Origin of the sequence: Collinsella sp. SGI.033 (genome assembly GCF_050315135.1) — a bacterium.
Taxonomy (GTDB): Bacteria; Actinomycetota; Coriobacteriia; order Coriobacteriales; family Coriobacteriaceae; genus Collinsella.
The window spans coordinates 1-57,671 of the sequence record NZ_JBNPOK010000010.1 but is presented as its reverse complement, the minus strand read 5'-3'; the positions used below and the strand labels follow the sequence as shown (position 1 = coordinate 57,671).

The following is a 57,671-nucleotide window of genomic DNA, read 5'->3' as shown; positions in this document are numbered from 1 at the left end:
GATGGTTCGGCTTGATGAGCAGCGGCTTCTTGTGAGCAAGCTCCTTGAGCTTGTCGGAAGACAGGTCAAGGACGACGTCGGCGCCACGAGCCTGAGCGTGCTCCATGACCTGAGCCAGGAAGTCGGGCGTAGCTTTGGGAGGCACGGAGCCGGAGACGATCAGACACTCAAGATCGCCCGCGGTGTCCAGGATGTTGTAGAGCTCCTTCTGGTGCTCCGGCGTAATCGGGGCGCCGGGGTTAAGGATGCCGTACTCGTGCTGGCCATCGTTGACATAGGTGTTGATACGCGTGATGCCGTCGGTCCAGACCGGGCGGCACAGGCAACCCAGGTTCATGACCTCCTCGACGATAAACTTGCCCGTGAAGCCGGCGAAGAAGCCGAGCGCGACGGTGTCGACGCCCATCTTCTTAAAGGCGAAGGACACGTCGAGGCCCTTACCGTTAGCCGTGTAGCTGGCCGAGCCGGTGCGGACGTTCTCGTCGGGCTCGAGCGGAGAGCTCGAAACCGTCATGTCGACAGCCGGGTTAGCGGTTAGCGTGTAGAACATTTACAGTACCCCCTGTATATTTGAGGGCCGCGCGGCCAGCCCATTCCAACCACGCGGTTACCTCTGATACCAAATTAGCGAGCGGCAGCCTCAAGCAGCGCCTTGACCTCTTCGGCAGTGTTGCAGGCGAGCGCCTTCTCGGCGAGATCGTCGCACTCGGCCTTGGTCCACTGGCTGATGGTCTTGCGGGCGCGAAGGATAGACGGAGCGCTCATCGAGAACTCCTCGAGGCCCCAGCTGATCAGCAGCGGCTCAAGCAGCGGATCGGCAGCGGCCTCGCCGCACATACCGACCATGATGCCAGCCTTGACGCCGCTCTCGATGATGTTCTTGAGCGAGCGAAGCACGGCGGGATAGTACACCTGGTACAGGTTAGAAATGGTGTCGTTACCACGGTCGGCACACATGGTGTAGCCGATCAGGTCGTTGGTGCCGATCGAGAAGAAGTCGGCGACCTCGGCCAGGCGGTCAGCGATCAGCGATGCGGCAGGCGTCTCGACCATAATGCCGACCTCGATGTTCTCGTTGAACTTGCGGCCCTCTTCGGTCAGCTCGGACTTGCACTCCTCGACGAGCTCCTTAACGGCCAAGACCTCCTCGACGCAAGTGACGAGCGGGATCATGATCTTGACATCACCAAAGGCGCTGGCGCGCAGCAGAGCGCGGAGCTGTACCTTGTACTGGTCGGGGTTGGCCAGGCAGTAACGCACGGCACGGAAGCCCATGAAGGGGTTCTCTTCCTTGACCATGTGCAGGTACGGGATCTCTTTGTCGCCACCCACGTCGAGCGTACGGATGATGACCGGAGCGCCATTGAGCGCGCTGGCAACCTTGCGATAGGCGTTGAACTGCTCCTCCTCGGAAGGAAGCTCGGCAGAGTCCATGAACAGGAACTCGGAGCGGAACAGGCCAATGGCCTCGGCGTCGTGATCGAGCGCGTTGGGCACGTCATCGGGGTTACCGATGTTGCAGGCAATGATCTTCTTGATGCCATCGGCAGTCACGGACGGCTTGCCACGGAAAGCCTCGAGGGCTGCCTTCTCGGCAGCGAAAGCCTCGGCCTTGGCGGTATAGGCGGCGAGCGTCTCCTCGTCGGGATCGGCCTCGACGATACCCTTGCCACCGTCGACGACAACGGTCATGCCGTTGCGCAGCGCGGTGCAGCTGTTAGCAACCGAAAGGACAGCCGGAATCTCGAGGGCGCGGGCGATGATCGCGGAGTGCGACGTGCGGCCACCGGTCTCGGTGACGATACCGGCAACGTGAGCCTTATCGATCGTGGCGGTCATGGACGGCGTAAGGTCGTGCACGACAACAACAGTGTTTTCGGGCAGGACGGAGAGATCGACGACCTCCTTGCCCAAAAGCTCGGCCAGAATACCGGTGCGGATGTCGGCGATATCTGCCGCGCGCAGGCGGAACATCTCATCGTCCATGGACAGGAACATGTTCTCAAACATGGTCGAGGTGTCCATGAGCGCCTGCTCGGCGCAGGTGCCGCCGTCAATGGCGGCGTTGATGGCGTCGGTCATGCCCGGGTCCTGAGCCAGGACGATGTGTCCGCTCATGATCTCGGCCTCGGCCTCGCCCACCGTCTCCTTCATGTGGTCGGCCTGAGCCTGGGTCTTCTCGCAGAAGACCGAAAGGGCGGTCTGATAGCGCTCCTTCTCTGCTGCCGAATCAGCAACCTCGTGCGGCTCAAACGTCAAGTCGGGTTCGACGGCAACCATGACGGTGCCGATACCGATGCCCTCGGAAGCGTTGACTCCCTGATACATTCCCATTCCTCTCTCCGTGTCATGTGATAAAGCGTTTTGCCATATCCATGACAAAAGAGCGCAGTTCCCTTTAAACAGGTCACTGCGCCCCCAAATATGAACTTAGTTGTTCAACATGCGACCCGTTTGAGTTCTACTCGCCAAGACCGCTCTTGATGAGCTCGATGGCAGCAGCCAGAGCCTCGGCCTCGTCAGCGCCGTCGCACTTGACCTCGACCTCGGTACCGCAGGGGATGCCGGCAGCCATGAGGGCCATCGGGGACTTGCCGTTGACCTCCTTCTCGGGGGTGACGACCGTCACGTCGCAGGCATACTTGCCCATGGTGGAGGCGAAGAGGCCAGCCGGACGCATGTGAAGACCCTGAGGATTAACGAGGGTAGCCTTCTCAGAAACCATAATTGACTCCTTTTTTGTGTTTAACCCCTATCAACAATGCGACAGGAGCCATATTCACGACGTTGATTATATTAACTCACATCAAACGGTTTTTCATTATGTTTCGCACGAATTGTTGGACAGATGTCGTTCCTGCATGCTCGCCTGCCGGGCGGGGCGGTTAAGTTTGCTGCTCTACAGTCCTGCGCAAGACGGAAAGCACATTAAGTGCTTTCCTTTGCGTGCGGAACTCGCGACAAACTTAACCGCCCCGCCCGGCAGGCGAGCTGCGGATACTCGGTCGCTCCAGAGCAATATCGTGCGAACGAAATTATGGCTGATAATTTGTTCGCCTGGTTGATCTGGTTGATGGGGCTATCTATGCCCTCTTGTGAACTGAGGAGTATCCCGAACTGTCGGCAGGAAGGAAATGTCCCTCAGTACCGGGTTACTTGAAAAAAGGCGGGGACCCCTGATGGAGTCTCCGCCTTATATACAGGGGGCGATGTTATTCGCAAGCTGCGGGATTAGACCAGACGGGCATTGATCGTCTTAGCGATCTCGGCAGCGTCGGTAGAACCCTTAACGGTGGCACGGAAGCCCTCGTCCATGAGCGCCTCGGCGACCTTGGACAGGATCTTGAGGTGCGTGGTGCCGGCCTGGGCACCGGGGATGAGCAGGGCAATAGCCACGTTGACGGGAGCGCCGTCCATGGTGTCCCAACCGGTCACGCCAGAGTCGTCCTTGACGACGATGACGGCGGCCTCGGTAATGGCATCAGACTTGGCATGCGGAATAGCGAAGCCCTCCATCATGCCCGTGGTGCCCTCGGCCTCGCGGGCCAGGAAGGCGTTCATTACGGCGTCGGCGTCGTCAGCGATACCGGCCTTGACAGCCTGGTTGGAGACAAAGCTCAGGGCCTCGTCACGAGAAGCAAAATCCTCGGCGACAAAAACGTTCTCGACCTTCACAAAGTCGGAAGCCTCAGCCTTGGGGGCCTCGACGGCAGCGGCCTTGGGAGCCTCGACCGGCTTAGCAGCAGCGGCGGGAGCGGCCTTCTGTTTCTTCTCGAAGTCATACTTCTTGAAAGCAACGAACAGGATGCCACCGACCACGGCGCCGATGAGGATCGCGAGGACCCACAGCGGACCGTTCTCGACAACGGGCAGGACCAGGAAACCACCGTGAGGCGCCGGATCGTGGACGTTGAACATAATGGTCAGAATCGAGGCGATGGAGGAACCGAGCATCATGATGGGCATGACGGGCCAGATGTTCTTGGTCATGAACGGAATGGCGCCCTCGGTGATGTGGGTGCAACCAAGGATGAGGTTGACGATACCGGCGTCATGATCCTCCTGGCTGAAGTACTTCTTGCCGACGATAACGGCAAAGGTGGTGATCAGCGGCGGAACGATGCAGGCGGCGGAGACGGCAGCCATGAAGTTGGTGCCGAAGTTATAGGTGTCGGTGCCGACACCGGCAGCCAGGGCCTCGGTGAGCATAGCGGTACCGGTGACGTAAGCAGCCTTGTTGACCGGGCCGCCCATATCAAAGGCGCACATGCAGCCAATGGCAAGACCCAGGACAACAGCGCCAGAGGCAGACAGACCCTTGAGGAAGTCCATCATGGCGGTGTTAATGGCAGCCATGGGGCCGGAGATGCCGAGCATGACCAGGCCGACGATGGCGGTCGAGAACAGCGGGTACAGGAAGATAGCCTTGAGGCCGTCCAGGTTCTTGGGCAGCTTGGCAAAAACCTTCTCGAGCAGCAGGATGACATAGCCAGAGAGGAAGCCGCCGACGATGCCGCCCAGGAAGCCGAAGCCCACGCCGGCACCGCCGGCATCGATCATGCCGGTCTCGGCATTAACGGGCAGGCCCTGGATGGCGATCATACCGGCGACAAAGCCGGGAACGAGCGCCGGGCGCTTGCCGATGGACTCGGCGATATAGGCGGAAAGCACGGGAACCATAAGGTTCATGGCGATGCCGCCGATGATCTTGAGCATAGCGGCAAAGCTGTTGTAGTCGGCAGCCGTCGAATCGAAGGACGTGATGCCCCACAGGAACGAAACGGCGGTCAGAACACCACCGGCAACGACGAAGACCAGCATGTGGCTGACGCCGTTCATGAGGTGCTTATAGATGATGTGACCGATGGACTCCTTCTCCTCGACCTCATCCTCGACATCGGCAGCAGCCGCAACCGTGTCGTCGCCCTTGGCGGCGAGAGCGCGGTCGATCAGCTTACCGGCAGCCTCGACGGACAGGGCCTTGGAAACACCGACGGAAACCATGGGCTTACCGGCGAAACGCTCCGCCTGGACATCCTTATCGGCTGCGACGACGACGGCCTTAGCACCGGCGATCTCACCCTTCGTGAGTTCGTTCTCGACACCGACCTGGCCATGAGTCTCGACCTTAATGGTCAGACCGCGCTCGGCAGCTGCCTTCTCCAGCGCCTCCTTCGCCATGAAGGTGTGCGCGATGCCGGTCGGGCAACCGGTGGCGGCGATGATGTCAAACTTAGCCATGTGTCCCTCCTTCTTGAGTACTGCGCCCGCGGGCGCTCCCCTACACGCGCTACGGTGCGCGTTTTTCCACTCCTGAAAGATACCAAGCCACCGCTTATATGAGAAGCAATCAAGCCTATTTCTCCGGTGAAAGGTTCTTTCACAACCGTAAACGGTCGATGAAAGTTTACCATCAACTTTTGAAACAGCAAGGTGTATCTTGTAATTGAAATCCCCGTATACTAGAGCGGCACACAACAAGACAGCTTTTAATGCCAACCAGGAGTCATCCATGTCCGATAGCAGCAAGAGCGCACTCTCCCTTATTAGCACGCACAAGGGATACAGCGAGTCCGAGCAGCGCATTGTCGACTATATCCTAGAGCACCAGTCCGAGGCACCGCTCCTAACAGCCGCGCAACTCTCGCGCGCCGCCGCAACCTCCGAGGCCACCGTCTCGCGCTTCTGCCGCAAGCTAGGCTTTGGAAGCTTTCGCAGCTTTCAGTTTTCGCTGGCGCGCGATCTGGAGAGCCAGCGCAATGAAGGCCTCACAGACGAGGTCTCGCTTGATAATATGGAGCAGAGCCTCAAAAACATCCTCGCCGCAAAGGTCAGTGAACTCAATGCGACCATCGATGGCATTGATCACGATACGCTGGCAGCCGTCGTACACGCGTTTAAGAACGCAGGGGCTATCGAGTTTGCAGCCGTAGGTAATACCAACGCCGTTGCGCTCGACGCGACGTTTAAGTTTTCGCAACTGGGCCTTCGCTGTATGTCAAGCACCATCAGCGAGACATCAATCGGCTTTGCGCTCACGTTGCGCCCCGGCGACGTTATCGTGCTGATCTCGAACTCTGGCAAGTCGCGTCGACTGAATCGCATGGCAAAAGCGGCTCGAGGCTGTGGTGCCACCGTAGTCGTCATCAGCAGCGACAGCAAGTCTCCGCTTGCTCGCCTAGCCGACTACACCTTTAATACCGTGAACCACGAGGCGCTGCTCACCACGGGCGACTTTGCGTTCTCCAAGATCAGCGCCACGATGATCATCGAGGTTATCTACAACTTCCTGCTGCCCGAAATCGAGGACGCCCGAGAGCACATTAGCTACTACGAGGAGCTTATCCAGCCGGATAAGGTCGTGGAATAGAAATTTTGGCGAGCCGACAAACGCCACTCGCCACGAAACCGGCCCATCTACTACGTTTTATCAGTATGGCCCAACCACATACCGAAAATAGAAAAACCGCAGGCGTTCTACCTGCGGTTTTCTTTTTGCAATTCAAGGCGTGGTTGCCTATAGCCTATTAAACGTAGTAGATGGGCCGGTTTCGTGGCGGCCGGGTCGAACATACATGTAACGGCTCGGCCTAAGCACGCGCTTCCTCGAGCATCTGCTTAGCGTGCGCCAAGCTTGCCTCCGATTGATCGCCACTCAGCATGCGGGCGATCTCTGCGGTACGGGCGTCCCCGGTCACCTCATCCAGATGGGTTTGGGGAACGTCGCCGGGCTCTTTGCTCACCACGTAATGTTTGTCGGCCATGACGGCGACCTGCGCCAGGTGCGTTACGACAATCACCTGATGCGTTGTGGCAAGATCTGCCAGAACGCTCGCAAGGGCGCGTGCAGTAGAACCACCAACACCGGCATCGACCTCGTCGAACACCAACGTATCCACGCCGTCCGCGTTACCCAAAACAACCTTGCTCGCCAACATGACACGGCTCAGCTCGCCGCCAGACGCAATGCGGCGCAGGGGGCGCGGCGTCAATCCGGCACCGCTACGATACAAAAGCTCGTAGCTCGAAGGGCCCGCCGGCGTCCACTCGGCGCGCGGAAGATCGCGCGAGTCCCAAACGAGCTCGGCGCCGCCCATCTCCAGGCGCGCCATCTGACGGGCAACCTCGTGGCAAAAGCGCGGGGCTGCCGTATTGCGTGCGCGCTTAAGTGCCTTGGCGGCGGCGAACAGTTCGCGCTCCGCCGCGCCAAGCGCTTCGCGCGCCTTCTTGATCTGCTCATCACCATCGTCTACCAGCGACAACAGCTCTCGCGAGCTATCGCGCATAGCAAACACGTCGTCCATGGTGGGACCCCACTGACGCAAAAGTCCCTTAAGATCGGAATACCGCTCGCGCATACGAGCCAGCTCGCGCGGGTCGAAGGCGACCCCATCTCGATAGGCACGCAGCTCGTTGGCACAATCCTCGAGCGAGATACAGGCATCCGAAAGCGCATCGGCGATATCACCCAGCTTGCGATCGACAGTAGCCATGCGCGAAAGCTCCGCGACGGCGCTGTTCACGGAATCGAGTGCTCCCCCTTCGGCAGCAAGCGACGCATGGGCATCGTTGGCCGTTGCCACCAGCACCTCGGCATGCTCGGAGCGTGGCAGCAGCTCCTCGAGCTCCTCATACTCACCCGGCTTGGGGTCGACCTCGGCGATGCGCTCCAGAGCGAAGCGCGCTTCCTCGACACGACTCCCCTGCGCGCGTGAGGCCTCTTCGACGCGACGGACCTCTTTGGCAGCCGCGCGAGATGCCCTAAGGCAAGCACGATAGCGATCGAGCGCCTCGAGCGCCGGGCGCCCCGCCCATGCATCGACCATGGCAACATGATGCGCAGGGTCGAGCAGGCGCTGGTGCTCGTGCTGGCCGCAAAGATCCATCATCACGCCGACGCGCTCCGAAAGCTCACGCACGCTGGCGATGCGGCCGTCAATTTTTACGCGGCTACGGCCCTCGGCAGAAAGGCTGCGCTGAACGGTGAAGCCCTCCGTGTCGTGCGGGCCGTCAAACAGGCGCGCCTCGACGTTGGCAAGCGTCTCGCCCTCGCGCACCGTCGACGAATCCGCGCGCTCGCCCAGAATGAGCTTAAGCGCCGAGAGCAACGCAGTCTTACCGGCGCCGGTCTCGCCGGTCAGAACCGTTAAGCCCGCGCTCGGAACCAACGTCGCCTCGCGAATGAGGGCAATGTTGGAAACCTGCAGCTCATCGATCATGACGAACTCCGTAGAACACGCGGCTCACCGAGTTATAGAAGCTCTCGGGGCCGTAATCCAGCAGCAGAACATCGCCGGGACCGCGACGCACGGCCACGCTCTCGACCGTGCCATCGCAGGTAATAAACTGTCCATCGATGGCGATCGCAGGCACGCTCGGGCGGTCATCGGACATAAAAATCTCGACGACATCGCTTGGCGAGGTCAAAAAGGCGCGAGCCTGAATGGTATGTGGGGCGATGGGCACGCAAACCATGCCCGTGTAATCGGGACTGACGATGGGGCCGCCGGCGGAAAGCGCGTAGCCGGTGGAACCGGTCGCTGTCGAAACGACGACGCCGTCACCGCGCAGGCGGTCGATATGATGGCCGGACACCGTGATGTCGAACTCAACCATATCGGACAGGGGCCCGCGCGTAAGCGCCATATCGTTAAGGGCAAACGTGCGCACGACATCCTTCGTGCCATCTTCGCGCACCGAAACGATATCCGCGGCGAGGGTGGCGCGGCGACTCACATGGAGCTCACCGGAAAGGGCATCGCTCACGACCTGCAAAATATCGCGATCCTCGGGGCTCGCAGCCGTCAAAAAACCCAAATGACCATAGGAAAGGCCCAGAATGGGGATCTCGCGGTAGTTGAGAATGCGGGCGGCACGCAACAGCGTGCCGTCGCCGCCGAGCGTAATGACCAGGTCGGCATCGTCAACATCGGGCGCACGCTGGATCTTGGAACGCTGATCGGCAGCCCATGCGACCTCGTAGCCCTGGCGCGAAAGCCAAAGCTCGAGCATCAGGCCGCTCTCGACCGCCTCTTGCTTGTAGTAATTGGGAACCAGAAAGACCTTCATAGCGTTGCAGCTTTCTCGCTCAAAGCCGTTACCTGTGATTGCAGCTCATCATCGGCACGCTCGCCAGAGGCAAACCTCGTGCCGTACAGGAAAAACTCGACGTTGCCCTTGGCGCCATGGATGGGCGACACGCACACGTCGAGCGGAAACAGACCCTTGGCGGTAAAGAGCTCAATCGCCGCCACAAGCGTATCGCGGCGGACGGAGGGGTCGGTCACGATACCGCCCTCGCCCACCAGCGCAGCCGGCGCCTCAAACTGCGGCTTTACGAGCGTGCAAAACGAACCCGAAGGCTTCAGGCACGCCAACACGGCGTCGATGATATTCGCGATACTCGTAAACGACACATCGCAGACAGCCAAGTCGATAGCGCCGCCGTAGCCAAGCTCGGGCAGTTGTGTCACGTTGGTGCGCTCATGAAGCCTCACCCGCTCGTCTTGGCGCAGCGACCAATCAAACTGAGCGCGACCCACATCGACCGAAACAACCGTTGCGGCGCCACGCTTGAGCAGGCAATCGGTAAAGCCGCCCGTGGAGCAGCCCACATCGAGGCAAGCAAGGCCCATGGGATCGATCCCAAACGCATCGAGCGCGCCCTCGAGCTTGAGCCCGCCGCGCCCCACGTAGGGAATACGGCCCTTCACGTGCAGGGGCAGACCGGGCGCCACCTTAAGGCCCGGCGAGGTCAAACGCTCGCCGCCACTCGAGACCAAGCCGGCCATAAGAGTGCGAAGGGCATCCGCGCGGTCGGCGCAGATGCCCTGTGAAATCAGTTCGTCATCGAGACGCACGCGTTTCATGAATGCCATCAACCATTCGTATCCGGAGACGCGGCCTGGTTATCCTGGGATTCGTTTGCCGCATCCTCATCGTATTCCTGCTCGAGCTTATCGGCCTCACGAGGCGTCAACTCAAACTTGTCGACCATATCGACCGCACGGGAGCCAAGTTCGATCGCCTCGTCAAACAAATCGAGCGAACGCTCCAAGGACGTATCCTTGGAGCGAACGGTAGCGATGATCTGGTCCAAGCGGTCCGAGATCTCGTCGAAGTTGCGGACGGAACCCTCTGGCATGGCTACTCCTCGACGGTACCGGTCTCGACCTCGGCGACCTCGGCACCCTCGTCGAGAACGCCGGCCGCAGCCTGAGCGGCGGCAACCTTAGCGGCAGCCTCGGCGGCCTGGGCCTCCTCGCGGGCGCGGTCCTCGGCCAGCAGCTCCTGATACAGGTCCTCGCCCGGTAGCTCCTCGCTACGCGCGATCTTGCCCAGCACGCCATTGACAAACGACGCGGACTGGTCGGTGCCATAGGCCTTGGCAAGCTCTACAGCCTCGTTGATCACGATGGCGTCCGAGACCTCCTCGTCGGTGAGGAAGCGCATCTCATAGACGGCGATACGCAGCAGATTGCGATCGGCGCCGGGCATGCGCATAAGATCCCAGTTCTTGGCGATGGAGCGCAGGGCGCAGTCGATGCGGTCGATATACTCGTAGGCACCGCGGCACAGCTCCAGAGCGTAGGGGTCGAGGGGACCCTTCGAGATCAGGAAATCGCCCTCGAGGACGCGCTCGAGCGGGCTGTCCGTCGCCTCGGCCTGGAACAGCAGCTGCAGCGCCTGACTGCGGGCAAGCGTACGCCCGCGATAAACCTTAAGGCTCAAAGGTTACTCCTTGGGGAAAACGAGGCCGTCGATGCAAACGTCAACGCGCTCGACCTCGACGCCTACCTGGGCATCGATAGCTGCGACCACGGCGGAGCGAACGGCCTCGGCGAGTTTCTTGAACGGATAGCCAAAGAACACCACGATGCGCACGGTGAGTGCGAGCTTGTCGCCGATGACCTCGGCCTCTACCGGCGGCTCGGAAGCCGGGGCCTTGGACGAAAGCATCATGGAGACAAGGTTGGTGGCAAGGTCCTTGACGCCCACGGAGGCGATGCCCTCGACATCCGTGACGGCGCGCGAGACGATAGCGGTCAGAACATCGGGCGAAATACCGATGCCGTCAATCTTGATTTCCTGGGGCATGAGTCCTCCTAGAAGAGTTGGTTGCTAGACGCGGGAGACGAACTTGCCGTCGCGGGTGTCAACCTTGATGACCTCGCCCTCGTTGAGGTACATCGGGACCTGGATGACAGCACCGGTGTCGATGGTGGCCGGCTTGGTGGAACCCTGAACGGTGTCGCCCTTAAAGCCCGGGTCGGTCTGGACGATGGTGGTCTCGATGAACATCGGCGGGGTCACGCCCATGAGCTCGTCGTCGGCGAAGAGCAACTGGCAGGTGTCGTTCTCGCGCAGCCACTTGGAGTTCTCGCCCACCATGTCCTCGGGAACGGGAACCTGCTCGTAGGACTCGTTGTCCATGAAGATGTAGTCGGCGCCGTCGTTGTAGAGGTACTGGAACTCACGGGTGGTGAGCATGACGCTCTCGAACTTGGTACCGGCGTTGCAGGTGTTCTCGACGACACGACCGCTCTTGATATCGCGGGTCTTGTAGCGCACAAAAGCACCGCCCTTGCCCGGCTTGACGTGCTGGAACTCGACGATGGTGTAGACCTTGTCCTTAATGCGGAGACCGAGGCCGTTCTTGAAGTCGGCGGTAGAAATGGTAGGCATAGCGACCTTTCTTGTTATGGGTAGAACGCACAAGCGTCCAAATTACATACGAGCGAAATTATACACTTGCAGGCGGCGCCTGCGGCGAGCGCATAAAAAGAGAACGCGGGGCGCCCGAATCATTTCGGACGCCCCGCTTCCAAAATCAAACTGAATGGCTTAGCAGTCGATGACGTGCAGGTCGTGCGGGGTCTTGGTGAAGGGCTCATAGCCGTTCTCGGTGACAACACCGTAATCCTCCAAGCGCACGCCGCCCACGCCGGGCAGGTAGACGCCGGGCTCCATGGTGACAACCGAGCCGACCTCGATGATGTTCTTGCTGCGGTTGAAGTTGGGCAGCTCGTGGATGTCGATACCGACACCATGGCCCAGGCCATGGTTGTAGTAATCGCCATAACCGGCATCGCCGATGATCTTCTTGGAAAGCTTGAAGATATCGTTACCCTCGACGCCCGGATGGATAGCGGCGACGCACTCCTCGTGGGTGCGGCGCACGAGCTCGTACAGGTCGAGCTGTTCCTGCGTGGGCTCGCCCATCACGACGGTACGCGTCATATCGGAGCGATAGTCGCAGTAGCCCGCGCCATAATCCATGAGGACGAAATCGCCCTTCTCGATGACACGGTCGCTCGGGACGGCATGCGGGTTGGCGGTGTTGGGACCGCTCGCGACGATGGAGCCAAAGGCCAAGCTGTCGGCACCGTTGGCGAACATAAAGTTCTCGAGCTCGTTGCGAACCTGCTTCTCGGTCATACCGGGCTTAATAAAGCCGAGCATGTGCTGGAAGGCGGCATCGGTGATCGACTGCGCGTGTCGCATGAGCTCGATCTCCTCGGCATCCTTGATGGCGCGCATCTTACGAATGTCGTCATGCATCAGCGGCAGCATGCAGGCGACGGAGCGATCCTCAAGACCACGCTGAATACCCTGGTAAAAGTTAATCTGCATGTCATCCTCGACGGCGCAGACACGACACTTGTTGGCCGCGATCTTGTCGGCAACCCAACCGGGGATGGTGCCCTCGTCCATGTCGTAGACCCAGGGGCTGCCGGCAGGCGTGTTCTCCTCAAAGCTGTTGAGATAGCGCGAGTCGGTATGGAACAGGCACTGATCGGCCGTAATAAATGCGGCGTGCGGAAACTCGAAGGTGTAATCGAAGACGCCCTTCACACCCGTGAGCCAACGGAGGTTGGCCTCATCGCGCACGACGATAGCATCGTAGCCGCGCTCGACCATCAGGGCACGGACACGCTCGATACGACCGGCAGGACCGGCAGCAAACTCAGACATTCAGATTCCTTTCTTATTGTCCTCAAAAAGAGCAGGACGGGCTTCAAACGAATAGCCGAACCACAAGCGATTCACAACCGATTGAAAACCCGTCCCTCAAAATGATACGAAAGACGATGGATGTCAATAAAGTTAAAAAAGTTCCTTGCGAGAAGCCAGATACGCCTGCGCATGGCGTTCGAGAATCTCGTCCTCGACATTTGTCAGGCGAATGGCGCCGAGCGCCGCGGGCAGCGGCAGCATGCTGCGGTTTGAGCGAGCAAACTGCTGCTTGCGGAACTCCTCGATAAACGCGGTGGGCTCCAAGTCGAAGGCAAGCTCTTCGATGCCAAAGTCCTCCAGGCAATCGTCGAGATCAAACACATTGTCGATATCGAAGTCGCAGGCATCATGTGCTAAGCGCGCCTCAAAGCGCATACCCTCGGAAAGGAGCTGATATGCGGGAACGTTAGCCGCGGCCTCGCCCAGGCAGGCGCGAAGGGTGCGCTCCCCTGTCTTACCAAAATCGAGTGCATGGCGAGCACTGGGGTTCGTGGCCATGAGCACATCTTTGCGCGCGGTCTGGGACCACTGCACAGCATTGACGAGCGCGACCTCCTCGCCGGAAAGAATCTCGGGAACAGTCTCGGTAAACTGATTCCAGCGGGACTTGCTGCTCGAAAGCATGGTGCCAACAAGCACCACATAGCCGAGCTTGAGATCCTCGGGGTCCGCCTCGCGAACAAGGTCGAGGTCACACACGACCAAGCCCGATTCGGGACGAAACGCGATAGCGGGAAGCGCATTCGACGAAGAGGCGACGAGCGGCTTCATGGTCGTCGCGACCGTGAGCATGGCGTCGAACGTTGTCGGCAGCAAGGCGCACTCGGTGCGACCGCACCACTGATTAGCACACCAGCTAACAACCGAGCAGGTTGCGGCATCACCAACGGCGACAACCAGATCGTCGCAGGTAATGCCGTTGCCAGATAGGGCGCCAAAGATGGCATCGGCATCGGCCAGCGTGGCACCAGCAGGCGAAATCTCGAGTGGGAGCTGCGACACGACAAAACCGGCATCAACCAGCGCATGCTCGACGACCTCGCCAAAACGCTCTGACGTGGCGTCGTTCCAAACCACCAACGCGCGCTTAGGCTTGCCCACAGCCGAGGCAAACATGCGCGACAGCTCCTCGAACGCGCCCAATCCGACGCGGACATCGACACTGCGGTTTTGGAAATTGATCAGTTGACGGCGAATCATAGCAGCCCACGCTCCAAAAGCATCTCGGCACAAAGGTAGGAAACGTCCTCGAAGGACTTGTTGCGAATATCAAGAGTAATATCGGCGGCCTGGCGATATAGCGGACGGCGATGCTCAAACAGGCGCGCGGCATGCTCGGGCGAACGGAAATCGGGACGCGTGTCGGACCGACGAATCTGGCGAATCGAATCCTCAAAGTCGCCTTCGAGATACACACAGATACCCATCTGGTGCATAAGCTCAATATTCACCGGAGTCTCGACGATACCTCCGCCGCAGGAAACCAGCAGGCTGCGCTCGCTTTGGAGCGAACGGAGCGCCGAGGTCTCGAGCTCACGAAAACGCTCCTCGCCCTCGGTCTCAAAAATCTCGGTCACCGATTTACCGCAACGACGCACGACAAGGCGGTCGGTATCGATAAAGCGACGTTTGAACATAGTGCCCACGTTGCGCGCAAGCGTCGATTTGCCCGCGCCCAAAAAGCCGATAAAGAAGATATGGTCGCAGCCGTGTTTGGTGTGCTGGGACATAGCGAGACCTATTCCTCGCAGGGAAGGTCGCGCAGGGCCCGGCGCTCAAAGATACGGAAGATCTGCGTATACCACAGGTCCTGAGTGGCCTGCGGCTTTACCAGGATGGTATCGACGCCGGCGAAATTGCCGCTCCACACGTCCGTGTAGAGCTGATCACCGATCAGCACCGCCTCGTCGGCCGTGGCGCCGAGGCGCTTAAGACCCGCCTTGAGGGCAAACGGAGCCGGCTTCATGGCGTGGCTAATGGCCTCGAGTCCCAACTCGCGTGCCGAGCTCATGACCTGGTCGCGATGCCAGTTGTTAGACACCATGCACAGCTTAAAGCCTTTGGCGCGGGCGGCGTCGAGCCAAGCGGAAACCGCGGAGGGAACCTGCTCGGTGTCGCGCGGCACCAGGGTGTTATCGCGATCGAGCAGAATGGCGCGTTTGCCGTCGGCCCACAGGGTATCAAGGTCGATGCGGTCGACGGATGCAACATATCGTTTGGGGCTGAAAATCCTCATGTTTAATTCCAAGACTGTTGGTGCTCTTCGTAGGTTTGCGAGAAGTACTCCTCGTCCTGCGTAATGTAGAAATACAGGTCATCGGAGTCGGTCGGCTCAAGCGTGGCCTTGAGTGCCTCGAGCGACGGGGAGCAGATGGGCGTGGGTGGCAGACCCTCGTGCTTATAGGTGTTGTACGGACTATCGCTCTGCAGGTCGTCGGCGGAAACCTCGCCACCGGTGACATACATCATAGTCGCATCGCTGTTGAGATAACGCAGACCATCGAGCTTGCCGGCAAGGCGGTTGTAGAAGACCGAGGCGACATGTGCGCGCTGCTCGGCGTTGAGACCCTCGCGCTCAACGATGGAAGCGAGATTGATGATGTCGTAATCGGACATCTCCACGCCGTAACGCTCTTTGATCTTGGCCTCGCAACCGGCAAAATCGAGAGACTTGTACTCGGTGTTGAACTGATCGAGCATGGCACGGATAACGTCATCGGCGCTCGGGTCCTTGCCCAGCGAATAGGTCTTGGGGAACAGAAAACCCTCGAGCGAATCGTTGGCGGCGCCCTTAAGGAAGCTATAGTCGTCCACGTAGTTGGAGGCCTTGGCCTGGTTGAGGAAGTCTTCCTTAGAGATGCTGTCGTAGGCCTGGGCCACACGGTCGGCGACTTGATCGACCGTTAGACCCTCGGGAATAGTAAGCGCATTGGAGCCCGCATTGGGGCCTTCCATGAGCTGCTGAACAACCTTGGTCGCATCCATGAATGTGGTGAACGAATAGGTACCAGGCTTGAGCGACATATCGGCATTGAGCTTTTTGACCGCCGCATAGTAATCCTTGGGATTTTCGACGATATGGTTCTCGGAGAGGATCGAGGCGATGGTGTCGCCCGAAGCACCGTCGGGAATGGTCACCGTAACCTGCTGACCAGCCGTAACCTTCGTATCCTCACCGGCAAAGAAGCCCTTGACGGCCGGCACGACAAAGAAAGCGATCGCAGCAAGCGCGAGCACCGCCACCACAACGCCGATGATCATGGGAGCCGGAGAACTCTTCTTTTGAGCACCGCGTCGAGCACGCGTGTCGTAGCTCGAGCGGGTCGCCGGAGCAACGCCATGCAAACCGCGAGCATGATGCGAATGCGATTGGGTAGCCTGCGTTCGCCGGACAGGTGCCTGCTGCTTAAAGCGGGTACCGCCTGCAGGCTGGGCCGTACGAGCAGTGGGCTGCTGAGCCGCGCGAGAAGCCGGATGCTGAACCGAACGAGCAGAAGGCTGCTGACCCGTCCGTTGAGCAGGTTGGGCCGAACGAGCGAAGGACTGCACCGGGCGCGCGCCAGGCTGAGCTGCGCGCTGCGTCGGCCGTGCCGGACGCTGGCCAGGCTGGGCAGGGCGCGACTCGGGCTGACGTGTACGATTCGGCTGGCGCGGATCGGAAGCGCTAGGCATGCGAAACCTCCTCGTTTTTACGATCGAGCCACGTCTGCAAAAACAGGCTGGCGGCAATCATGTCAATCTTGCCCCTCATCTGCTTTTCGTTGAGGCCCTGCTCGCGCAGGATACGCTTTGCCTCTTGTGAGGACAGACGCTCGTCCTCAAACTCCAACGGAAGATCGAGCTCGTCGGCGATCTTTTGTGCCACGGCGGCAACGCGCTCGGCTTGAGGGCCAGGCTCACCGGCCATGGTCAAGGGACGTCCGCTTACCAGGATGTCGGGCTCATAGTCCTCGACCAGGTAACGGAACGTCTTGGCCATACCGGTGACCTCGGCGGCCGGGAGTACCTTGACGGGCATCGCCATCTTGCCATCACGGCTCGAGACGGCAATGCCAATCCTGGTCTCCCCTATGTCCAGTGCGAGCGCGACCACAACGACTACTTCGGTTCTTAGGCGCCGAGCGCGGTCTTAGCGGCCGCGAGGGCATCGGCGATACCGGCGGCGTTCTTGCCACCGGCCTGGGCCATGTTGGGACGGCCGCCACCGCGACCGTCGACCAGGCCCGCGATCTGCTTGATCACGTTGCCGGCGTGGAAACCGGCCTTGACGGCGTCATCGGAGCCGGCGGCAAGCAGGGCCGGGGTGCCCTTCTCGGTCACGCTGGCGACGACGCAGGCGACAGGGCCGGAAACCTTCTGGTGCACGGTATCCCAGACGTTGCGCAGGTCAGCAGCCTCAAGGCCCTGGAGCTCGGCGACAACAAGCTTGTAGCCATCGAGCTCGACAGCGCCCTCGATAGCATTGGAGATAGCGTCGGAGGAGCCACCGGTCAGAGCCTTCTTGAGCTTATTGGACGTCTCGCGCAGCTCGGCCTGCAGGTTCTCAACGCGGGCGGGAACCTCGTCGACGCGGCACTTGAGCGCAGCGGCAGCGGCGTCAACGAGTGCCAGGCGGTCGGCCATGTAATCGAGAGCGCCCTTGGAGGTCACGGCCTCGATACGGCGGACGTTGGAGCCCGTGGAGGACTCGGAAATGATCTTGAACAGGCCGATCTCGGCAGTGTTGGCGGCATGGGTGCCACCGCAAAGCTCACGGGAGAACGGCTGGTCCTCGGCGCCCACGGAAACGACGCGGACAACGTCGCCGTACTTCTCGCCAAAGAGGGCGACAGCACCGGCGGCCTTAGCCTCATCGATGCCCATGACGCGGGTAACGACCGGCTTGGAAGCGAAGATCTGCTGGTTGACCAGGTCCTCGACAGCCTTGAGCTGCTCGGAGGACAGGGCCTCAAAGTGCGTGAAGTCAAAGCGCAGGTGCTCGGGCGTCACCAGCGAACCGGCCTGGGAAACATGCTCGCCCAGGACCTGCTTAAGCGCGGCGTCGAGCAGGTGCGTGGCGGTGTGGTTGCGGCGCAGGAAGCCACGGCGCTCGGCGTCGAGCGCGGCGGTCACGGTGGCGCCGACGGTCAGCGTGCCCTCGGCAACGTGGGCGACGTGGGCATACAGGCCGTTGTGGTTCTTGGTATCGGAAACCGTCAGCGCAACGCCCTCGGCAGAAAGCTCACCGGCGTCGCCCTGCTGGCCGCCCATCTCGGCATAGAACGGGGTGCGGTCGAGCACGACCTCGATATCTTCGCCCGCAGCGGCGGACTCAACGGACTCTCCGTTGCGCACGATGGCGACAACCTTGGCACCCTCGATGACGTCGTTGTCATAGCCGTCGAACTCGGTCGCGGCAACTTTGTCGGAAAGCTCGACCCACACGTCGTTGAAGCTGCCCCAGGCGTCGCCCTTGGCATTGGCGCGGGCGCGGGCCTTCTGGTCCTCCATGCAGGCGGTAAAGCCGTCCATGTCGACGTCGTGGCCAGCGGTACCGGCGATCTCGACGGTCAGGTCGATGGGGAAACCAAAGGTGTCATGCAGCTTAAAGGCAACATCGCCCGGAAGGACAGCGCCGTCGGCGAGCGCGGCCAGGGCCTCGTCCAGGTAAACGCGGCCGTTGTCGAGCGTCGTGGAGAAGCGCTCCTCCTCGGAGGCAACGATGCCCTTGACGAGCGCGACGTTCTTGAGCAGCTCGGGATAGGCCTCGCCCATCTGAGCGTTGACCTCGTCGATGAACTTGGTCAGGAAGGCGCCCTCGATACCCAGCAGGCGACCGTGGAACACGGCGCGGCGGAGCAGGCGGCGAAGGACGTACTCGCGGCCCTCGTTACCGGGGAGGATGCCGTCAGAGATCATAAAGTCGACGGCACGGGAGTGGTCGGCGATGATACGCAGCGAGCGGCTGGCACCGGAGTAATCGTCGGCGTCATAGGTCTTGCCGCTGATCTCCTCGCCCAGCTTGATGAGGTGCTGCATCAGATCGCCGTCGTAGTTGGCGGTCTTGTGTTGCATGATAGCGGCCATGCGCTCCAGGCCCATGCCCGTATCGAGGTTGCGGTGCGGCAGCTCCGGCATGGAGCCGTCCTCCTGGCGGTCGTACTGGGTAAAGACGAGGTTCCAGAACTCCAGGAAGCGGTCGCAGTCGCAGCCGGGCTTGCAGTCGGGGCTGCCGCAGCCGACCTCCTCGCCCATGTCAAAGTAGATCTCGGAGCACGGACCGCAGGGGCCGGTGGGGCCGGCGGCCCAGAAGTTGTCGTCCTCGCCCAGACGCGAGATGTGATCCTCGGCAACGCCCAGAGAGCGCCACACGTCATGGGTCTCGTCGTCCTCGGTAAAGACGGTGAAGTACAGGCGGTCGAGCGGCAGCTTGAACTCCTTGGTGATGAGCTCAAAGGCCCAAGCGCAGGCCTGCTGCTTGGAGACGCCGCCAAAGGAGAAGTCGCCGAGCATCTCAAAGAAGGACAGGTGACGGCCATCCTCGCCGATGCAGTCGATGTCGTTGGTGCGGACGCACTTCTGGCAGGAGATCGCGCCGATCTCCTTCATGGTCTTCTTGCCCTGGTAATACTCCTTAAACTGGTTCATGCCGGCGTTGGCAAGCAGCAGCGAAGGATCGTCGGGGACGAGGGACGAAGAAGGATAGAGCTTAAGACCGCGCTCCTCAAAGAAGTTGAGGAACTTAGAGCGAATCTCAGCCGTAGTCATTGACGGGTAGTCAGCACTCATAGAGGGAATCTCCTCGGTTTCATATCGAAACAGTTCAAACGTAACGATATTACCATCCCACCGCGCAAGTGCAAAAAAGAGGGCCGCCAAACAGCGACCCTCCAGCGAATTTGCACGTTATTGCCTATGAACTTGAACTTGAAATGACTTACTGCTCATCATCGTCCATGGAACCGTCGATGCCGGTATTGGTGTCGTCGTCCGAGTTGGAATCGTCGTCTTTGGCGAAGGGATTCTTGAAAAAGCCCGTAGCATCGGGCTGAAGGCCCGAGAGCTTGATCCAGGGGTTATCGAGCTCGGGCCTGGGCATGGCCTGGGCCTCGGGCGCAGTCTCGTTACCGATGAGCTCGGACTCATAGATGAACGTATCGTCTCCAAGCGCGTCATAGGCGGCGACCGGGTTACCCTCGGCATCGCGATAGGGCGTGCCCTTAAACACGGCGCCGTCGTATGCCACGAGCTGGCGGCCGGTCTCGTTCTCAAAGTAGTAGACGAAAATGCCCTTGAGGGCCGCGCACAGCGGAATGGCGATAACCATGCCGATGGCGCCCATAAGCGCCGAACCGATAACGAGGGCCGTCAGGCTCATGATGGGATGCACCTGCACCGAGCTCTGCATGACCTTAGGCGAAATGACGTTGTCGGTGACATTTTGTGCCACCATGGTCACGACCAAGGTCCACAAAGCCAGCATCGGGCTGAACATAAAGCCGAGCACCGTGGCGATCGCCGCGCTCACCCAGGGGCCAACAACCGGAACCAAGTGCATAATGCCCGTAAAGATGGCCATGAGCGCCGCGTAGGGATGGCCAATGAGCGTAAAGCCGATAAAGGCGAGGATGCCACCGCAGATGGACGTCACGACCATGCCACGCATATAACCGCCGACCGAGCGCGAAAGAATCGCGACCATAAAGCGGTACGAGGTCTCCTTTTCCTGACCAATGATGGTGCAGACCTCGTGGTGCATACGGGGATAGTCGCAGGCCAACCAATAGGCAAGCACCAGACCGAGGAAGATGACGAACAGCTGCGAGGCCGTATTGGTAATGAACGGGAATACACCGCGACCAAGCTCGGCGGCAATCTGAGATACATACTTGGACGCCACGGTAACCAGCGAAGAAAGATTATCGTCCAGATACTCTTTGAGCGGCGTGTTGTTGAGCGTCTTGGCATGCGAGACCATCTCGTTGAGATCACCGCCCGCAACACGAAGCTGCTCAGGCAGGCGGCTCAAGACTTCCATGATCTGGCCAAAGAGAATCGGCGACAAGATGCAAACGACACCGACGAGCACAGCAACGACCACGATCAGCGCGATAAGCGAACCAATGCCACGGTTGACGCCGTGATGCTCGAGCCAGTTAGTAATCGGCGACATCACAAAAGCGATGATGGAACCGACAGCTAGAAACTCGATAACCGGCGCCAAGATACCCATAAGGTTAAAGATGACGGCGGCGATGACAATGCAGCCGACGACGGCCCAAATGCGAAGCGTCAGTATACGGGTATCGCGCAGCGCGCGATCGGTTTGTTGGGGGTGTTCACTCATGAACGAACCATCACTCCGTCGGGGTCGATCTTGTCCTGAACCTTCTTAAGGGTACGGCGCAGCAGGCGCGAGACCTGCACCTGCGAGATGCCCAGCTTCTTGGCGATCTCGATCTGGGTCATGCCCTTTACGAAACGCAGCTCGATAACCTCGCGCTCGCGCGGCGAGAAATCGCGGATGGCCTCCTCAATCACCAGGCGGTCATCGGTGAAGTCGAGCTCGTTGTCGTCGTCGGCGTAGCGGTCGAGAATTGAAGGCGCGTCGTCAGAATCGGACGCACCGGGGGCCTCGATGGGCACCGAGGTATAGGCCGAGGACGATTCCATGGCCTCCAGCACCTCGTCAACGGTCACGTCTAGGTACTCAGCGATTTCCTCCACCTTAGGCGAGCGCTGCAGCTCGTTAGTGAGCTTGTCGGTGGCCTGGTTAACCTTGGCAGAGAGCTCCTGTAGGCGACGCGGAACGCGCACACTCCAACCCTTGTCGCGGAAGTGACGCTTGATCTCACCCAGGATGGTGGGCGTGGCAAACGTGGTGAACTCAAGTCCGCGCTCGGGGTCAAAGCGGTCGATAGCCTTGAGCAAACCCAGATAGCCGACCTGCATGAGGTCGTCGAGCGGCTCGCCGCGATTCTTAAATTTATTGGCAAGAAACCTTACCAGGTTCATATGGGACATGACGAGCTGCTCGCGGGCGTCCGGATCACCGGTCTCTTTGTAGCGACGAAACAGCTCGCGGGTTTTCTCCTTGTCCCAAGCGGTCTTACCGCTCCGGGAACGTTCGGTCATATTAGATATCCGCCTTGAGATCGAGGGAAAGCGTCAGGGGCGCCGCAGTCTTTTCGTAGGAATCGCACACGCTTGCCAGAATGAGCTCGGCATATACGGCGGCCTGGTCATCCTCATCGACAGTCGCCTGGTCGCCAAAGGTGAAGGTCATGCCCACGTGAGACTCGTCGACATCGAATTTGATCGAGATAACGTCAGAATCAACGGCCGTGCAGCCAAAGATGAAGGCCTCCTCGGCAGCCATACGAATGTCCTCGATGCGATCGACGGACATGGAACACAGCGCGCCGACATTAGCCGCCGTCATGCGTACCAGGCGTGCCAGACGCGGATCCCCGGCAACAGTCAGCGTGATAGAGCAAGTTGCTTCACTACTCATCGCAGGACTCCTCGGAGGTCTCGGCGGGCGTGTAGGTGTAATACCGGGCCGCTTTAGCAGCAGGCTTCTGTGCATCATCGTCACCAGCAGCGGCATCGTCCCCGGCTTCGCCAATCAGGACACGCTCGGTCGGCTGCTCGGCTTCGGCGGCAGCGGAAAGATTATGCTCGGCGCCGACCGCGGGAGCCTTCACCTTGTTAAAGAGTTTCTGAACGGCACCGGCCGCAGAGTCGGTCACACTCGACACGGCATTGCTGGCCTCGGCCATGCTGCCCGTAACCTCGGAAATGTCACGAACCACGGCTTCGACCTCTACGAGATTGGAGGTAAGGGCGTCGACGGCGGTCTTGCTCGACTTGAGGAGCGGCTCAACCTGCGCCAGCGCGGGGGTGAGCTCATCGACGGCGCCATCGAGCTTTGCTACCACGGGCTGAGCCTCGGCGATGGTGTTGTTAAGGTCGCTCACCGTCTTGTCGAGCGAATCAACGACAGTGCGGGTCTTTCGCAGCGTGAGCGCGAGCTCGATGACAGCCCACACGCCGGCAACGGCGAGCAGCAGCAGGGCGATTTGGATGGGACTCATACAAGCCTCCCGAAGGAATCGAAATACAGACGCTGTTCATGGTACCCCAAAGGGGACCGAACATGCCAAGAGCAGCAACGTGAGACAAAATTACCAGCAGCTACTTCGGTGCATTCCCGCTACGGTCGCGCTCGCTTTGCTCTACACGCCACTCTTCCCAGCCGCGGCCGGCAGGCTGCCAAAACGCACCGCGCTCCAGCCCCTCGGGCAAATAGCGTTGATCGACCCAGCCTTCGGGATAATCATGCGGATACTTATACACACCGTATTCGTCACTGCCCGGGCGATGACGATCGCGTAGATAGCTCGGCACCTCGCGCAGCCCACTTGAATGAATATCGGCCAACGCCGCATCAATCGAGGCCTCACACGCGTTGGATTTTGGCGCCAAGCACACATAGAGTGCAGCCTGAGCCAGATTAATGCGGCACTCGGGATAACCGATGACCTCGGCAGACTTAAACGCGGCATGCGCCACCAATAGCGCCTGCGGGTCGGCGTTGCCAACATCCTCGGAAGCCTGAATCATAATACGGCGAGCGATAAACTTAGGATCCTCCCCCGCATCGATCATGCGCGCGAGCCAATAGATTGTGGCATCGGGGTCGCTGCCGCGCATAGACTTAATAAACGCGCTGATGATGTCGTAGTGCATGTCGCCGTTTTTGTCATACGAAAAACCACGGCGCGGATTGGCAATCTTTACGTCATCCACGGTAATGGGATAACGCTCCCCCGCCGCCGGCGCTGGCGTCCCTTCCGTATCGGGACGCGTGACGGCAATCTCGCTCGCAAGCTCGAGCGTCGTGAGTGCCGAGCGGGCGTCACCCGCAGCCAGCGTGCAGATGGTCTTAACCGTATCCTCATCGGCCGAGAACTCGCCGTTCAAACCCTGCGGCGCCTCGAGCGCACGCTCGATAAGCGTGGCGATATCCTCGTCCTTTAAATGTTCAAGTTCCACCACGCGACCGCGCGAGAGCAACGCCGAGTTGACCTCGAAGTACGGATTCTCCGTCGTGGCGCCAATCATAATGACGGTACGGTTCTCAACCGCATGCAGCAGGGCATCCTGCTGCGACTTGGAGAAGCGGTGAATCTCGTCGATGAAAAGAATGGTGCGACGGTCGTACGTATTCAGGCGCGTCTTGGCCTCGTCAATCACGCGGCGCAGGTCCTTCACAGTGCCCGTCACGGCGCTGACCTCGACAAACTCGCTCTTGGTATGGTTGGCGATAATGTGGGCCAGCGTCGTCTTGCCCGTACCGGCCGGCCCATACAGAATCACACTCGACAGCACGTCATGCTCAATCGCGGCACGCAACCACGAGCCCTTACCGACGGCCTTTTGCTGGCCCACGTACTCGTCGAGCGAATTGGGCCGCATGCGCACCGCAAGCGGCGCATTCTGAAAGGAACGCTCACGCGTCGAAGCGGAAAAAAGGTCGTCCATAGCCATCCCGTGCATCAATCAAAAACGTTTTCCATGAACAGTATACCGAATATATACGAACTACCGTTCGTTAATATAGGTACGGTGCGGAAACATCAATCCCGGGAACAGCTTGCTCGTGAGCTCGCAGAAATAGCCGTCCGTCATGCTCGCAATGTAATCCACGACCGTCTGGTCCTTATCGTCCTGCCATGCATAGGTGCGATCGTAGTAGGAAAGCTGCTGCTCAATGCGAGAAATGTGGTGCTTAAAGATATACGAGGACTCGTCGCCTTCGTTTATGTCCCGCAGGCAACGGTCATAGAGCTTTTCGAAGGCCTCGCGCAGCTCCGCTTCGGAGTCGCCTTCTATGCCGCCCTTGCTATAGATCTTCTCGTAGTTCTCGCGCTTGGCCCGGCGGATTTCCTCAAACAGGTCCTCGCTCATCTCGATGCGCGGCTTGCCATAGCTATGCTCGACGATATCGATAGAGGCATGCGTAAGGATCCAGCTGTTATATGCACCGCCCAGGTCATCATCAAAGGCGTCGGGTGACAGCAGGCCCGCCGCAATGGCGTCTTGCCGATCGCGCCCAACGTAGGCAAGGATATCCGAGATGCGAACCACGCAGCCCTCGAGCGTCATGGGGCGCAGGTGCTCAATTGCGCTATAACCCGTGGCAATGCATTCCTCGACGGTTCGGTCGAACTGGTCAAAGGAACCCATGTCCGAAAGCTCAAAAACACGCTGTTCGTACTCGCCGTTGTGGCACAGTACGCCATCGAGCGTCTGGAGCGACACGTTGCGGCCGTACAGCGCGTCGAGCACGCGGACCGACTGCACATTATGGAAAAAATAACGCCCCGTGCGCTCATGATAGATGTCGTTGAGGAAACGCTCGCCGGCATGGCCAAAGGGCGTGTGGCCCAAGTCGTGGCCTAAGCCAATCGCCTCGATCAGATCGCAGTTGAGGCCCAGAGCACGCCCGATATCGCGAGCGATGCGCGAGACGAGCTGCACGTGCAGGCCGCGGCGCGACAGATCGTCGTTGCTGCGAAAACTGAAGACCTGCGTTTTGCCTGCATAACGTGTGTATGCTGGCAGATGCAGAATCTTTTCGATATCGCGCATAAAGGCCGGACGCATAAGCGTGCCCTCGTCTGCGGCCCGATCGACACGGCGGATGGCCTGGTCGTCACCGCATCGATAGGGATTAACGACACCCGAGGCGCGGTCGGCGGCAATGCGCTCGACCAGCTCGGGCGACAACGCCGCGGGAATGCGATCCAGGCGCGCCTTGATGGCGGCTGTCTGTTGATTGATTGCCATGGCATGCTCCTTAAAAAGGGCGCGCAAACGGTTACAGCGTACTACCCACGAACTCGATTATGGCAAATATTGGCACCAAAAACGGCAGCAAAGGCAGCGAGCGCGATTTTACGATGAGACAGGCGGCGGCAAGGGTCAGGAGCGCAACCGCAAACGCGACGACGCCGCCCAGGGGATCGAAGGTGCAAAGGGCAAAGAGCGCCTTGGCATCCCCCATGCCAACGCCGGGGGCATGGCGAAGGCGACGCCAGAGTGACTCAGTAAGCACAAGGGCAAGGTAGACGATGACCGCAAGACCGGCGTGGTCAAGCGCCATGTTAACGCCCTTGTCGAGCCAGACGCCTGCAAACGCCGCCACCGCACACGCGCCGGCAAGCTCATTGGGAAACCGCCGCTCGCGGACATCAATCGCCGCGCCGGCAAAGATGCAAATCCAAAACGGAATATAGAACATCGAAACCCCCTCAACTGAGCGCTCAAACGTAAAAACCACCGCAAAGGTTCTATCCCCTTTGTGGTGGTTTTGATGGTGGTTATTTGGCGCCCTGCATGACCTCGTCGAGGGTAACGCTTACGGCGTGCTGCGTCGGCACCCAGTCGACCTTCAAGAACAACGCTGCCACCGTAATGGGGATATAGCTGAACATAAAGATCGGGAAGGTAAACAGGTTGGTTACCAGACGCCACTTTTGCGCGCAGTGAATATGCTTGTATTCAAAGATAGTCGTGAGCAGCGCCAGGATAAAGAAAGTCTGATACATCATAGCGAAGGTCATAATGAGCGAAGCGGCACACGCCTGCATCTCGACTTCGGTAGCCAAGAAACCGTGCGAAAGGCCGCCCACGATGAGGAACGTCGCATTAGCGAGCATCGAGATCAGAGAGAGCAGCATGCCCGGTGCGATCGTCATAAACATGTCGTAGGCGGCAAAGCGATGATAGCGGAAGGTCGATTTGACCAGGTGCTTACCGTACGTAAAGAACACCTGGTAGAAGCCCTTGGTCCAACGCATACGCTGTTTCCAGGATGCCTTAAACGTCACGGGCTGTTCGTCAAAGAACTCCGCCGGCGCATAGCCAATGCGAATGCCGTGAATGGCACAGAACGTGGTGAACTGAATATCCTCGGTCAGCGTGTGGAACTGCCAGCCGTGCATACCCTCGATAACGCTGGCGGAGATGAGGTAGCCCGAACCCGAAACGGCGCAAGACGTCTTACAGATGTTGCGCGCATTGTTGAGAAAGCGCGCCTCGCGCAGATACCACGTGGCATTAGCTGCCGAGATCCACGAGCTGCCAAAGTTCTTGGAATTGCGATAGCTCGTAACAACATGGAAGCCCTGGTCAAAAGCATCGTTCATCTTGGACACGTAATCGCGGGCGATAACGTTATCGGCATCGAAGATAAAGTAGCCTTCAAACGTATCGGGATACTCGTTAAGGATGCGGTCGAAGCCATAGTCCATGACCCAGCTCTTGCCTTTACGGGCCAAGTCATTGCGCTCATAGACGACGGCGCCCGCCTCGCGCGCGAGCTGCGCCGTGTTGTCGGTGCAGGCATCGGCGACCACGAAGACCTCGATAAGCTCGGACGGATAATCTTGGTCCTTAATGGAGCGCACGAGGTTGGCGATCACGGCCTCCTCGTTATGCGCCGCGATAAAGAAGGCATAACGATGGAGCTTCTTGGCCTTGGGAGGCGCGACCTCACCACGAAGAGCGCCGATGACAAAGAAGACCACCTGGTACAGAAAACAGACCGTAAGCAGCGTGACGACAATCTGGTTGAAGATCACGATGGGTGTGTTGGTTTGTAAAAAGGCGAGCATGCAGGCTCCCAGGAACGCGTGACGTAAACAACCGTATATCTTACCGCAGGCTTACGGAGTTCAAGAAACCACCTAATACTGGCTAGGCCTCGAGCAGACCGAGCTGAGGGACGATTTCGTTGCCAGCGGCAGTGCGACCGAGCGAACGCGGGGCCAGATCATCCAGAACCGCCGCAAGATCCCATGACAGCTCGTCACGGCACTCGATGTGCTCCCCCGTCACGGGATGATCGAACGCCACACGCCAGGAATGCAGGAACTGCCTGGTCAAACCCTGATCGGCACGAGCATCGCACTTGCCATAGAGTGGATCGCCCACGCAGGCGTGGTTGATATGGCGCATGTGAACGCGAATCTGATGCGTGCGGCCGGTAAACAGGTGACACTCGACAAGCGTGTAGCCGTCGTCGAAACGCGTGGAATCAAAGCGCTCAAGGACCTTAAAGGTCGTGATGGCCTGGCGCGCAAAGGGGTCATCGGAAACCGCCATCTTCACGCGGTCGCGCGTCGATCGGGCAATACCGGTGTTGATAGTGCCCTCGTCCATGGCGATGTGCCCATGAACGAGCGTAATGTAGCGACGGTCGAGCGTGCGCGTGCGGATGAGATTTTGAAGCGCACGCTGGGTGTCGTCGTCTTTAGCCGCGAGCATAAGGCCCGAGGTATCGCGATCCAGACGATGCACGATGCCGGGGCGGTCCTCGCCCTGCACGGTACCCAGATGGTCGATGCCGCAGTGATAGACCAAGGCATTCGCAAGGGTACCGCTCTCATGACCATGCGCAGGATGGCACACCAGGCCGCGCTGCTTGGAGAGCACCATGAGATAGTCGTCCTCATAGCGAATGTCGAGCGGGATGGCCTCGGGGATCACGTCGGTCGGGTCATGCGGCTCGGGCAGGTCGACCGAGATGCGGTCACCGGAGCGTACGGCATACTTTTTAGATAGGCAGGTCTCGCCGTTGACGGCAACGGCGCCTCCCTCGATCAGATGCGCGCAGGCAGAGCGCGTGGGACAGCCATCGTTGGCGCCCAGATAGGCGTCGAGACGTTGACCGGCGCAATCGTCGGCAACGAGAATATGGATGTCGGCCATTAGCGCTCATTCCTTTCGCGAATCTTGCGGGCACGCTCCCCACGCTGCTTAGCTTTACGTTTGGCGCGGGCCTCGTCACGGGCATTGAGCTCGGCGGTCGCATCGACCTCGCGAGCGGCGGGACTCAAGAACATGTATCCGATGAGCGCCAGCACGACACCGGCGGTAATGCCGATATCGGCCACGTTAAAGACGGGGAAATCAATGAAGGTAGTGGCAATAAAATCAGTCACAAAGCCCATGGCCAGGCGATCGATCGCGTTGCCGATGGCGCCGCCCGCAACCATGGCCATACCCACGACCTCTAGTCGAGCGAGCTGAGGAGCACGGAGCAAGTACACGGCAATGGCGGCAATGGCCGCAAGCGCCAGCACGGCAAACGCTATGCCATGGCCCTCGCCCATGCTAAAGGCAGCTCCGATATTGCGGACAAACACAAAATCGATCACGCCGGGGATAACAGTCATATGCAGGGTATCGCCCACGGCACGAACCGCAAGCTTGGTCAGCTGGTCAACAAGCAACACAAAGAGGGCCACCCCACCAGCAACACCTAACCGCCAACGCAAAGGCGGCGTCATATCCGCACCACGACCCAAAGAAATCCCCTACCCTCAAAACAATCGAATTCCATTTAACGCGAATAACCATCTTATATTGCCATACGCAGAACGCACGACATATCCACCAATGCGACAAAGGGGCTGTCCCCTTGTCCCTTCACCGGGTAGTCTTTTTGGGACGGGGCTTTTTTAGCTACCCAGTCCAGCGCTTTCGAAGATTAAGTCCTTATTTGAGGTAGGGCAGCTAAAAAAGCCCCGTCCCAAAAAGACTACCGACAGCGAAAACCCGCCAGAGCGAGCAAGGTGCCTTGAAGCAAGGCGGCATAGACCTTCTGGTCATGCCGCCGAAGCTGAAAGGCAGATTGCCGCTCTGGCGGGTTTGCAGCGTCAACCTGTTACGCGGTTTGGTAAAACCTCGTAACTACAAGGCATTCGCGCAGCGCTTGCAGATATGCGCGTGACCGTTGTACTCGCCGACGGTGGTGCGATAGTTCCAGCAACGGTCGCAGCACTCGCCCTCGGCGGCCTCAATAGCGACGGAAAGCTCCTCGCCCTGGGTTAGCTCAACATCGGAGACGATGTAGAACTCGGCCAGATCGACGGCCTTGTCGCCGGTCAGCAGCGCATACATCTCGGCGGGAACGACCGCCTTGACGCGGACCTGCTGGCTCTTGGTGAAGGTGCCGGCGGAGCGGGCATCCTCAAGGGCCTTGGTCACAGCGCTACGGAGCTCGAGCGAGGCCTCGAGCACGCCCTCGAACTCATTGGCCTCGTCGACCGTGATGGGCGACTTGTACCAATCGAGCAGCGCGGCGTACTTCTGGTGATCGACGCAGCCGGCGGGCGCATAGGCCATGGCCTCGTCGACCGTGTAGGACAGGATCGGCTGCAGGTCGCGCATGAGCATCGAGAAGAGCTCAGCGAGCACGGTCTGGGCGCTGCGGCGCTCGAGCGAGCCGGGCTTGTCGCAGTACAGACGGTCCTTCAGGGCGTCGAGGTACACGTTGGAAAGCTCGGTAACCACAAAGTCGTAGAGCGCACGGTAGGCGCGCGGGAACTCGTAGCTGGCGTAGGCGTCGTCGACCTCGGCCTGGACCTGGGTCAGACGGGCAACCATGAGCTTGTCGAGCGGCAGCAGGTCGGCAAAGGCGACGCCGTCGGTCTCGGGCTCAAACTGACCCTCGAGCTCGGAGAGCAGGAAGCGCAGCGTGTTGCGGAAACGACGGTAGGCATCGGACGTACGAGCAAGGATCTCGTGGTCGATGGAGACGTCGGAGCTGGTATCGACCGAGGCGACCCACAGGCGGATGATATCGGCACCCATCTCGTCGCAGACCTTGTTGGGGTCGATGACGTTGCCGAGCGACTTGGACATCTTGCGGCCCTGGCCATCGAGCGTGAAGCCCTGCGAGACGACCGCCTTGTACGGAGCGTGGCCGTTGGCACCCACCGAGGTGAGCAACGAGCTCTGGAACCAGCCGCGGTGCTGGTCGGAGCCCTCGAGGTACACATCCGCCGGGTACTCAAGCTCGGGGCGATACTCGCAGACGGCCTTCCAGGACACGCCGGAGTCCCACCACACGTCGAGGATGTCCTTATCGGCCTTGAGGTGATGGCCGCCGCACTTGGGGCAGACGCAGGCCTCGCCCAGGTAGCTCTCGGGAGCGTCGGTGAACCAGGCGTCGGAGCCCTTCTCGTGGAAGAGCTTGATGACGGCGTCGAGCGTGGCGTCGTTCATGACCTTCTCGCCGCAGTCGGCGCAGGTGTAGCTGGGGATAGGCACGCCCCAGTTGCGCTGACGGCTGATGCACCAGTCGGGACGCTGCTCGACCATGGCACCGATGCGGTTGGCCGCGTGAGCCGGATACCACTTGACGTTCTCGCGGATCTCTTTGCCAGCCTGCTCGCGCAAACCGGTCTTGTCCATCGAGACAAACCACTGGTCGGTAGCACGGAAGAGCACCGGGTGCTTGCAGCGCCAGCAATGCGGATAGCTGTGCGTGATCTTCTTCTCGAGGACCAGGGTGCCGCGCTCGCGCAGGAACTCGATGATGTGCGGATTGGCCTCGTCGGTATCCATACCGCTGAAGGGGCCACCGGTACCAAACTCCTCGCCGGTGTAGAACTTACCGTCGTCATCGACCGGCATGCAGATATCGGTGATGCCCTCCTTGAGGCAGGCGAAGTAGTCGTCGACGCCGTGGCCGGGCGAGTTGTGGACGATACCGGTACCGTCATCGACGCCGACGTAATCGGCCAGCAGCGCCACGCCCTCGACACCGTCAAAGATCGGCTGCTTGTAGTGGATGTGGTGGAAGGTCTCAGCGGGAACCACATAGGGCTTACCGTCGACCATGACCGGGGTGTACTCCCAGCCAAACTCCTCACAGCACTTGGGAGCCAGGTCCTCGAGCATAACCTCGGCACGGCCATCGTGCTCAACGGCAACATAGGCGGCGCCGGGCTTAAGGGAAACGGCCTGGTCGGAGGGGATGGTCCACGGCGTGGTCGTCCAGATAATGAAGTCAACCGGGCCGTCGAAGCTCTCGAGACCGGCAGGCTTAGTGGTCATCTCAAAGCGCACGAAGATGGACGGGCTCGTCTCGTCGGAGTACTCGATCTCGGCCTCGGCCAGCGCGGTGTGGCAGTGCTTGCACCAGTGGACGGGCTTATGACCGCGATAGATCATGCCCTTGTCGAACATGGCCTTGAAGACCTCGATGTCGGCGGCGTCATGCTGGTGATAGAGCGTTAGATACGGGTTGTCCCAGTCGCCAAGCACGCCCAGGCGACGGAAGCCGGCCTTCTGCAGCTCGATGTTCTCGACAGCGAACTTATTGCAAAGCTCGCGGATCTTAGCCGTGGAGGTCTGGTTGAACTTCTCGGTGCCGAGCTTCTCCTCGACCTTGTGCTCAATCGGCTGACCGTGGCAGTCCCAACCGGGGACATAGGGAACCTCATAGCCCTGCATCATCCAGTAACGGTTGATCATGTCCTTAGAGATCTTGTTCATGGCGTGGCCGATGTGGATCGGGCCGTTGGCATACGGAGGGCCGTCGTGCAGCACGAACTTCTTGTGACCCTTGTTCTTCTTTAGAACTTGCTCGTAGACCTTGTTGTCCTGCCAGTCCTTGAGTCGCTTGGGCTCGGACTTGGAAAGACCGGCACGCATGGGAAAACCGGTCTTGGGCAGATTCATCGTCTGCTTGTACTCGTTTGCCACGGTACCCCTTTCTTGTCATGGGCGCGCACGCCCTCTGGGCACCAAAAAAGCGCCCGTCCCTGCAAGCTGGGACGAAGCGCCACAAGACAGGCAGTCTGCCCGTAAAAGCTCTTCGCTTAACCACCCAGCTTAGATGCCCTCGCCCGCGTCGCCGCGCGCTCGCATCCGTTACTCGGCTGGCCTGTATCGACGACCATCTCGGCGATATCTACTAAGACGTGCCTGCGCGGCACGTCCGTTGGGACCGCAGCTCCGGGGTGATTTTCATCGGTCGCATGCACGGGTTCTCAGCGCTCCCCGCTCTCTGTAGCATGCGGACGGCCGACTACTCGTCCCCATCAACGCTTATGCGGAGTATGCTAGCACGTTCCGCGCCGACGAAAAACCCTCAACACTGGTTTTATACGTTCGAAATTTCTCGCGGCTGTGGACCTTCTCTAGGAGCAAAATACCTGAAAGCACTTTATCGAACGAAAGAAGGTTGCTATGCGCACGATCGGAATGAGCGACTATACCGTCGGCGAGGACTGCTTCGACGAGTTGCCCGGCGCGCTGGCCGAATACGGAGCGACCAAGGTCGCAATCATCGGTGGCAAGCGAGCACTGGCTGCAGCACTTCCCGGTATCGAAGCCGCGCTGGCAGGCACCGGCGTCGAGGTTCTGGAGACGCGCGTCTACGGCACCAACAGCACACGCGCCAATATCGCCAAGGTCGTAAACTCCCCCGCCTGCCAGGAAGCCGACGTGCTTATCGCCTGCGGCGGCGGCAAGGCACTCGACACCGTGAAGACCGCAGCTATCGAGCTCAAGAAGATCGTCTTTACGGTGCCGACGATCTGCTCCAACTGCTCCGCCGCGACCGCCATTGCCGTTGTCTACAACGACGACGGCTCGCTCGAGGGCTATTCGTACCCCAACCGACCGGCGCACATCTTCATCAACCCCAAGATCATCGCCGAGGCACCGGCAGAGTACTTCTGGGCCGGCGTAGGCGATGCCCTGTCCAAGCAGCCCGAGGTCGAGTACGCCACAAGCGCCGGAAATTTGGAGCACACCGCCGGTCTTGGCCTGGCACTCGCCCACACCTGCTCCGAGCCGCTGTTTACCTATGGCGTCCAGGGTCTTGAGGACGTGCGCCAGGACCTGTCGAGCGAGGCCGTCAAGCAGATCGCGCTCGACATCGTGGTCAACACGGGATATGTCTCGAACCTGACCAACCAGAACGATTACTACTACAACTCGAGCGTCGCACACGCGTTCTACAACGCCACTTGCAGCATTCCGCGTGAGGGCACCTACCTGCACGGCGAGGTCGTAAGCCTGGGCGTGCTGGTGCTGTTCGCCTACACGGGCGACACCGAGAACCTTGAGCGCTATGCCGCCTTTAACAAGCAGATGGGCCTGCCCGTGACGCTTGAGCAGGTCGGGCTTTCCGAGGCCGATATCCCTGCCCTGTGCAAGTACGCGCACGCCACCAACGAGTGGAAGCAGGGTAACCCCGAGCCCTTCACCGACGAGAAGTTCGCCGCCGCCATCAAGGCAGCCAACGCCTACGGCCACACCCTCCTCGCCTAACCTACCAAAAAGGGACAGGTTTATTTTGTCAGGTTTTATCTGGGCAAACGCCATCTCTAATTGGTGAAATAGTTTATCTCGACAGCAAATGGGGTAGCCATTCAAATGATGGCTACCCCATTCTTTTGCTATTCCAACATGCTCGGGTCAAATTCACTTGCGGGAATCACACGGTACCCGTGACGCAGCAGCAGGTCGACGAAGACACCGTTGCCCGCAGTGAGCGTGCCGCTAAAGGTGCCATCGTAGATGCGACCTGCACCGCACGAGGGACTACGGTCCTGTAAGATGCACGCGGCGATCTCTTCCGGCCCACCCGCCTGCTCGCACATGTCGAGTGCACGCTCAGCACCCAGGCGAAACTCACGATCGACCGAGGCGCCCTCGCGGGTACGGACCTCGCCGTTCACAATCTCGGACGGCTTGCGCGGTGTGGGCAAGCCACCAAAAACCTCGGGGCATACCAACAGGACCTCGGTTCCCGTGCGCTCACAAGCCTCGACCAGCTCGCGATGGTAATTATCGAGCCCGTTATACTTGCAGCTCTCGCCCATCAAGCAGGCACTTACCACGATCTTCATATACAACCCTTCCCAAGCAAAACGCCCCATTTGAGGTGGACACTCAAATGGGGCGAAAGCACTGCGCAACTAGTATTACTGCTGCTTTGGCATCAGCGGATTCTCACGCGTGAGGAGATTCATAAACTCCTCGCCCGTGATCGTCTCCTTCTTGTACAGATAACGAGCCAGCTCGTGGAGCTTAAACTTGTTCTCCTTCAGGATCTGCAGGGCGCGGTCGTGCGCATCCTCGATCAGCTTGGCGACAATCGCGTCCACGCGCTCGGCCGTACCGGGGGCGCAGGTGAGCGACGTATCCTGGTTAAGGTACGCGTTCTGCACGGTACCGAGCGCCATCATGCCAAACTCATCGGACATACCAAAGCGCGTCACCATGTTACGGGCGAGCTTGGTGGCCTGCTCGATATCGTTGGCGGCGCCGGTCGTCATCTCGCCAAAGATGAGCTCCTCGGCTGCACGGCCACCGCAATAGACGGCGAGCTTGTCCAGGATCTCCTGGCGCGTGGTCAGGAAGCGCTCGTCCTCCTCGACCTGCATGGTGTAGCCCAGAGCACCGCTCGTGCGCGGCACGATGGTGATCTTCGTGACCGGCGCAGAGCCCTTCTGGCGAGCGGCAACGATGGCATGACCGATCTCGTGATAAGAAACGACCTGCTTCTCGTGGTCGGACAGCACCGTGGACTTGCGCTGCTGACCGGCGATGACGACCTCCACCGACTCCTCAAAATCGTCCTGCGTGGCGCGCTTGCGACCCTCGCGGACGGCTCGCAGGGCACCCTCGTTGATAATGTTGGCCAGGTCGGCGCCCGAGGCACCGGGCGTGGCGCGGGCAATCGCGGTCAGGTCGATCGGCGGCTGCGTCTTCACGCTCTTGGCGTGCAGCTCAAGAATGTTCTTACGGCCGGTCAGGTCGGGCAGCTCAACGGGGATGCGGCGATCAAAACGACCGGGGCGCAACAGAGCCGGGTCAAGGCTGTCGGGACGGTTGGTGGCAGCGAGGACGACGATACCCTTGTGGTTATCGAAGCCGTCCATCTCGGTCAGCAGCTGGTTGAGCGTCTGCTCGCGCTCGTCGTTGCCACTAAAGCCGCCGCCGTCGCGCTTCTTGCCGATGGTATCGATCTCATCGATAAAGACGATGCACGGGGCCTTTTCCTTGGCCTGCTTAAACAGATCGCGAACCTTGGCGGCGCCGCGGCCGACGAACATCTCAACAAACTCAGAGCCCGAAATACTAAAGAACGGCACACCTGCCTCGCCGGCCACAGCCTTGGCAAGCAGGGTTTTACCGGTACCCGGAGGGCCGACAAGGAGGGCACCGCGCGGCAGCTTGGCGCCAATCTCCTCGTAGCGCTGCGGCTTCTCCAGAAAGTCGACGACCTCCTTGAGGGACTCCTTGGCCTCTTCCTGGCCAGCAACATCCTTAAAGGTCACGCCCACGTCCTTGGAGGCAATCACGCGCGCGCCGGACTTACCCAGTCCACCGCCGCCAAAACCGCCGCCGCCAAAGTTCATCGACGGACCGTCATCACCCATGGCCTTCTTCATGCGGCGGTTGAGCCACCAGCCGATCAGGAAGAAAATCGCCATGGGAAGAATGAGGGTGAGCAGGTAGTAAGTCATCAGACCCGAGTTCTTATCGGGAACGACCGACTCAAGCGAGGCGCCAGATTCAAGCACGCGATCGGTAAAGCCCGCATCATTCGGCACACCGGTCGTCTTGTAGGCGATGTTCTCGTCCTCGCCCTTCTTGGTGTAATAAATCGAGTAATCGTCCGTGTTGTACTCGACCTTATCGACGCTCTTCTTGTCGAGCGCTTTGACAAACGTCGAGTAATCGGTCTTCGTAATCTGCTGCGTGTGACCGATGTTGGGGAACAGAACGGTCGAGAGCACGAGGTAGACGACGAAGGCGATGAGCACGTAGAGGATCATATTCCGTCTACGTTTGTTGTCATCCATCTCCATCTGCTTGAACTCCATCTACTGGGGTTGATAATGCTAACTAGAATACCCCACCCGGCCGGCGATAAACCGACACCGGGCACGAAAGGACAGAGATGGCATCACTGGAAGTCGGCAAGGTTCAAATCTATACGGGCGACGGCAAGGGCAAGACGACGGCTGCGCTGGGGCTCGCGCTGCGCGCCACGGGCTATGGACTTAACGTGCTCATGCTTCAGTTTGCCAAGAAGCTGCACTGCGCCGAACATGACGCAGCTCCTCAATTGGGGCTTTGCATCGTACAAGCCGACCGCGACACGCCCGAAGCCTGTGCCGCACAGATCATGGAGCTGGCGCGCGAGCAGATTAGCCAAGTCGACGTGCTGATCTTGGATGAGCTGGGAGAAGCCATGCGACGGGGCTTTGTGACGCGCGAAGATGTCGAAGCGTTGATCGCTATGAAACCAACCACCACGGAGCTCGTGCTCACTGGCCGCGGCTTGCTGCCCCTCGCCGACCTTGCCGACCTCGTAACCGAAATGCGCCCCGTCAAACACTACTTCGACGAAGGCCTCCTAGCCCGCCAAGGCATCGAATACTAATTGATCCAAAGGGGACGGAGGAAAACGAATCATCGACATCACCACGGAGAGCAATGATCCGTTTTCCTCCGTCTCATACGGATCATTAGGCAGTAGCGCGGCCTAGCCAGTTGCCGCTGTGGTGGTAGATGGTGAACATCGTGGCCGTGATGAGCCAGGTTACGGGGTAAACCAGCAGCAGGAGCTCAAGCGACGGATCGAAAGGCATGATCGCAAACACCCAGATCACCCTGAGCACGACGGTGCCGAAAATCGTGAGAATCATGGGCTGCAAGCTCACGCCGGCACCGCGAATGGAGCCCGACGCGTTTTCGATAATCGAGAAAATCGCATAGAACGGCGCAATAAAATGGATGATGGTCGTGGTGTAGGCCGAGATCGAAGCATCGTCGACAAACAGACGCGACAGAGGACCCGAGAACACCAGCAGCACGGCAGACAGGCCACCAATGAGCATAAACGACAGCACGAGCGACGTATGGTAGCCCTTGCGCATGCGCTCGTAGTTGCGCGCGCCAAAGTTCTGTGCCGAGAACGTGGTGATCGACACGCCAAGCGCCTCGGTAACCATCCAGACAATGCCATCTAAGCGGCCCGAAAGACCCCAAGCCGTGGTGACATCGGCACCAAACGAGTTGACCGACACCTGAATCAAAACGTTGGAAATCGAATACGCAGCAGACTGAAAGCCAAGCGGTAGACCACACGAGATCATGCTCTTGCAAATACCAGGATCAATGCCGAGTTTGGACAGTGAAAGCCGCCACGCACCCGGTGCGCGCATCATGCGAATCACGATCATCGTGGCGTTGGAGCAAATGGTCAGCGCCACCGCAATGCCGCAGCCCAGAGCCTCCATATGCAGCACGGCAACGAAGATGACATCCAGCACCACATTAACGAGGCAGCCGGAAGCGATGATCACGGCAGGTCCACGCGTGTCGCCCACGGCGCGCAGCAGTGCCGTTCCCATATTGAGCAGCAGCGCCGCAACCATGGCGGCAAAATAGCAACGAGCATAGGCCACACCCTCGGCTAATAGTTCATGCGGCGTATTCATAAGCACCAGCATGGGCTCAACGAACACTATGCCCAGAATCGAGACAACGATACCGCCCACCAGAGCGAGCGTCATGGCCGTATGGACCGAACGACTCAGTCGCTCATCATCGTGCTGGCCAAAATACTGACCCGTAATAACAGCACAGCCGGCGCCAACACCGACGCAAAAACCGATGCAGAGCTCCGTGAGCACCATCGTGGCCTGGATGCCGCCCAACGCGAGCTTGCCGCCAAACTGACCGACGATATAGGTACCGATAAGTGTGTAGGCCTGCTGAAAAAACGAACTAAAAAAGATGGGAACGCACAGCGAAAGCAACTGCTGCCAAATAACACCCTGTGTTACATCGATAGCCGTAGATTTCTTAGCCACACGCCCTCCCCACCAGCGCACGTCAAACAACAAAACGTCAATTTTATGACCAAAGCCGACACCAGCTTAGCACCGACCGGCGTCAACCGAAACACCCGGACTCAGAGCCCGGTGCAAAATATCTGCCTAGTGATACAGTCCCGGCTGGTAGTGATACTCGTTGCTCACGTGCGGACACAACTGCCAAAAAGCGACAGCACTCGCCGCGGCCACGTTGAGCGAATCGACCCCGTGCGCCATCGGAATACGCACAGCCCGGTCACAGCCCGCGATGGTCTTGGCGCCCAGGCCGGCGCCCTCGGTGCCCATAAAGATCGCCAACCGGTCAATCTCCCGCAACGCGGGATCGTCCAACGACACCGAATCATCCGTCAATGCCATGGCGGCACACGAAAAGCCGGCATCGTGCAGCGCCGCCAGCCCATCATGCGGCCATACGCGCGCCTCGCTGCCAATGCGCGTCCAGGGCACCTGGAACACCGTGCCCATGCTCACGCGGGCCGAGCGGCGGTACAGCGGGTCACAGCAAGTGGGGCTCACCAAAATGCCATCGACATTCAACGCTGCCGCCGAGCGGAAAATCGCACCCACATTAGTATGGTCGACAATACCCTCGAGCACGCACACGCGCACCGGGCGCTCACCCGCCACCTCGACGACGCCGTCCAAGAACTCATCAACCGGAATCTGACGCGGGCGACGGAACGCCGCGAGCGCACCGCGCGTCACGTTAAAGCCCGTCAACTGCTCCATGAGCTCCATGGAGGCCACGAACACAGGAACCGGACCTGCGCCCTCGCGTACAACCAGACGCTCGAACAGCGGCATCATCTGATCGAGCCAGCGCTCACCCAAAAGAAAGCTCACCGGCTCGTATCCGGCACGCACCGCGCGCTCGATGACCTTGGCGCTCTCGGCGATAAAGATGCCCTTTTGCGGCTCCAGCACGCAGCGCAGCTCGCGCTCCGTCAGTCGCACGTAGGCGTCGAGCCGCTCATCATTAAGGGAATCGATTCGCAGCACCTCAACGGCATCAGTCATAGCAGCCAGCCCGTACCCTTCTTTACAGCACATCTATACCAAACGAGGCGACGCTAAGCGCCGCCCCATGCATTCAATCAACCCGGTGATACCGTTCACGCCAGACGATTTAAGCATCAACACGACGATATGTCACAAACTCATAATCGAGGCCTTCGTCACCCTCGCCCGCGGCAATCGTGGCAACCCCGTCGCGCCGCACAACTTCCCACGCAGGATCGACATCCAAATTGGGAAAATACGTGTCCACGGCATGGGTGCAATGGTTGTGCGTGACCTCGGCCTCCACGCAGTACGGCAGAAACTGCCGATAGACATCGCCGCCACCGATCACCCAGGCAACGGGCTCATCGGCAACCGCGGCCAAGGCCTCGTCAACGCTATGCACTACGTCGACACCCTCGGGGGCAAAGCCCTCGTCGCGCGTGAGCACAATGTTGCGGCGGTTCTTGAGCGGACGCCCGCCGGGAAAACTCAGCAGGGTCTTGCGTCCCATAATGACCGGACAACCCTTGGTGCACGCCACAAAATGGCGCATGTCGGCACGGTTGGACACGACCATGTCACCCTCGCACCCAATGCCCCAGTCATCGCACACGGCGACAATGGCAGAAAGCTTACACGTCATGCGCGTCACCTACACCGCAATGGGGATGTTCTTGACCTGCGGGCCGTGCTCATAGCCCTCAACGATCAGATCATCAGTCGTAAACGCGTAGAAATCATGCACATCGGGGTTGAGCGTTACCTTAGGAGCCGCAAACTGCGGACGCTCGATAAGCTCGCGGACGATATCGACATGACGGTCGTAAATATGGGCATCGGCGATCACATGCAGCAACTCGCCCGCGATCATATCGACCGACTGCGCGACCATCATCAGCAAAATGGCGTACTGGCACACATTCCAGTTGTTCGCGGCCAAAATGTCCTGGCTGCGCTGGTTGAGAATCATGTTGAGTGTTGGCTTATCGTCCTGCGGGCGCTGCGTGACGTTATAGGTCACGCTGTAGGCGCACGGATACAGGTGCATCTCGGACAGGTCGCTAAACACATACGTGTTGGTCATGATGCGACGGCTGTACGGCGTGTGCTTAAGGTCGTACAGCACCCGGTCCATCTGGTCAAAGTCACCCTCGGCATAATGGCTCTTCTGCCCAATCTGATACCCATAGGCCTTGCCGATGGAACCGGTCTCGTCGGCCCACTCATCCCAAATATGGCTGTTGAGGTCATGCACGTTATTGGACTTCTTTTGATAGATCCACAAGATCTCGTCCATGGCAGATTTGAGGGCCGTACGACGCAGGGTAAGCGCCGGAAACTCCTCACGCAGGTCGTAGCGTGCCGTGACACCAAAGTTTTTAATGGTATAGGCAGGGGTGCCGTCCTCCCACACCGGACGAACCTTTTGGCCCTCGGTAGTGGTGCCATGGTCCAGAATATCGCGGCACATGGCTACAAACTGTTGATCAGCTTTGCTCATTGACCCTCCTGTCAGTCGCCTATAAGCGATTTTTATTGTAGCCCAGGCGCGCAGCATCGAATTGCACACTTGGGGCGGCACACGCAATGCACGGCAGTACGGCTCCGCATTCGCAAATGCTGCACCTTTAGCTTTTTTGACATATGCCAAAAATAGCTTGAGCGGCTCCGCATACGCGCTATCCTATTGTTGACATATGTCAGATTTGGAGAGTGTATGGCAGGAAGACGCGAAAAATTGCGCCGCGTTGGGATCATTCCCGAATATCGCGGCTTCACCCCTGACGGCCTTGCCAGCGGCGACGCCATCGACATGACGGTCGATGAGCTCGAAGTCCTACGGCTTTGCGACCTGGAAGGCCTCAATCAGGAGGCCGTCGCCCAGCAAATGGGCATCGCCCGTGCCACCGTGGCGGCCATCTGCAGCCGCGCGCATCGCAAGGTGGCAAACGCGCTGGTCAACGGGCGAGCACTTAGAATCGAGGGCGGCAATATCGCATACTCCCCTACACCTACGACGACGGCCATATGGCCAGCAAAGGAGGTCGGCACCATGAGGGTGGCAACGACGTACGACAACGGCAACATCTTTATGCACTTTGGCCGCAGTGAGCAGTTCAAAATCTATGACATCCAGGATGGCAAGGTGCTCAACGAGCAGGTCGTAGGCACCGGCGGCACTGGTCACGGCGCCCTAGCGGGTCTGCTCGCCAACGGTGGCGTCGATACGCTCATCTGCGGCGGTATCGGCGGCGGCGCCATCAACGCGCTCACCCAGGCAGGCATCACGGTCTATGCGGGCGCCCAGGGCAGCTGCGACGCCTGCGTCGAGGCCCTCATTGCCGGCACGCTCGCGCAGACCGGCGAGGCCACCTGCGACTGCCATGGGCACGAGCACGCCCACGAGCATGGCGAGTCCTGCAGCTGCCACGGCCACCACGACCATGATGGGCACGAGGGCTGCGGCTGCCACTAGTGGCAAGCACCTCAACGCCAACACGCTTCCGCGCGTGAGAAAACCTGCGAACGAACGGCGAAGGCCGCCTGGAGTACCATCCAGGCGGCCTTCGCCATACTCGACTCAACCAGTCGTTACTTTTTATTACGCATCTGCGCTTCCATCTGGCGCAGCAGGTCCATATCGGACTTGGGACCACCTGTTCCCATGCCACCCAGGCCGCCCATGCTGCCCAGGCCCATGGCATCCAGACCGGGAATGTTGGGCATGCGCATCTTTTTGCCTTTTTTACCCTTCTTGCCCTTCTTGCCGCCGGCTTGCGCCTGGTTGGCCATCGAGCGCATGCGGCCCATCATCTTGTTCATCTCGCCCCACTGCTTCATAAGGCTATTGACCTCGGTGGGGGTCACGCCGGCACCCTTGGCGATGCGGGCGCGACGCTGGCCGTTGATGATGGAAGGGCGCAGGCGCTCCTCCTTGGTCATCGACATGATGATGGCCTCGTTCTTATCGAAGATGCCCTCATCCAGGTTGCCGCCCATCTGGTTGAGCGCGCGCTGGCCGCCGGGAAGCATGCCCAGAATGCCCTTCATACCGCCCATCTTCTTGACGGCCTTCATCTGGTCGAGCATGTCGTTCATGGTAAAGCCCTCGCGCAGCATGCGCTCGGCAGCCTCGAGCTGCTCGGCATCGGCTGCCTCCTGGGCTTTCTCGATAATGCCGACGACGTCGCCCATGCCCAAGATGCGCTTGGCCATGCGATCGGGATAGAACGGCTCCAGCGAATCGGGCTTCTCGCCCATGCTCACGAACTTGATGGGCTTGCCGGTCACCTGGCGCACCGAAAGCGCGCCGCCGCCACGGGCATCGCCGTCGAGCTTGGAGATGATCACGCCGTCAAAGTCGGTGCGCTCGGCGAAGGTCGAGACAACGTTGACGATATCCTGGCCGGTCATGGCATCGACGACCATCAGCACCTGATCGGGCCTGACGGCCTTCTTGATGTCCACGGCCTCCTGCATCATCTGCTCGTCGATCTGCAGACGACCGGCGGTATCGACGATGACCACATCGCGCAGGTGGTCGACGGCCTCCTGGATGGCGCCCTTGGCAATATCGACCGGGTGCTCGCCGTCACCGCGGAAGACCGGCACGCCGATCTCTCCACCAAGCGTGGCCAGCTGGTCGGCAGCGGCGGGACGGTAGACGTCGCACGCGGCGAGCAGCGGCGAGCGGCCCTGCTTCTTGAGCAGGTATGCTAGCTTTACAGCCGCCGTGGTCTTACCGGAGCCCTGCAGGCCCACGAGCATAATGACGTTGGGAATGCGGTTGCTAAAGACGAGCTTGCTCTCGGTGGAGCCGAGCATCTCGGTGAGCTCGTCGAGCACGATCTTGACGACGTTTTGCGCCGGCGTCAGCGATTCCATGACCTCGGCGGTCATGCAGCGCTCCTTGGTCTTGGCGACAAACTCCTTGACGACCTTAAAGTTGACGTCGGCCTCGAGCAGCGCCATGCGAATGTCGCGCATGGCCGAGGTGATGTCGGCCTCGGTCAGCTTGCCCTTGCCGCGCAGGCGGTCAAATGTGTCGTTGAGGCGATCGCTCAGAGAATCAAACACTGGTCACTCCTTAGTTGGACTCGCCCACCAGGGCGCGGCAGAAATCTTTGGCATTAAACTCCTGCAGGTCATCGACCTGCTCGCCCACGCCCACGCGCAGGATCGGGAGCTTGAGCTTCTCGGCCACGGCCATGGCGATACCGCCCTTTGCCGTGCCGTCGAGCTTAGTCATGATAATACCGTCCAGACCCAGCGCCTCATTAAACTCGAGCGCCTGGTTCAGGCCATTTTGGCCCGTCGCGGCATCGATCACGAGGACGACCGAGACGGGCATGGGACCGGCGGCCATATTGGCGGCGCGCTTACGCGTCACGTTGACTACCTTGGCAAGCTCGCGCATGAGCTCGGGGCTCGTGTGCAGACGACCGGCGGTGTCGATGAGCACCAGGTCGCTGCCGCGCTTATCGGCCTCGTCGAGCACGTCGTAGCAAACGCTTGCCGGGTCTGAGCCGCGGTCGCGCTTTATGACGGGGACGCCGGCTCGCTGGCCCCACACATCGAGCTGTTCGATGGCGGCAGCGCGGAAGGTATCGGCCGAGCCGATCACGACGTTCTTGCCACGGGCAGCCATGGCGCTCGCGATCTTGCCGACCGTAGTGGTCTTGCCGGCACCGTTGATGCCCACAAACAGCACGCAGCTCGGCGTGTCGGCGAACGGATCGCGCTCGACGGGTACAAAATGCTGCTCGAGCTGCTCGGCCAGGGCGCGGCGAAGCTGCGGGGCGGTCTTGAGGTTCTTCTTGGCCGCGGCATCGCGCAGGTCGTCGGAGACCTGGATGGCGACCTCGGCACCCATGTCACCCATGACGAGGGTGTCCTCTAGGTCCTCCCAAAAATCCTCGTCGACCTCGCCGCCAAAGTAAAAGACCTCGTTGAGGGCCTCGCGGCTACGCTCAAGTCCGCGCGAGAGAGCATCGAAGAATCCCACTATGCATTCACGACCTTTCCGGTTTCGCGATCGAGTTTTTGCGAGACGACGCGACTGACGCCGTCAGCTTGCATCGAGACGCCGTAGAGGACGTCAGCGTCCTCCATAGTACGGCGCTGATGCGAGATAACCAAGAGCTGCGTATCGGAACGCAGCACGTCAAGCGCGCCGATGAGCTTGGACAGGTTGGCGTCATCGAGCGCCGCCTCGACCTCGTCCAGCACATAGAACGGCACTGTGCGCGTGCGATACACGGCAAAGAGCAGGGCGAGCGCCGTCAGGCTCTTCTCGCCGCCCGACATGAGCATCATCTTGGTGATGCGCTTGCCGCGCGGCTGCGCCACGACCTCGATGCCCGTCTCGGCCGGGTGCTCGGGGTCGGTCATCTCCAGATGCGCCTGGCCACCCGGGAACAGCATGGCGAAGATCTCGCGGAAGTTCGCATCGACCTTTTCGAAGGTCACCAGGAAGGCTTTACGCATCTTGCGGTCGATGGCCACGGTAATCTTGGTGAGCGCCTTGCGCGCGCTCTCCAGATCGGCCAGCTGCTCCTCGATGTAATCGGCGCGGCGCTTGAGCTGCTCGTACTCCTCCATGGCAACCTGGTTCACAGGGCCCAGGTTGTTGATCTGGCGCACGAGCTGGTTGAGCTCGCGCTCGGCGGCGTCGCGATCGGTGGGAGCAGGAAGCATGAGCGCTTCCTCGAGCACGGTGGTGCCATCGGCGGTAATGGCCTTGATGGCCGCCTCTACCTGCACCTCGAGCTTGCCGCGCGCGACCTTGAACTCGTTTTGTGTCGCCGTGGCGGCATCGACCCGCTCCTTGGCGCGGGAGACCTCGGCCTTGGCATCCTCGATGGTTTTCTTGAGCGAAGCCGAGTCTGCCTCCTCGAGTGAGGCCTGGTCACGCAGGCGCGCGGCCCAATCAGACGCACGCTCCAGCAGGGCCGAATAGCGCTCGTGCATGGGATCGACACGCAGGCGCAGCAGCTCGAGCGAGCGCGAAGCCTGACGTGTTCCGCGGATACGGCGGTCAATGCCCTCCAGGCGATGCTCCAGATCGGGCACGCGGCCCTTCAGCGAACGCAGGCGCTCGCTCGTCTGGGCCAGGCGCACCTTGGCATCGGCGAGCTTACCGGCTGCCTCGGAATCGTCACGGCGCACGCGATCGAGCTCGTCGTTGGCTTCGGCAATCTGGAGACCCAGGTCGCTTGCCTGCGCACGGGCCTCGTCACGCGAACGGGTGAGCTCGTCAACGCGCGGGCGCGCGGCGCGAACGGCCTCCGCCGCCTGCTCGCGGCGCCTGGAGATGCGCGCACGCTCGACCTCGGCGTTGTTGGCGCTTTGCTCCAGGCGGCCAATCTCGGAGAGCAGCGAGCGGCGCTCGCCCTCAAGACGGGCGATCTCGCCGGCGGCATCACCCTCGGCGGCACGCGCCTCCTCGACGGCCGCATTGGCCTCGATAACCTGGTTCGACACATGCTCAAAAACGGCAGCCAAATCGGGCTCCAGGCCTTCGAGCTCGCGAATGCGGCGCTTCCGCTCCAGGGCACCCGAGGCCTCGCCGGCATCGAGCCCCACGCGCACCAGGCCACCAAAGCTCACGCGAGCGCCATCGGGCGTCACATAGGTCACACCGTCAACGACTGGCGCCGCCAGCGCACAAGGCAAGTCATCGACCACGTAATAGCCGCCGAGCAGTGCCTCGACAATCGGGCCATAACCGGCACGCACGGACAGGCGATCAACCAGACGCGAACCGGCAGCACCCTCGGCAGCAGCAGAGCCGCTCACACCACGCGCCACCAGCAGTGCCTCGCCCGAGGCCTTCTTTTGGTCCAAAGCCGCACGACCGGCACGCTCAAGCGTGGCGGCGTCATCAAACAACAGGGCATCGATATCGCCGGCAAGCAGCTGCTCGACCAGGCCCTCAAGCTCACGCGGCGCCTCGAGCACGTCGCCCAGACGGCCCGTTACGTCATCGCCCAATGCCCCTACCAGACGGCTCACCAACGGCGAGCTATCGGCCATACGGGCATCGAGCTTCTTTTGGCTCGCAAGCTCAGAGCGCACCTCGGACAGCTTGTTGCGCGACTCGCTCTCACGGGCGCGCAAGTCCTTCAACGCCGCGCGGGCGACCTCGGTGGCCTGGCGCGCATCGGCCTGAGCTTGGCGAGCCTGATCGAGCGCGCCGTCGAGCTCCTCGGCGCGGTCGCGACGGCTCTCGAGCGAGGCCGTGACCTCCTCGAGCTGCTCGTCAATCTGCTCCAGGCGCGAGGCGTACATGTTGTCCTCGACCTCGGCATTGCTCAGCGAGTCTTTCACCTTGGCAAGCTCGAGCGCAGCCTTGTCGGCCACGCGCTGCACATCGCGTTGCTCGCGCGTAAGCTGCGAAATCTGATTGTCGAGCGCAACACGGCGCTCGTGGAGCTCGGCGGCGGCAGGGCCGGCGGCGTCAACGTCGTCCTGGGCCTGCATGTGCGCACCGGTCACTTCCTCAAGCTGGGCACGTGCATCCTCGAGCTCCTCGACCACGCGACGACGCTGATGCTCGGAGCTCGAAATCTGGCCGCGCATATCGGACAGGCGCGACACCATATTGTGTCCCTTTTCCTCGAGCAGGCGCATATCGGAGTTAATACGGCCGACCACATCTTGCATATGACGGCGCTGTTCGCCCAAGTCGCCCACAAACAGGCCCTTTTCCTCGAGCATCACCTGGAGCTTCTCGAGCTCGCGCTCCTTTTCGCCCAAGCGGTACTGCGCAAGCTCCAGCTCGGCGGCACCCTCTTTGGAACGGCTCTCCAGATCGTTCCACTGCGACTGCAGCGAACGAAGCTCGTCAACGGCCAGCATCTGCGTAAGCTCGTTCGCGCGCGAGGACAGCTCTTTGTACTTGCGCGCGCGATCGACCTGACGCTCCAACGGTCGCAGCTGACGGGCAATCTCCTTATTGATGTCGCGGGCACGAGTAAGGTGCTCGTCCATCGACTTAATCTTTTTGAGCGCACGCTCTTTGCGGCGCTTGTGCTTGGAAATGCCGGCAGCCTCCTCGATAAGGGCGCGGCGCTCCTCGGGACGGCTCTGCAAAATGGCATCGAGCTTGCCCTGGCTGATAATGGAATGCGTATCCTTACCCAAGCCCGAATCGTGCAAAATGTCCTGGATATCCATCAGGCGGCACGGACTCGAGTTGATGAGGTATTCGCTCTCGCCCGAACGATACATGCGGCGGGTGATGGCAACCTCATCAAAGTCGACAGGCAGCACATGGTCCGAGTTATCGAGCACCAGCGTGACCTCGGCAACGCCCACCGGCTTGCGCGCCGACGAGCCCGAGAAGATGACGTCCTCCATGGCCTGGCCGCGCAGCTGCTTGGCGCTCTGCTCGCCCAGTACCCACAGAATCGAATCGGAGATATTCGATTTTCCCGAGCCGTTAGGACCGACGATGACGGTCAGGCCCGGCTCAAACGTCATATGGGCGCGGTCGGCAAACGACTTGAACCCTTTGAGCGTAAGGGACTTGAGATACACGGTTCCTCGCTTAAACGGGCTTCTTGTTGAGAATCACACCGTTGGTGGTGTAACCCATGCGGTCGAGCGCCTCGAGTGCAGCGGCTCCCTCGGCCTCTTTCTTAGAGGCGCCGGTGCCGCGGCCCTGACGGATACCGTCGACAAGCACCACGGCGGTAAAGGTGGGCGCATGTGCCGGGCCCTCGGAGCCTACCAGCTTGTATGCCGGGGGCTCGTGACCGTCTGCCTGCACGCACTCCTGCAAGAACGACTTGGGGTTCGCGGGGTGCTCGGCACGCTCTGAGGCCAAATGGGGCTTAAGCGTGCGGTGGATGAACTCCGCCGCCGCATCCCAGCCGGCATCGAGGTACAAGGCACCCACGAGCGACTCATAGACGTTCTCGAGCGCCGAGTTAAGGCCGCGCGCGCCGGTACCGGTCTCGGAGGCGCCAAAGATGATGATGTCGTCGATGCCCAGCTCGTGCGAAACCTCGGACAGCGTGGCACCCGAAACAAGCGATACCTTCAGACGCGTGAGCTTGCCTTCATCGAACTCGGGATAAGACTCAAAGAGCGAACGGGCAACCACGGCGCCCAGAATGGAGTCACCCAAAAACTCAAGCCGCTCATAGCTGGCAGAGACCGGCTGCCCCTCTACTGCCGAGGGGTGGGTGAGCGCCGCGCGTAGCAGCACCTTGTTATTAAACTCATGGCCCAGGATTTCCTGAGCGCGCGTGAGTCGTTGAGATAAAGCCAAGACCTAGGCCTCCCTGGCGTTTTCGATAGCGTCGACGGCGTCGGCAACGGAGGTGAGCGACAACAGGGTCTCGTCATCGATCTCGAGGTCAAACTCGTCCTCGATGGCCGTCACCAGCTGCAGGCGCTCGAGCGAATTGGCATCGAGGTCGTCAAAAGTTGTCTCATCACTGATCTCGGCAACGTCAACACCCAGCACGTCGGCAGCGACCTCGGCGATCTTGTCAAAGATTTCGGAGCGATCCATAGCGCGTCCTCTCATAAGTCGTGGAATACAATGTGTCGCGCGGGCGGAAGCCGCATTGCAGCACGGCTCCGATTCTACCCCACGATGCATAGCTTGAGCCACGTAACGGAGCTCTTGCTAAACGATACCTTCCATGGAATTGGCAATGCTTTCGATAAGCCCGGCTCGAACGGCCTGAGCCGCGGCGAGCGTACCGTTCTTAACGGCTTCGGCCGACGTGGCGCCATGGCCAATCAAAACGACGCCGCGAAGGCCCAGCAGGATCGCGCCGCCCTTGGCATCGCCCGAGAGCTTGGCTTTCATCTGGCGCATCTGCTTTTTGATGAGCAGCGCGGCGATCTTGGTACCGAGCGAAGACATAAAGGCGCCCTTGAGCTCTTGCAGCAAAAACTTGGCAGCGCCCTCGGTTGCCTTGAGCGCAATATTGCCCGACATGCCGTCGGCGACCACAACGTCAAAATTGCCCGACGTAAGATCGGTGCCCTCGCAGTTGCCCACAAAACCGGGGACCGCGGCTTTCATAGCCGGGAAGCACGCCTTGGTAAAGTTAGAACCCTTCTCGTCCTCGGTGCCGTTGCCAAGCAGGCCCACACGCGGATGTTCGATGCCCAGGACCACGCGGGCATAGGCTGCACCCATCTGGGCAAAGCGAACCATGTCGTCGACCTCGACATCGGGGTTGGCCCCCATGTCACACAGTACCGTAAGGCCACCGGCGCGGTTGGGCAGCGCATTGGTGAGGCATGGGCGCACCGGCTGCTTCTTACCCTCTACCAAATATCTAAACGGCGTCACGTAGGCGGTGGCGGCAGCCGTCATGGCGCCGGTCGACCCCGCGGAGAAAAACGCGTCCGCGTTGCCCTTCTTAATAGCACGGCAGGCAAGCACGATCGAAGACTTACGCTTGGTCATCACGGCGCGGATGGGATCGTCGTCCATGGCGATGACATCGGGGGCCTCCAGAGCCTCCACGCGCGCGTGCGCCGCGGCAAAGGGGTTGACGATATCGGCGGGGCCAACAGCAATGACCTCGATATCGGGATCGGCGGCAAGTGCGGCCTCAATACCGTCGAGGACAACTTGGGGCTTCTCGTCTCCGCCCACAACGTCTACACAAACGCGAACGTTACTCATTTCAAGTGCTCCTTATACAAAAATGGCCGACTCATTGAGCCGGCCATTGTGGTTCCAGTTGGAACGGCATCGTATCCAGAGTATACAGTTACTCGGTAACGATAACCTCGCGGTCCTTATAGAAACCGCAGCTGGGGCACACGTGGTGCGGGAGCTTGACAGCGCCGCAACGGGGGCACGTGGACTGAGCCGCAGCCGAGATCTTCATGTTGGCGGAACGACGGGTATGGGTACGGATACGACCCTGCTTTTGTTTAGGTACGGGCATAGTGACCTTCCTTATGAACTATCCAGTGTGGCGATTACGCGCAAGTAGCGATACTACCACATTTTTACTCATCAAGATTGAGATTCTTCAATGCTGCAAATGGATTTTCCGTGGCAGCGGCCCATTCGGCCTCGGCCTGGGCGGCGCAATCGCATTGCTCGACGTTGAGATTGATCCCGCAGGTGGGGCACAGGCCGCGGCAATCGGGCTTGCAGAGCACCACAAACGGCGTGTCCATGACAACGGCGTCGTTAATGGGCTCCCCCAGATCGACAATGCGGTCCTCGCCCAAAAGCTCGTAACCGTCCTCGTAGGCCTCGGGATCCTCGGGCTCCTCAAAGAGGTAGAACTCCTCGATCTCGCCGGCGATATCAAACGAGGCGAGCTCAAGGCAGCGGTCGCATTCGCCGGTGGCGTGCGCTCGAACCATGCCGGAGAGCAGAACACCGGTGCCCGCATTGGTAAAAACCACGTCGTAAGCAATGCCGTCCTGCAGCTGGTACTCCTTCTCGCCCACCGTGTAGGTGGCGACATCGACCTTGCCGGTCAGCGGATACGAGTCTCCGGGAAACTCGAGCTGCTCGGAAAGATCGACGGTAACGCTCGGAAACTCAGCCATTACCACTGACCGTTCTGCTGGGCGGCACCCTCGTTGAGCTGCTGACGGCAACGGGTAACGGTGCCGGTCAGGCTCTTGAGGTTCTCCTCGAGATGCGTAAAGACCTGCTCGGCATAATCCTCGGCCGCATAGCGCGTCTCGCGCTCGTACTGCTGGGCACGATCACGGATATCGTCGGCCTGCTGCTGCGCCAAGCGGACGATCTCCTGCTCACCGGCAATGGTGAGTGCCTGCTGCTGAGCATCGGCAATGATGGAATCGGCCTGAGCGGCGGCGGAAGCCATAAGCTCGTCGCGCTCCTTGAGGATGCGACGGGACTTCTGCCACTCCTCGGGATAGCTCATACGGATCTCGTCAAGGATGTTAAAGAAGACGTCGGCATCGATAACCTTCATCTGGGCATTCTTGCCGAACGGCGTCTTAGCCTCTTCGATGAGCCCCTCGAGCTCCTCGACAAGGCTCACGATCCTGTCGCCAGGAAAATTCTCGCCCGGCATCCGGTCTCCTTTCATAGGTAACATGTCATCGTGTTAGTTTACCACATGCCATCAGGCAATATGAAACGTCACGAAAAGCGATGTTTAAGCGCTTCGACCACATTGGGCGGCACAAACGTCGACACATCGCTTCCGAGCGATGCGATCTGACGAACCACCGAGCTCGAGATATAGCCGTACTGCGGCGCACTCATGACAAAAATGGACTCAAGCTCGTTGTCCAGGCGATAGTTGAGGTCCGCCTGCTGCAGCTCGTACTCAAAGTCGGTCATGGCGCGCAGGCCCTTGACCACAGCACCCGCACCCTGCTCACGGGCAAAATCGACCAACAGGCCGGTAAAGGGCAGTACCTCGACACCGTCAATATCGCCCAGGGCCTCGCGGGCCAACGCCACGCGCTCATCGAGCATAAAGGTGGTGCCCACGCCGTTTTTGCCCTGCGACTCCGCCACGGCGACAATCACGCTGGGAAAAATGCGGCGGGCGCGGCGGATTACATCGATGTGTCCAAACGTGATGGGGTCAAACGTACCCGGAACGATCACGCGGTTGATAGTGTCATTCATGGGTATCCTCCAAAGGCACGTCCTCGTCAATATCGCTGTCATTAGCATGGTCGCACTCGTCCGCGGCCACCCAGCGCAGCAAGTCAACCGAGGTAATGCCGTAGCGTTTCTCTCGCACGGTCTCAAAACCAGCCGGATGAGCGCCCGCGTCGCTTGCGGCATGCTCAAACAGGGCAAAGGCCCCTGGTGCCAGCAAGCCCTGCTGGGCAAGATTGCGCAGCAGCTCCTCGACCGGCTCGGCACCAAAGGCATAGGGCGGATCGAGCAGGACCAGATCAAAGGGGCCGCCCGGAACACGGCCGCGCGAGGCGCTCGCCAACACATCGCCGGTAACGACGCGCCAACGCGAACGGTCGCGACACAGCGACTCGATATTCTTAGTGATCAGTCGGGCGGCATTGCGATCGATCTCGAACGTGATGAGCGAGCGAGCGCCGCGCGAGAGCATCTCGATTCCCAGGGCACCGGAGCCGCCAAAGGCATCCAGCACGCGGACCTCGTCCAGATCGAAATCGAATGCCGACATGACCATGGACGCACATGCCTCGCGCACGCGGTCGGTCGTGGGACGGGTGACATCGCGCCCACGCGGCTCTTCGATCTTGCGGCCGCGCCATTCACCGCCGATGATTCTCATCCTCCGCTGACCTCCTTGAAGATATGTCGATAACGCGCGGCGACCGCATCGCGCAAGGGACGCGTCGCCACGGAGTCAAGGTTGCAAGCATACCGCAAGAGCTCGACCGCGTCCAAATGGGCCCATTCGATAAGATCCTCGTCGGCGTCCAGGTCCACAAAACGCAGGGTCACACCGCCATGTTGGCGATAACCCAAGATTTCGCCCTCGTGGCGCAAGCGCAGGTCCATCTGCGCAAGTGCAAAACCGTCAGAGGTCTTTTCGAGCGCCCGCAGGCGGTCTTGCGCAGCAGAAACACCGCCATTGCCCTTGGAATGCGTCATGACCAGGCACGTACCCGACACGCTGCCGCGGCCCACGCGGCCTCTAAGCTGATGCAGGGCCGCCAAGCCAAAGCGCTCGCCGTTCTCGATAACCATGACGGTGGCGTTGGGCACGTCGACGCCCACCTCGACCACCGTAGTCGAGACGAGCACGTCGATCTCGCCGCGCTTAAAGGCGTCGATCACGCGGTCCTTCTCCCCCGCCGGCATGCGGCCGTGAAGACGCTCGACGGAAAGCCCCGGCAATGCCAGACGCAGGCGGTCGAGCTCGGTCGCGGTGTCGTGTAACGGCACGGGCACCGTCACGCGACCTTCATCGTCGCGAGCAATGCCGGGAACGTCTTCCAAATCGTCCGCGGAGTCACTCGGCTCCACAAGCGGGCAGATAACGTAAGCCTGCTGTCCTTGGGCATGCGCCTCGCGAATGGCACCGTAGGCCAGGTCGCGGCTCGACTCGGTGAGCACGCGCGTCGAGACGCCGGCCCCGGGGACGGGGCGATGACGAATGATGGACGTGTCCAGGTCGCCATAGACCGAAAGCGCCAGTGTGCGCGGAATAGGCGTGGCCGTCATAACGAGTAAGTCCGCACCTGGGCCTTTGGCACGCAGGGCATTGCGCTGCCCCACGCCAAACCGGTGCTGCTCGTCGATAACGACGAGTGAAAGATGTTTAAACGTTACGTTATCCGAAAGGACCGCATGGGTACCAAAGAGCACATCGAGCTCACCAGACTGCAGCTGCGCATGGATGCGCTCGCGCTCGGCGGCCGGGGTAGCACCCGTCAGGAGCGCCCAGGACATACCGGCCTGCGAGAGCAAAGGGCCGGTCTTATCGGCATATTGACGCGCCAGCACGCCCGTGGGTGCCATGACGCAGGACTGGGTACCCGAATCGGCCGCGACTGCCAGCGCGCAGGCGGCGACGGCGGTCTTGCCGGTACCGACATCGCCCAGCAGCAAGCGGTTCATCACGTGGTCGCCATCGCACATGTCATGCAGGATGTCTTGGAACGCGGCCTCCTGCTCGTCGCTCAGCGAAAACGGCAGGGCCCGCCTAAGCGCCGTCAAATGACCACCCGCGGTATGGGTGTAGGGAACCACCTCGACCATACCGCCGTCGTTGCGCAGACGAAGCGCCAGCTGGAGATAGAGGCATTCCTCATAGGCAAGCCGTGCGCGCGCGATATCGCGCTCGGCCATACTTGAGGGAAAGTGAATCGAACGCAGCGCACGGGCGCTGCTCATAAGGTGGCGCTTGGCGCGCAGGGGCGCGGGAATCGGGTCGAAAGGATTGCCGACAATCTCGAGCGCGCCGCTCACGATACGGCGCATCCAAGCCTGGCTCACACCGTCGCTCACATAGTGAACCGGAAGGATGGTGCCCGCGGCACGCCCGTCCTCGAGCTTTTCGAAATGCGGCGAGGCCATCTGCTTAAAGCCGTAGGCAAATTCGACCTTACCCATCACGGCAAGGCGGTCGCCCTGCTTGAGCTGCTGGGCAATCCAGGGCTGGCGGAAAAAAGCGACTTGCAGCACGCCCGTCTCGTCCACAAGCGAGACCTCGGTAACCTGCATACGCGGGCGGGGCTGCTTTTGAACGATACGATCGACCGTGGCGACGATCGTGCACACCATACCGATAGGCGCCATCTCGATGGACCAGGAGCGTGTAAAGTCCAGATATCGATGAGGGATATGGAGAAGGAGGTCCCCCACCGTCCTAATTCCCAGACGGCGAAGGGCCTCCTCACGTTTACCCGAAACATATTTGAGTCGCGCGATATCCTCGTCGAGCGCATTGCTCTGGGCAAAGCGCTCCGAGACGCGCGGCACGGAGCACAGCTCGGACATGGGCAGATGCCTACTCGATCGAGAAGATCACGGGATAGAGCGGCTGCTCGCCACGATGGGCGTCAATCTCCAGGTCGGGCTGAGCCTCCTCGATGGCGTCGACGATCTCCTGGAAGGCCTCATCGGACAGCTCCTCGCCGGCCAGAATCGTCAGCGCGTCGCCCTCCTCTTCCTCCTGCATGCGGTTGATGCAGTCGAGCGTGACCTGCTTCACATCGGAGCCGACCACGTCGATGGAGCCGGCAATGATACCCATGACGTCACCGGAGTGAATCGGAGAGCCGTCAGAGGCGCTGGAATCGCGCACGGCACGGGTGACCTCGCCATCGCGAACCTCGCTGATGGCATCGACCATGGCGGCGACGGCGTCCTCGAGCTCGGAATCGGGCAGCACCGCGAACAGAGCGGAGAACGCCTGCGGAACGGTCTTGGTGGGAACCACGGCGACCTTTTTGTCGGTGCAGGCAGAAGCAGCAGCCTCGGCAGCCATACGGATATTGCCGTTATTGGGCAGGATGATGACCGAAGTCGCGTTGACCTGGTCCACCGCGCCCAGCAGGTCGGCGGTCGAGGGGTTCATGGTCTGGCCACCCGAAACGACAACGTCGACGCCGAGGGACTTGAGGATGTCGGCCTCACCGGAACCGGCGGCAACGGCGACAAAACCCAGGGCCTTGGCGGGCTCGGCGGCCTTTTGCTGGTCCTCGTGGATCTTAGCGGTACGGTCGTGGGCCTCCATCTCCATGTTGTGGATAAAGACCTCGTAGATCTGGCCAAGCTGCAGCATGTGCTCGAGCACCAGGTTGGGGGTGTTGGAGTGCACGTGGATCTTGTAGTCGGGGTAGGCGCCCACGAGCAGCTCGCAGTCGCCCATGGAACCCAGGAACTTAAGGCACTCGTCCTCGTCAAACGGGGCGTCGGCCTTAAAGAGGAACTCGTTGCAGTAGCGGAACTCCGAGCCCTCCCAGTCGTCGTTGGCCTCGATCTCGACGCGACCGAGGGCCGCATCGCGGGCAGAGCCAGCGGAATCAAACGTGGTGGAGAAATCCTCGACAACGGTGCTGCGGCCCAGAGCAGCGGCAACAAAGTTTTCCAGGAAGATGGCGAAGCCAAAGGCGCCGGAGTCGACCACGCCGTTCTCCTTCAGAACGGGCAGCAGGTCGGGCGTGCGAGCCACAGACTGGTAGGCCTCGACGACGATGGCGTCGAGCGCGTCCTCGGCCGAGAACTTCTTCTTCTCGCACTCGTCGGCCTTGGTCGAGACGTCGCGCAGGACCGTAAGAATCGTGCCCTCGATGGGCTTGCGGACGGCCTGGAAGGCGACCTTGACGGCGCGACGGAAAGCATGCGCGATGTCGGCAGACGTGATGGGCTCATCGGCAGAGACGAGACCCTCGGCCACGCCGCGCAGGATCTGCGAGGTGATAACGCCGGAGTTGCCGCGGGCGCCCATGAGGGAGCCGTGGGTGATGGCGCCGGCGATGGCCTCCATATCGGCATCGGCGGGAAGGGCGGAAAGCTCCTTGGTCACCGAGGCGAGCGTGAGCGACATGTTGGTGCCGGTGTCGCCGTCGGGCACGGGAAAGACGTTGAGTTTATTGATCTCCTCGGCCTTGTCGGAAACGGCAGCCGCAGCGATCGGAAAACAGGTGCGAATGGTCTTTACAATCATGAGTATTTGAATCTCCGTTTTCGGATGCTAGTTCAGACGGCTCTTGAGCGCGTCGATGTGAATGCCGATCTTAAGGCTGGCGGGATCGATCTGGGCGATCTCCTGCAGGGTGAAGGCAACGGAGCTCGAAAGATTGTGGCAGACGGACTTCATGTTGACGCCGTTCTCGAGCACGACGTGAAGGTCGACCGTAAGGCCGTTCTCGTCGGCGGAGACAAGCACGCCCTTGCGGAGGCGCTGACCGGCAAGCAGGCGCACGCTCTCGGCGCCCTGGAGCTGCTCGGCCATACCGACGACGCCATAGCACGTCATCGCGGCATAACCGGCAATATCGGCAATAACGTCGTTCGAGACGCTCAGGCTGCCGTTAATGGTCTCAGACACAAGAATCTCCTTATCTGGTGCTCGCGGCACCATGTCGTGGGAGCAATCATTGCAATATTCTACAACGACCGCGCCATGTTGAGGTGGTGGGTCGCGGGATTACATCCTCGACACGAAATGTTGATATGGCAACGTTTGCGTTAAGCAATCGCGGCATGAAAAAACCCGCCGCAAAAGCGACGGGTTTTACAATCTGGCTCCCCGGGTAGGACTCGAACCTACAACAGCGCGGTTAACAGCCGCGTGCTCTACCATTGAGCTACCGAGGAATTTAAAGCCCAGCAGATTGGGCTGAGAAATTCTGGCTCCCCGGGTAGGACTCGAACCTACAACAGCGCGGTTAACAGCCGCGTGCTCTACCATTGAGCTACCGAGGAATAGGTGCATGCTCTCAAGCAACGAAGTTTATTATACGGACGAATCAGCTCAGGGCAAGAACTTTTTTTGAGAAATTTTCCGACCCAGTCATTGG

Annotated in this window: 53 protein-coding genes and 2 tRNA genes (1 of these 55 running past the window's edge); 4 read left to right on the top strand and 51 right to left on the bottom strand. The window is 60.3% G+C overall.

Features of this window, described 5'->3' with window-relative positions:
- The 4 genes from ACQRC0_RS04785 to ACQRC0_RS04770 all read right to left on the bottom strand — a co-directional run.
- Positions 1-550, bottom strand: partial view of a 1-phosphofructokinase family hexose kinase gene (locus ACQRC0_RS04785; RefSeq protein ID WP_349125764.1) — the 5' portion only. Its footprint begins 383 nt before the window's first position; only the first 550 of its 933 coding nucleotides appear in the window; its start codon is at positions 548-550; its stop codon lies beyond the left edge, outside the window.
- A gap of 74 nt (positions 551-624) precedes the next feature.
- Positions 625-2,328, bottom strand: a complete 1,704-nt coding sequence (ptsP, locus tag ACQRC0_RS04780) for a phosphoenolpyruvate--protein phosphotransferase (protein WP_427728175.1) — start codon at positions 2,326-2,328, stop codon at positions 625-627.
- Between the two features lie 133 nt (positions 2,329-2,461).
- The gene (locus ACQRC0_RS04775) at positions 2,462-2,725 is read right to left on the bottom strand and encodes an HPr family phosphocarrier protein (RefSeq protein WP_022094575.1); all 264 of its coding nucleotides are present in this window, start codon (positions 2,723-2,725) and stop codon (positions 2,462-2,464) included.
- Between the two features lie 506 nt (positions 2,726-3,231).
- The gene (locus ACQRC0_RS04770; RefSeq protein ID WP_427728173.1) at positions 3,232-5,241 is read right to left on the bottom strand and encodes a fructose-specific PTS transporter subunit EIIC; all 2,010 of its coding nucleotides are present in this window, start codon (positions 5,239-5,241) and stop codon (positions 3,232-3,234) included.
- A 271-nt stretch (positions 5,242-5,512) separates the two neighbouring features.
- On the opposite strand from ACQRC0_RS04770, the gene ACQRC0_RS04765 reads away from it, so the two are divergent.
- Positions 5,513-6,370 carry a MurR/RpiR family transcriptional regulator gene (locus tag ACQRC0_RS04765; RefSeq protein ID WP_154515542.1) on the top strand — a complete coding sequence of 286 codons (858 nt, stop codon included), beginning with the start codon at positions 5,513-5,515 and terminating at the stop codon, positions 6,368-6,370.
- 220 nt (positions 6,371-6,590) lie between these two features.
- On the opposite strand, the gene ACQRC0_RS04760 is transcribed toward ACQRC0_RS04765, so the two are convergent.
- The 25 genes from ACQRC0_RS04760 to ileS all read right to left on the bottom strand — a co-directional run bounded on the left by ACQRC0_RS04760 (position 6,591) and on the right by ileS (position 32,538).
- Positions 6,591-8,219: a DNA repair protein RecN gene (locus ACQRC0_RS04760; protein ID WP_427728171.1), complete on the bottom strand. Its 1,629-nt coding sequence runs from the start codon at positions 8,217-8,219 to the stop codon at positions 6,591-6,593.
- On the bottom strand, positions 8,209-9,069 hold the full coding sequence (locus tag ACQRC0_RS04755) for an NAD(+)/NADH kinase (protein ID WP_427728169.1): 861 nt from the start codon (positions 9,067-9,069) through the stop codon (positions 8,209-8,211). The genes ACQRC0_RS04760 and ACQRC0_RS04755 overlap by 11 nt, the downstream gene beginning before the upstream one ends.
- Positions 9,066-9,869: a TlyA family RNA methyltransferase gene (locus ACQRC0_RS04750; RefSeq protein WP_427728195.1), complete on the bottom strand. Its 804-nt coding sequence runs from the start codon at positions 9,867-9,869 to the stop codon at positions 9,066-9,068. Before ACQRC0_RS04750 ends, ACQRC0_RS04755 begins: the two co-directional genes overlap by 4 nt.
- 8 nt (positions 9,870-9,877) lie before the next feature.
- Entirely contained in the window at positions 9,878-10,144 is a 267-nt protein-coding gene (locus ACQRC0_RS04745) for an exodeoxyribonuclease VII small subunit (protein ID WP_427728167.1), read from the bottom strand.
- Positions 10,145-10,146: 2 nt separating this feature from the next.
- Entirely contained in the window at positions 10,147-10,731 is a 585-nt protein-coding gene (gene nusB / locus ACQRC0_RS04740) for a transcription antitermination factor NusB (RefSeq protein WP_427717322.1), read from the bottom strand.
- 3 nt (positions 10,732-10,734) lie between these two features.
- Positions 10,735-11,097, bottom strand: a complete 363-nt coding sequence (locus ACQRC0_RS04735; RefSeq protein ID WP_427728165.1) for an Asp23/Gls24 family envelope stress response protein — start codon at positions 11,095-11,097, stop codon at positions 10,735-10,737.
- 24 nt (positions 11,098-11,121) lie between these two features.
- Positions 11,122-11,685 (bottom strand): elongation factor P, encoded by a 564-nt coding sequence (gene efp / locus ACQRC0_RS04730; protein ID WP_154515524.1) that lies wholly within the window; start codon positions 11,683-11,685, stop codon positions 11,122-11,124.
- Positions 11,686-11,844: 159 nt separating this feature from the next.
- Complete coding sequence (locus ACQRC0_RS04725; protein ID WP_427717316.1) at positions 11,845-12,975, bottom strand: M24 family metallopeptidase; 1,131 nt, start codon at positions 12,973-12,975, stop codon at positions 11,845-11,847.
- Between the two features lie 132 nt (positions 12,976-13,107).
- The gene (locus ACQRC0_RS04720) at positions 13,108-14,217 is read right to left on the bottom strand and encodes a hypothetical protein (RefSeq protein WP_427728164.1); all 1,110 of its coding nucleotides are present in this window, start codon (positions 14,215-14,217) and stop codon (positions 13,108-13,110) included.
- Positions 14,214-14,747, bottom strand: a complete 534-nt coding sequence (locus ACQRC0_RS04715; RefSeq protein WP_154515515.1) for a shikimate kinase — start codon at positions 14,745-14,747, stop codon at positions 14,214-14,216. The genes ACQRC0_RS04720 and ACQRC0_RS04715 overlap by 4 nt, the downstream gene beginning before the upstream one ends.
- Positions 14,748-14,755: 8 nt before the next feature.
- Positions 14,756-15,253 (bottom strand): YqeG family HAD IIIA-type phosphatase, encoded by a 498-nt coding sequence (locus tag ACQRC0_RS04710; RefSeq protein ID WP_427728162.1) that lies wholly within the window; start codon positions 15,251-15,253, stop codon positions 14,756-14,758.
- Positions 15,254-15,255: 2 nt separating this feature from the next.
- Complete coding sequence (mltG, locus tag ACQRC0_RS04705; protein WP_427728160.1) at positions 15,256-16,689, bottom strand: endolytic transglycosylase MltG; 1,434 nt, start codon at positions 16,687-16,689, stop codon at positions 15,256-15,258.
- The gene (gene ruvX / locus ACQRC0_RS04700) at positions 16,682-17,110 is read right to left on the bottom strand and encodes a Holliday junction resolvase RuvX (RefSeq protein ID WP_035138185.1); all 429 of its coding nucleotides are present in this window, start codon (positions 17,108-17,110) and stop codon (positions 16,682-16,684) included. The genes mltG and ruvX overlap by 8 nt, the downstream gene beginning before the upstream one ends.
- 17 nt (positions 17,111-17,127) lie before the next feature.
- The gene (gene alaS / locus ACQRC0_RS04695) at positions 17,128-19,785 is read right to left on the bottom strand and encodes an alanine--tRNA ligase (RefSeq protein ID WP_427728159.1); all 2,658 of its coding nucleotides are present in this window, start codon (positions 19,783-19,785) and stop codon (positions 17,128-17,130) included.
- A gap of 148 nt (positions 19,786-19,933) precedes the next feature.
- Positions 19,934-21,343: an AI-2E family transporter gene (locus ACQRC0_RS04690; RefSeq protein ID WP_427728156.1), complete on the bottom strand. Its 1,410-nt coding sequence runs from the start codon at positions 21,341-21,343 to the stop codon at positions 19,934-19,936.
- Positions 21,340-22,131: an RNA polymerase sigma factor SigF gene (locus ACQRC0_RS04685; protein WP_427717298.1), complete on the bottom strand. Its 792-nt coding sequence runs from the start codon at positions 22,129-22,131 to the stop codon at positions 21,340-21,342. The genes ACQRC0_RS04690 and ACQRC0_RS04685 overlap by 4 nt, the downstream gene beginning before the upstream one ends.
- Before the next feature lies 1 nt (position 22,132).
- Positions 22,133-22,510 carry an ATP-binding protein gene (locus ACQRC0_RS04680; RefSeq protein WP_154515503.1) on the bottom strand — a complete coding sequence of 126 codons (378 nt, stop codon included), beginning with the start codon at positions 22,508-22,510 and terminating at the stop codon, positions 22,133-22,135.
- Positions 22,503-23,093 (bottom strand): hypothetical protein, encoded by a 591-nt coding sequence (locus ACQRC0_RS04675; protein ID WP_427728155.1) that lies wholly within the window; start codon positions 23,091-23,093, stop codon positions 22,503-22,505. The genes ACQRC0_RS04680 and ACQRC0_RS04675 overlap by 8 nt, the downstream gene beginning before the upstream one ends.
- Positions 23,094-23,193: 100 nt before the next feature.
- Entirely contained in the window at positions 23,194-24,543 is a 1,350-nt protein-coding gene (locus ACQRC0_RS04670) for a replication-associated recombination protein A (RefSeq protein ID WP_427728153.1), read from the bottom strand.
- 60 nt (positions 24,544-24,603) lie between these two features.
- Complete coding sequence (locus tag ACQRC0_RS04665; protein WP_427728150.1) at positions 24,604-25,851, bottom strand: deoxyguanosinetriphosphate triphosphohydrolase family protein; 1,248 nt, start codon at positions 25,849-25,851, stop codon at positions 24,604-24,606.
- Positions 25,852-25,882: 31 nt separating this feature from the next.
- Positions 25,883-26,305, bottom strand: coding sequence for a prepilin peptidase (locus tag ACQRC0_RS04660; RefSeq protein WP_427728148.1), 423 nt, complete (start codon positions 26,303-26,305; stop codon positions 25,883-25,885).
- 79 nt (positions 26,306-26,384) lie between these two features.
- Entirely contained in the window at positions 26,385-27,680 is a 1,296-nt protein-coding gene (locus ACQRC0_RS04655) for a glycosyltransferase family 2 protein (protein ID WP_154515488.1), read from the bottom strand.
- A gap of 82 nt (positions 27,681-27,762) precedes the next feature.
- Positions 27,763-28,776, bottom strand: a complete 1,014-nt coding sequence (locus tag ACQRC0_RS04650) for an RluA family pseudouridine synthase (protein WP_427728145.1) — start codon at positions 28,774-28,776, stop codon at positions 27,763-27,765.
- Positions 28,776-29,303 (bottom strand): signal peptidase II, encoded by a 528-nt coding sequence (gene lspA / locus ACQRC0_RS04645; protein WP_427728143.1) that lies wholly within the window; start codon positions 29,301-29,303, stop codon positions 28,776-28,778. The genes ACQRC0_RS04650 and lspA overlap by 1 nt, the downstream gene beginning before the upstream one ends.
- 457 nt (positions 29,304-29,760) lie before the next feature.
- Positions 29,761-32,538, bottom strand: a complete 2,778-nt coding sequence (gene ileS / locus ACQRC0_RS04640) for an isoleucine--tRNA ligase (RefSeq protein WP_427728193.1) — start codon at positions 32,536-32,538, stop codon at positions 29,761-29,763.
- A gap of 510 nt (positions 32,539-33,048) precedes the next feature.
- Here ileS and ACQRC0_RS04635 point away from each other — a divergent pair.
- Complete coding sequence (locus ACQRC0_RS04635) at positions 33,049-34,137, top strand: iron-containing alcohol dehydrogenase family protein (protein ID WP_427728140.1); 1,089 nt, start codon at positions 33,049-33,051, stop codon at positions 34,135-34,137.
- A gap of 128 nt (positions 34,138-34,265) precedes the next feature.
- Here ACQRC0_RS04635 and ACQRC0_RS04630 read toward each other — a convergent pair whose 3' ends face one another.
- Positions 34,266-34,718, bottom strand: a complete 453-nt coding sequence (locus ACQRC0_RS04630; protein WP_427728138.1) for a DUF523 domain-containing protein — start codon at positions 34,716-34,718, stop codon at positions 34,266-34,268.
- 75 nt (positions 34,719-34,793) lie between these two features.
- Complete coding sequence (gene ftsH / locus ACQRC0_RS04625) at positions 34,794-36,686, bottom strand: ATP-dependent zinc metalloprotease FtsH (RefSeq protein ID WP_195838531.1); 1,893 nt, start codon at positions 36,684-36,686, stop codon at positions 34,794-34,796.
- Positions 36,687-36,778: 92 nt separating this feature from the next.
- On the opposite strand from ftsH, the gene ACQRC0_RS04620 reads away from it, so the two are divergent.
- On the top strand, positions 36,779-37,264 hold the full coding sequence (locus tag ACQRC0_RS04620) for a cob(I)yrinic acid a,c-diamide adenosyltransferase (RefSeq protein WP_427728136.1): 486 nt from the start codon (positions 36,779-36,781) through the stop codon (positions 37,262-37,264).
- 85 nt (positions 37,265-37,349) lie between these two features.
- Here ACQRC0_RS04620 and ACQRC0_RS04615 read toward each other — a convergent pair whose 3' ends face one another.
- The 4 genes from ACQRC0_RS04615 to thyA form a co-directional block, all read right to left on the bottom strand.
- Complete coding sequence (locus ACQRC0_RS04615; protein ID WP_427728135.1) at positions 37,350-38,699, bottom strand: MATE family efflux transporter; 1,350 nt, start codon at positions 38,697-38,699, stop codon at positions 37,350-37,352.
- Between the two features lie 126 nt (positions 38,700-38,825).
- Positions 38,826-39,740 (bottom strand): TrmH family RNA methyltransferase, encoded by a 915-nt coding sequence (locus tag ACQRC0_RS04610; protein WP_427728133.1) that lies wholly within the window; start codon positions 39,738-39,740, stop codon positions 38,826-38,828.
- 109 nt (positions 39,741-39,849) lie between these two features.
- Positions 39,850-40,368, bottom strand: coding sequence for a dihydrofolate reductase (locus ACQRC0_RS04605; protein WP_427728132.1), 519 nt, complete (start codon positions 40,366-40,368; stop codon positions 39,850-39,852).
- A 9-nt stretch (positions 40,369-40,377) separates the two neighbouring features.
- Positions 40,378-41,226 carry a thymidylate synthase gene (gene thyA / locus ACQRC0_RS04600; protein WP_154515464.1) on the bottom strand — a complete coding sequence of 283 codons (849 nt, stop codon included), beginning with the start codon at positions 41,224-41,226 and terminating at the stop codon, positions 40,378-40,380.
- A 216-nt stretch (positions 41,227-41,442) separates the two neighbouring features.
- Between thyA and ACQRC0_RS04595 the strand changes: the two genes are divergently transcribed.
- Positions 41,443-42,201 carry a NifB/NifX family molybdenum-iron cluster-binding protein gene (locus ACQRC0_RS04595; protein ID WP_427728129.1) on the top strand — a complete coding sequence of 253 codons (759 nt, stop codon included), beginning with the start codon at positions 41,443-41,445 and terminating at the stop codon, positions 42,199-42,201.
- Between the two features lie 116 nt (positions 42,202-42,317).
- Here the strand turns inward: ACQRC0_RS04595 and ffh are convergent, their stop codons facing one another.
- The 16 genes from ffh to ACQRC0_RS04515 form a co-directional block, all read right to left on the bottom strand.
- Positions 42,318-43,802 carry a signal recognition particle protein gene (gene ffh, locus ACQRC0_RS04590; RefSeq protein ID WP_427728127.1) on the bottom strand — a complete coding sequence of 495 codons (1,485 nt, stop codon included), beginning with the start codon at positions 43,800-43,802 and terminating at the stop codon, positions 42,318-42,320.
- A 10-nt stretch (positions 43,803-43,812) separates the two neighbouring features.
- Complete coding sequence (ftsY, locus tag ACQRC0_RS04585) at positions 43,813-44,730, bottom strand: signal recognition particle-docking protein FtsY (protein ID WP_271807278.1); 918 nt, start codon at positions 44,728-44,730, stop codon at positions 43,813-43,815.
- Entirely contained in the window at positions 44,730-48,266 is a 3,537-nt protein-coding gene (gene smc / locus ACQRC0_RS04580; protein WP_427728125.1) for a chromosome segregation protein SMC, read from the bottom strand. Before smc ends, ftsY begins: the two co-directional genes overlap by 1 nt.
- Positions 48,267-48,276: 10 nt before the next feature.
- Complete coding sequence (gene rnc, locus ACQRC0_RS04575) at positions 48,277-49,002, bottom strand: ribonuclease III (protein WP_154515455.1); 726 nt, start codon at positions 49,000-49,002, stop codon at positions 48,277-48,279.
- 3 nt (positions 49,003-49,005) lie between these two features.
- Positions 49,006-49,248 carry an acyl carrier protein gene (locus ACQRC0_RS04570; protein ID WP_154515452.1) on the bottom strand — a complete coding sequence of 81 codons (243 nt, stop codon included), beginning with the start codon at positions 49,246-49,248 and terminating at the stop codon, positions 49,006-49,008.
- Positions 49,249-49,365: 117 nt separating this feature from the next.
- Entirely contained in the window at positions 49,366-50,382 is a 1,017-nt protein-coding gene (gene plsX, locus ACQRC0_RS04565; protein ID WP_154515449.1) for a phosphate acyltransferase PlsX, read from the bottom strand.
- An 88-nt stretch (positions 50,383-50,470) separates the two neighbouring features.
- On the bottom strand, positions 50,471-50,650 hold the full coding sequence (gene rpmF, locus ACQRC0_RS04560) for a 50S ribosomal protein L32 (protein ID WP_022094017.1): 180 nt from the start codon (positions 50,648-50,650) through the stop codon (positions 50,471-50,473).
- Between the two features lie 64 nt (positions 50,651-50,714).
- The gene (locus ACQRC0_RS04555) at positions 50,715-51,269 is read right to left on the bottom strand and encodes a YceD family protein (RefSeq protein WP_154515446.1); all 555 of its coding nucleotides are present in this window, start codon (positions 51,267-51,269) and stop codon (positions 50,715-50,717) included.
- The gene (locus tag ACQRC0_RS04550) at positions 51,269-51,766 is read right to left on the bottom strand and encodes an ATPase (protein ID WP_154515443.1); all 498 of its coding nucleotides are present in this window, start codon (positions 51,764-51,766) and stop codon (positions 51,269-51,271) included. Before ACQRC0_RS04550 ends, ACQRC0_RS04555 begins: the two co-directional genes overlap by 1 nt.
- A gap of 68 nt (positions 51,767-51,834) precedes the next feature.
- The gene (coaD, locus tag ACQRC0_RS04545; RefSeq protein WP_154515440.1) at positions 51,835-52,332 is read right to left on the bottom strand and encodes a pantetheine-phosphate adenylyltransferase; all 498 of its coding nucleotides are present in this window, start codon (positions 52,330-52,332) and stop codon (positions 51,835-51,837) included.
- Complete coding sequence (gene rsmD, locus ACQRC0_RS04540) at positions 52,325-52,969, bottom strand: 16S rRNA (guanine(966)-N(2))-methyltransferase RsmD (RefSeq protein ID WP_154515437.1); 645 nt, start codon at positions 52,967-52,969, stop codon at positions 52,325-52,327. Before rsmD ends, coaD begins: the two co-directional genes overlap by 8 nt.
- The gene (gene recG / locus ACQRC0_RS04535; protein WP_427728123.1) at positions 52,966-55,143 is read right to left on the bottom strand and encodes an ATP-dependent DNA helicase RecG; all 2,178 of its coding nucleotides are present in this window, start codon (positions 55,141-55,143) and stop codon (positions 52,966-52,968) included. Before recG ends, rsmD begins: the two co-directional genes overlap by 4 nt.
- A 10-nt stretch (positions 55,144-55,153) precedes the next feature.
- Positions 55,154-56,815, bottom strand: a complete 1,662-nt coding sequence (locus ACQRC0_RS04530) for a DAK2 domain-containing protein (RefSeq protein ID WP_427728121.1) — start codon at positions 56,813-56,815, stop codon at positions 55,154-55,156.
- A gap of 27 nt (positions 56,816-56,842) precedes the next feature.
- Entirely contained in the window at positions 56,843-57,232 is a 390-nt protein-coding gene (locus ACQRC0_RS04525) for an Asp23/Gls24 family envelope stress response protein (protein ID WP_187361832.1), read from the bottom strand.
- A 161-nt stretch (positions 57,233-57,393) separates the two neighbouring features.
- Positions 57,394-57,468, bottom strand: a tRNA-Asn gene (locus ACQRC0_RS04520).
- A gap of 33 nt (positions 57,469-57,501) precedes the next feature.
- A tRNA-Asn gene (locus tag ACQRC0_RS04515) sits at positions 57,502-57,576 on the bottom strand.
- Positions 57,577-57,671 lie beyond the last annotated feature (95 nt).

Bases quoted from the DNA above. Each gene is read 5' to 3' on its own strand.
- ACQRC0_RS04650 (WP_427728145.1), bottom strand. From the start codon at position 28,776: ATGGCCGACATCCATATTCTCGTTGCCGACGATTGCGCCGGTCAACGT.
- ACQRC0_RS04530 (WP_427728121.1), bottom strand. From the start codon at position 56,815: ATGATTGTAAAGACCATTCGCACCTGTTTTCCGATCGCTGCGGCTGCC.
- ACQRC0_RS04660 (WP_427728148.1), bottom strand. From the start codon at position 26,305: ATGTTCTATATTCCGTTTTGGATTTGCATCTTTGCCGGCGCGGCGATT.
- ACQRC0_RS04775 (WP_022094575.1), bottom strand. From the start codon at position 2,725: ATGGTTTCTGAGAAGGCTACCCTCGTTAATCCTCAGGGTCTTCACATG.
- ACQRC0_RS04750 (WP_427728195.1), bottom strand. From the start codon at position 9,869: ATGAAACGCGTGCGTCTCGATGACGAACTGATTTCACAGGGCATCTGC.
- ACQRC0_RS04670 (WP_427728153.1), bottom strand. From the start codon at position 24,543: ATGGACGACCTTTTTTCCGCTTCGACGCGTGAGCGTTCCTTTCAGAAT.
- ACQRC0_RS04655 (WP_154515488.1), bottom strand. From the start codon at position 27,680: ATGCTCGCCTTTTTACAAACCAACACACCCATCGTGATCTTCAACCAG.
- ACQRC0_RS04605 (WP_427728132.1), bottom strand. From the start codon at position 40,368: ATGACGTGTAAGCTTTCTGCCATTGTCGCCGTGTGCGATGACTGGGGC.
- ACQRC0_RS04725 (WP_427717316.1), bottom strand. From the start codon at position 12,975: ATGTCTGAGTTTGCTGCCGGTCCTGCCGGTCGTATCGAGCGTGTCCGT.
- efp (WP_154515524.1), bottom strand. From the start codon at position 11,685: ATGCCTACCATTTCTACCGCCGACTTCAAGAACGGCCTCGGTCTCCGC.
- ACQRC0_RS04570 (WP_154515452.1), bottom strand. From the start codon at position 49,248: ATGGATCGCTCCGAAATCTTTGACAAGATCGCCGAGGTCGCTGCCGAC.
- ACQRC0_RS04715 (WP_154515515.1), bottom strand. From the start codon at position 14,747: ATGTCCCAGCACACCAAACACGGCTGCGACCATATCTTCTTTATCGGC.
- thyA (WP_154515464.1), bottom strand. From the start codon at position 41,226: ATGAGCAAAGCTGATCAACAGTTTGTAGCCATGTGCCGCGATATTCTG.
- ACQRC0_RS04630 (WP_427728138.1), bottom strand. From the start codon at position 34,718: ATGAAGATCGTGGTAAGTGCCTGCTTGATGGGCGAGAGCTGCAAGTAT.
- ACQRC0_RS04665 (WP_427728150.1), bottom strand. From the start codon at position 25,851: ATGGCAATCAATCAACAGACAGCCGCCATCAAGGCGCGCCTGGATCGC.
- rsmD (WP_154515437.1), bottom strand. From the start codon at position 52,969: ATGAGAATCATCGGCGGTGAATGGCGCGGCCGCAAGATCGAAGAGCCG.
- ACQRC0_RS04760 (WP_427728171.1), bottom strand. From the start codon at position 8,219: ATGATCGATGAGCTGCAGGTTTCCAACATTGCCCTCATTCGCGAGGCG.
- rpmF (WP_022094017.1), bottom strand. From the start codon at position 50,650: ATGCCCGTACCTAAACAAAAGCAGGGTCGTATCCGTACCCATACCCGT.
- ACQRC0_RS04555 (WP_154515446.1), bottom strand. From the start codon at position 51,269: ATGGCTGAGTTTCCGAGCGTTACCGTCGATCTTTCCGAGCAGCTCGAG.
- ACQRC0_RS04765 (WP_154515542.1), top strand. From the start codon at position 5,513: ATGTCCGATAGCAGCAAGAGCGCACTCTCCCTTATTAGCACGCACAAG.
- ACQRC0_RS04755 (WP_427728169.1), bottom strand. From the start codon at position 9,069: ATGAAGGTCTTTCTGGTTCCCAATTACTACAAGCAAGAGGCGGTCGAG.
- ileS (WP_427728193.1), bottom strand. From the start codon at position 32,538: ATGAATCTGCCCAAGACCGGTTTTCCCATGCGTGCCGGTCTTTCCAAG.
- plsX (WP_154515449.1), bottom strand. From the start codon at position 50,382: ATGAGTAACGTTCGCGTTTGTGTAGACGTTGTGGGCGGAGACGAGAAG.
- ACQRC0_RS04690 (WP_427728156.1), bottom strand. From the start codon at position 21,343: ATGAGTGAACACCCCCAACAAACCGATCGCGCGCTGCGCGATACCCGT.
- ACQRC0_RS04745 (WP_427728167.1), bottom strand. From the start codon at position 10,144: ATGCCAGAGGGTTCCGTCCGCAACTTCGACGAGATCTCGGACCGCTTG.
- ACQRC0_RS04770 (WP_427728173.1), bottom strand. From the start codon at position 5,241: ATGGCTAAGTTTGACATCATCGCCGCCACCGGTTGCCCGACCGGCATC.
- coaD (WP_154515440.1), bottom strand. From the start codon at position 52,332: ATGAATGACACTATCAACCGCGTGATCGTTCCGGGTACGTTTGACCCC.
- mltG (WP_427728160.1), bottom strand. From the start codon at position 16,689: ATGCCTAGCGCTTCCGATCCGCGCCAGCCGAATCGTACACGTCAGCCC.
- ACQRC0_RS04710 (WP_427728162.1), bottom strand. From the start codon at position 15,253: ATGAGGATTTTCAGCCCCAAACGATATGTTGCATCCGTCGACCGCATC.
- ACQRC0_RS04620 (WP_427728136.1), top strand. From the start codon at position 36,779: ATGGCATCACTGGAAGTCGGCAAGGTTCAAATCTATACGGGCGACGGC.
- ACQRC0_RS04675 (WP_427728155.1), bottom strand. From the start codon at position 23,093: ATGAGTCCCATCCAAATCGCCCTGCTGCTGCTCGCCGTTGCCGGCGTG.
- ftsH (WP_195838531.1), bottom strand. From the start codon at position 36,686: ATGGAGATGGATGACAACAAACGTAGACGGAATATGATCCTCTACGTG.
- ACQRC0_RS04685 (WP_427717298.1), bottom strand. From the start codon at position 22,131: ATGACCGAACGTTCCCGGAGCGGTAAGACCGCTTGGGACAAGGAGAAA.
- ACQRC0_RS04635 (WP_427728140.1), top strand. From the start codon at position 33,049: ATGCGCACGATCGGAATGAGCGACTATACCGTCGGCGAGGACTGCTTC.
- ACQRC0_RS04550 (WP_154515443.1), bottom strand. From the start codon at position 51,766: ATGCCGGGCGAGAATTTTCCTGGCGACAGGATCGTGAGCCTTGTCGAG.
- ACQRC0_RS04735 (WP_427728165.1), bottom strand. From the start codon at position 11,097: ATGCCCCAGGAAATCAAGATTGACGGCATCGGTATTTCGCCCGATGTT.
- ptsP (WP_427728175.1), bottom strand. From the start codon at position 2,328: ATGTATCAGGGAGTCAACGCTTCCGAGGGCATCGGTATCGGCACCGTC.
- alaS (WP_427728159.1), bottom strand. From the start codon at position 19,785: ATGAGTGCTGACTACCCGTCAATGACTACGGCTGAGATTCGCTCTAAG.
- ACQRC0_RS04680 (WP_154515503.1), bottom strand. From the start codon at position 22,510: ATGAGTAGTGAAGCAACTTGCTCTATCACGCTGACTGTTGCCGGGGAT.
- ACQRC0_RS04525 (WP_187361832.1), bottom strand. From the start codon at position 57,232: ATGGTGCCGCGAGCACCAGATAAGGAGATTCTTGTGTCTGAGACCATT.
- ACQRC0_RS04595 (WP_427728129.1), top strand. From the start codon at position 41,443: ATGGCAGGAAGACGCGAAAAATTGCGCCGCGTTGGGATCATTCCCGAA.
- recG (WP_427728123.1), bottom strand. From the start codon at position 55,143: ATGTCCGAGCTGTGCTCCGTGCCGCGCGTCTCGGAGCGCTTTGCCCAG.
- ACQRC0_RS04610 (WP_427728133.1), bottom strand. From the start codon at position 39,740: ATGACTGATGCCGTTGAGGTGCTGCGAATCGATTCCCTTAATGATGAG.
- ACQRC0_RS04720 (WP_427728164.1), bottom strand. From the start codon at position 14,217: ATGATTCGCCGTCAACTGATCAATTTCCAAAACCGCAGTGTCGATGTC.